This is a genomic window from Nocardioides sp. NPDC127514, assembly GCF_040302125.1.
In the GTDB taxonomy this organism is placed as follows: domain Bacteria; phylum Actinomycetota; class Actinomycetes; order Propionibacteriales; family Nocardioidaceae; genus Nocardioides.
This window is the reverse complement of the sequence record NZ_JBEORF010000018.1, coordinates 1-53136: the sequence shown is the minus strand read 5'-3', so window position 1 is coordinate 53136 and position 53136 is coordinate 1. Positions and strand designations below refer to the sequence as shown.

Genomic DNA, 53136 nt, shown 5'->3' with positions numbered 1-53136 from the left:
CTCGTCGTCAGTCCCGGTCAAGCTCGCTCGCCTCTCTGCGGTTCATCGTGCGCTCGTGCTGGGCCGCCAGCAGCTCGTCGGGCGGGTAGGCGACCTCTTCGAGGGTCAGGCCGTTGGCCGGCGCGATCGGGATCGACGAGGACCGCGAACGCGAGGCCAGCGACTCCTTGGCCCAGCTGACGTCCTTGCGCCCCTCCCCGATCACCATCAGGCACCCAACCAGCGAGCGCACCATGGAGTGACAGAAGGCATCGGCGAGCACCGTCGCCTCGATGATCCCGTCGGGGCGCCGCTCCCAGCTGAGCTGGCGCAGATCGCGGATCGTGGTCGCGCCCTCGCGCGGCTTGCAGAAGCTGGCGAAGTCGTTGAGCCCGATGAGGTCGGCGGAGGCGACGTTCATCAGCGACAGGTCGAGCGGCCGGGTCCGGTAGAGCACGTGCCCGCGCAGCAGCGGGTCGACATACGCCGGGTCGTCCACGATCCGGTAGACGTAGCGTCGCCACAGCGCCGAGAACCGGGCGTTGAAGCCCACCGGCGCCTCGACCGCGGCACGTACGCGCAGGTCGGCCGGGAGGATCCCGTTCAGCCGGCGCACCAGCGAGTCCAGCGGCGACTGCTCCGACCGTCCCCGCGAGGACTCGAGCACGTCGGCGTCGATGTCGAAGTGGGCGACCTGTCCGCGGGCGTGCACACCCGAGTCCGTACGCCCGGCGACCGTCACCCACACCTGGGACCGCTCCCCCGTCGCCGGCACCCGCAGCGCGGTCGCCAGCGCGTTCTGGAGCTCTCCCTGGACCGTACGCAGCCCCGGCTGGGTCGCCCAGCCGTGGAACATGGTGCCGTCGTAGGCGAGGTCGATCCTGATGCGCACGGGCCCATTCTCGCAGCGACCACGTCGTTTGCCAGACTCGGCGCATGCGCTATGTGATCTTCGGTGCCGGGGCTGTCGGTGGGGTGACCGGAGGGCTGCTGCACCGGGCAGGTGTCGACGTCACTCTCGTGGCCCGCGGCGAGCACCTCCGGGTGATCCGCGAGCAGGGTCTCACGCTCGACACTCCCGACGGCGTGCTCACCCTCGACGTACCCGCCGTCGAGGACGCGAGCCAGGTCGCCTGGACCGAGGACACCGTCGTCCTCCTCAGCGTCAAGGGCCAGCAGACCGAGGCCGCGCTCGAGGACCTGGCGGCGTACGCGCCGCCCGGCACGCCGGTCGTAGCGATGCAGAACGGCGTCGCGAACGAGCCGCGGATCCTGCGCCGCTTCGCCCGGACGTACGCCATCCATGTCATCCTCCCCGCCACCTTCCTGACCCCCGGCGCGGTCGTTCAGGACTCCGGCAACAAGCCCGGCATCCTCGACATCGGCCGCTATCCCACCGGCATCGACGAGACCGCCACCGAGATCGCGAACGACCTGGTCAAGGCTGGGTTCCTGAGCGAGCCGCGCGCCGACATCATGGCCTGGAAGAACCGCAAGCTCCTCAACAACCTCGGCAACGGCATCAACGCCGCGATCGCCCCCGGCCCCAGCGACGAGGAGATCTACGCCCGCTGCCTGGCCGAGGCGGAAGCCGCACTCGCTGCCGCCGGCATCGACGTCGTGACCGCCGACCAGGACCGTACGCGGCGAGCCGACCACATCACCGGCCGCGGCCGTGCCAACAACAGCTCGACCTGGCAGAGCCTCACCCGCGGGACCGGCGTCGAGATCGACTACCTCTCCGGCGAGATCGTGCTGCTCGGTCGCCTCCACGGCGTCCCGACCCCGGTCAACGAGGCCATCCAGCGCGCGGTCCACGACATCGCCCGCACCGGCGCCGAGCCCGGCAGCCTCGACGGCGCCACCTTCCTCGCCGGCCTCTGACAGCCGACCGCTGAAACCCGTCTCCGAAAGGGGTGGCAGGCACACAGCGGGTCCGGCAGGCTGCCTGCCATGAGCCACGCCGCGCCGCCTCCCCCGCCGCCCCCGACGCCGCTGCCCCCGACCCACGTCTCGGGCTCCGTTCCCCGTTCGATCATGGGCACCACCATCGTCGTCATCGTGGCGGTGCTGATCCTGCAGGTCACGATCGCGATGGTCGGGTTCGTCCTGACGTACCTGCTCGGCGGCACGGCGGCCAGTATGGGCATCGTCAACATCGTGACCATCGTGCTCAACGCGCTGTTGTACGCCGTGGTGGCGGGCGGCGCGGCGTACATCGCTCGCACCCCGACTGCCCGGCTCCTCGGCATCGTGCTGCCGATGCTGTCCTGGCTGCTGAGCACCCTGCTCTGGTACGGCCTCGTCCAGCTGTTCCAGTTCTACAACCCGGTCGTCGCCGGCATCCTCGGACCGCTGATTCTGTTGCTGGTCCTGGCCGGCTGGGGATGCGCCGCCTGGACCGGCCGACGCTGGCTGATCGGACTGCCGATCACCTATCTCCTGCTCATCGTCGTGCAGGTGCCGATATCTCTCGTGCTGACGTCGGCGATGTCCTTCGACAACTTCGCCACGGTGCAGCTGTACTCCGCGCTCTCCACCGTCGCGACGACGGTGGCCATCGTGGGCGGCGGGGTCGTCTGCTGGCTGCTGGCCCGCTCCGAACAGAGCTCGGGGAAATGACAGTGGCCCGTCACCCTCGCGGGTGACGGGCCACAGTTCAGAACCAGATCAGGCCTTGGCCTCGTCCTCGTTGGTCTCCGCAGCGGGAGCCTCCTCGGCGGCGGCCTCGGTGGTCTCGTCGGCAGCGGTCTCCTCGACCGGCGCCTCCTCGACCTTCTCCTCGACGGGAGCCGCAACCGGAGCCGCGGCAGCCGGAGCAGCCTTGGTCTTCGGCTCGTAGGCCTCGTTGACGAGCTCGATCACAGCCATCGGAGCGTTGTCGCCCTTGCGGGGACCGATCTTGGTGATCCGGGTGTAGCCACCCGGACGCTCGGCGAACTGCTCGGCGATCTCGGTGAAGAGGGTGTGCACGACGGACTTGTCGCGGATGGTCTTGAGGACCTCGCGACGGTTGTGCAGGTCACCCTTCTTGGCCTTGGTGATCAGCTTCTCCGCGACGGGGCGGAGGTGCCGAGCCTTGGCCTCGGTGGTGGTGATGCGGCCGTTCTCGAACAGCGCGGTGGCGAGGTTCGAGAGGATCAGCTTCTGGTGCGCGGGCGAACCGCCGAAACGGGCACCCTTCTTCGGGGTAGGCATCGTGCCTGCTCCTTCTCTCCGGCCGTATCAGGTACCGGGGTAGACGCCCCTCACGGGGCGGTTTTGGTGGAAACTCAGTACTGCTCGTCCTCGACGAACGCGTCGTCGTCATCGTCGCCGTAGGCGGCGAGGGCGGCGGACGGGTCGAAGCCCGGAGCGCTGTCCTTGAGGGACAGGCCCATCTCGTGCAGCTTCAGCTTGACCTCGTCGATCGACTTGGCGCCGAAGTTGCGGATGTCGAGCAGGTCCTGCTCCGAGCGCGAGATGAGCTCACCCACGGTGTGGATGCCCTCACGCTTGAGGCAGTTGTAGGAACGAACGGTCAGCTGCAGGTCCTCGACCGGGAGGGCGAGGTCGGCGGCGAGCTGCTCGTCGACCGGCGACGGGCCGATGTCGATGCCCTCGGCGTCGACGTTCAGCTCGCGGGCCAGACCGAAGAGCTCGACCAAGGTCTTACCGGCCGAGGCGATCGCGTCGCGGGGAGCGATGGACGGCTTGGTCTCGACGTCGATGACGAGCTTGTCGAAGTCCGTGCGCTGCTCGACACGGGTGGCCTCGACCTTGTAGCTGACCTTGAGGACCGGCGAGTAGATCGAGTCGACCGGGATGCGGCCGATCTCGTTCTCGGCGCCCTTGTTCTGGACGGCGGAGACGTAGCCACGGCCACGCTCGACGACGAGCTCGAGCTCGATCTTGCCCTTGTCGGACAGCGTCGCGATCTTCAGGTCGGGGTTGTGCACCTCGACACCGGCCGGCGGCGCGATGTCGGCGGCGGTGACGTCACCGGCACCGGACTTGCGCAGGTACATGGTGACGGGCTCGTCGTGCTCCGAGGAGACGACCAGACCCTTGAGGTTGAGGATGATCTCGGTGACATCTTCCTTGACGCCCTCGATGGTCGAGAACTCGTGGAGGACGCCGTCGATCTTGATCGAGGTGACCGAAGCACCGGGGATCGAGGAGAGCAGGGTGCGGCGAAGAGAGTTGCCCAGCGTGTAACCGAAGCCCGGCTCGAGGGGCTCGATCACGAAGCGGGAGCGGAACTCCTCGACGGACTCTTCCGACAGGGTGGGGCGCTGTGCGATAAGCACTGATTTGTCCTTTCCGGGCCGACCGCTATTTGACGGACCCGAACTTCAAGGGGTGATGACGGAAGGCTGTGGGGGCGGCAAGGCCCCGGCGTACGTCTTCTGTGAAGTTTGAACGCCGGGGACTCACCGTGGTTACTGCGTGGGGCTGATCAGAGCTTCGAGTAGTACTCGACGATCAGCTGCTCCTGGACCGGGACGTCGATCTGAGCCCGGACGGGGAGCTGGTGAACCAGGATGCGCATCCGGCTCGGGACAGCCTCGAGCCAGGCCGGGACGACGCGCTCGCCGTGGGTCTCGCGAGCCACGATGAACGGGGTCATCTCCAGCGACTTCTCGCGAACGTCGATGACGTCGTGAGCCGAGACCTGGAACGAAGGCACGTTGACCTTCTTGCCGTTGACCAGGAAGTGGCCGTGAACGACCAGCTGGCGGGCCTGGCGGCGGGTGCGGGCGAAGCCGGCACGGTAGACGACGTTGTCCAGGCGGCCCTCGAGCAGCTGGAGCAGGTTGTCACCGGTCTTGCCACCGCGACGGTGGGCCTCGGCGTAGTAGGAAGCGAACTGCTTCTCCATCACGCCGTAGGTGAAGCGAGCCTTCTGCTTCTCACGAAGCTGGAGGAGGTACTCGCTCTCCTTGATGCGGCCGCGGCCGTGCTGGCCGGGAGGGTAGGGGCGCTTCTCGAACGCCGCGTCGTTGCCGACAAGGTCGACACCGAGACGGCGCGACTTGCGGGTCATGGGTCCGGTGTAACGGGCCATTACTCTTCAGTCTCCTTCTATGTCTCGGTGGGGATCAAACGCGGCGGCGCTTGGGCGGACGGCAACCGTTGTGCGGGGCCGGCGTGACATCCTGGATGGTGCCGACCTCGAGGCCGATCGCACCCAGGGAACGGATCGCGGTCTCGCGGCCCGAGCCCGGGCCCTTCACGAAGACGTCGATCTTCTTCATGCCGTGGTCCATCGCACGGCGACCAGCGGCCTCGGCGGCCATCTGAGCGGCGAACGGGGTGGACTTACGCGAGCCCTTGAAACCGACGGTGCCGGCCGAGGCCCACGAGATCACCGCACCGGTCGGGTCGGTGATCGTGACGATCGTGTTGTTGAACGTGCTCTTGATGTGGGCCTCGCCCTGAGCGACGTTCTTCTTCTCCTTGCGACGAACCTTCGTCGCACCCTGTCGGGTCTTCGGAGGCATGCATTAACTCCTGTGTTGGCTGGTCTGTGAGATCGAGGCGAAAGCCGGATCAACGCGCAGGGCGCGTCGGATCACTTGGCCTTCTTCTTGCCGGCGACGGTGCGCTTCGGGCCCTTGCGGGTGCGCGCGTTGGTCTTGGTGCGCTGACCGCGGACCGGAAGGCCCTGACGGTGGCGGCGACCCTGGTAGCTGCCGATCTCGATCTTGCGGCGGATGTCAGCCTGGACCTCACGACGGAGGTCACCCTCGGTCTGGATGCCCTGGGCTTCGATCTCGTCACGGAGCTTGACCAGCTCGTCCTCAGCCAGAGCGTGCACCCGGGTGTTCGGGTTGACGCCGGTGGCCTCGAGGAGCTTCTGCGAGGTGGTACGGCCGATGCCGTAGATGTAGGTGAGAGCGATCTCCACGCGCTTGTCGCGCGGAAGGTCAACACCTTGGAGGCGTGCCATTGTGTTCCTTACGTTTCGACAGAGGTGTCGGTCGGGTCGCGCCCCGGGGTGGCACCCTCGGGCTCCGGCCTCTGCTCCGGAGGTGACTTCGGACTCCAGAAATCTGGATCAGCGTCCTAGCGACTCGATGCGAATATTCAGTTGTTGCTGCGAGCTGGGCTCAGCCCGGCCGCCTTCGGCGGCACGACTTCGTCGCTCGGCGCAAACAGACGAGCAAGCTCGCTGTTTGACCTCGCTCCTCAGCCTTGGCGCTGCTTGTGGCGCGGGTTCTCGCAGATCACCATGACGCGGCCGTGGCGACGGATCACCTTGCACTTGTCACAGATCTTCTTCACGCTCGGGTTGACCTTCATGTCAGCCCTTTCTTGATCGTCGGCTGGTTACTTGTACCGGTAGACGATCCGACCGCGCGTCAGGTCGTAGGGAGACAGCTCCACCACCACGCGGTCCTCAGGAAGGATCCGGATGTAGTGCTGTCGCATCTTGCCGCTGATGTGGGCGAGAACCTTGTGTCCGTTGCTCAGCTCCACACGGAACATGGCGTTGGGGAGGGCCTCCACTACGGTACCCTCGATCTCGATCACGCCTTCTTTCTTCGGCATGCCCTCTGCAATCTGTTGGTCGGTCATCTACCGTTCAAACCACGGATCGGATGACCCGCGGGCGGTCCGGGAACCTCTCCGAAAACTCGGAGTGGACCTCGTGAAGCCATCTGCATGTCTCACCCGCGAGCGCACAGAAGCGCGCTGACCGGGCAGCCGCGAGGCACGACGAGACAGACCCACGTTGGACCGACTACCAAGCCTAGACCCCTAGAACAGCAATGCCCTAATCGTCAAGCCCGGGTGGCCGCGTCCGCCTGAGCGACCTCCGCGACGTACGCGAGCGCCGCTTCCGGGTCGCCGAGGAACGGTCCGAGGTCCTCGGGGTGCGGGAAGAGCCGGGTGAACCGGTCCGCCACCGCCTGGTGCTGCGTGGCCGCGCCGAGCACCTGCTGCACGTGGTCGGGAAGCGGGTTGAGCAGCGCGTCGGTCAGACCGGTCGAGTGCTGGGCACGGGTCTCCCAGAAGGTCTCGAAGGTCGCCTGCATCCACTCGGGGTCGAACGGCCGGTCGCCGCGTTCCAGGATCGCCTGGGTGTAGATCCCGGCGCAGTGGGCGGCGTTGTTGGAGCCCTGCCCCGCGATCGGGTCGTTGACCACGACGACGTCACCCATGCCGAAGACGAAGGTGCCGTCCGCGACCTCGGCGTACGGCTTGCGGATCGTGCCGGTGAAGGCGCCCGAGAGCGAGGCGCGGGCGTCGGTGGGCTCGCAGTCGCGCATCAGCTCGCCCTCCCACGGCATGTGCTCGAGCATCACGTGCTGCAGCCGGCGCAGGTGCTCGTCCGGGCGGGGGCGGTCCCAGAAGCAGTCGAAGGGACCGTCGGGGATCGCCTCGACGAACGCGACCCGGCTCGGCCCGAACTGGGTCAGGGCGCTGATCACGAACAGCTCCCCCACCCCGGGCGCGACGTTGATCCGCATGCTCCCGGCCGGGAAGTCGTCGGGCTCGACCATGCCGTGGAGGTAGATCGCCGAGAGCGCGCGGCCGGGGGTGTCGTACTTGGACCGGACCGGGTCGCGGTCGAAGAGCTCGACGATCTCGCCCTTGCCGGCCGCGATCAGGGTCAGCTCGTACATCGAGGCGAGGCCGGCCAGGTCGGAGGTCATCACCGGGTGGTAGATGATCCGGCCGCCCCGGTCCTCGAACAGCTCCAGCCACGAGGACATCTTCAGGCGCTGGTCGACGGACATGGCGTACGGCTCCCAGGGCCCGTCGAACTTGAGCGCGCGGACCCCGGGCTCCGGGCTGACCGAGATGCCGACCGCGGGGATGCGGGGCGCCTCGTCCTCCCACAGGTTGAGGTCGTAGACGCGCTCGTACTGCAGCGCAGGGTCGAACATGACCTGCGTCGACATCGGCCAGCCGTCGCGCAGCTCATCGGGCGTACGCGCGGACATGACCGTCACCTCGTAGCCCTCGGCCTGGAGGCTGAGAGCGAGCTGCATGCCCGCCTGTCCGGCGCCGACGATCAGGATCTTGCGCAATGAAACTCCTTCGGAGTGGGTACGCCTCCGGGCTCAGGCGCGTGTGGGGGTGGTTTTCATCGTGTGTGACAGGCAGGCGACCAACGTCTTGGCCGTCGACCTGCGGTCGCGGGCGTCCACGGTCACCAGTGGCGTCCGCTCGTCGAGGCAGAGCGCGTCGCGCACCTTCTCCAGAGAGTGGGTCAGCTTCCCGTCGAACAGGTTGACCGCCACGATGAACGGGACGTCGCTGTCGTTCTCGAAGTAGTTGACCGCGGGGAAGGACGCGTCGAGCTGGCGGGTGTCGACGAGTACGACGGCACCGCTGGCGCCGCGGCACAGGTCGTCCCACATCGGCCAGAACCGGGGCTGACCCGGGGTGCCGAACAGGTAGAGCAGCAGGTCAGGGGCAAGGGTGACCCGGCCGAAGTCCATCGCGACCGTGGTGGTCGTCTTGGCGCTCGCGTCCGAGAGCGGGTCCACCGACTCGCCGGCCTGCGTCATCCACGCCTCGGTGTTGACCGGCGGGATCTCCGAGACCGAGGCGACCAGGGTCGACTTCCCGACGCCGAACCCTCCCGCGATCACGAGCTTTGCAGAGGTGACGGTCAGTGCCGGGCGGTCAGCCGAGCTCGGAAAGGCCATCGATAACTCTCTTCAACAGACGGTGGTCGAACGGGGAGTCGTACGCCCCCTCATTGATCTGCAGGTGCTCGGTCGAGGCAAGATCCTCGAGCAGCACGCGCGTCACCCCGAGCGAGATCCCGCAGTGTGCGGACAGCTCCGCGACCGACTGTGGCCCGAGGCGTACGCGGTCGTAGAGCCGGCGCGACTCGGGCGTCAGCTTGGCGGCCGCGCGCGCGTCGAAGTGCGCCGCCGAGACCAGCGTGTGCACGTACAGCTGGTGGTTGGTCTTGGTGCGGCCTCCCGTCAGTACGTAAGGACGCACCCACGGGTTGGAGCTCACGCGCGCTCTCCCGCCATCGAGCTGACCGTCATCTGGCGCAGCTCGTCGCGCATCTGGGGAGTGAGTACGTGGCCGACGGCGTCGACCATCTGGGCCATCTTGTGGGCGACGACGCCCAGGTTCGCACCGGCGCCGACGAGGACGGCGAAGCCCGCGAGGTCACCGATGCCCATGAAGAGGAAGTGACCGGTGTGGAACTTCAGCATCACCTGGTCACAGCCGGGTTCGCCCACCTCGCGCGCGATGTTGTTGCCGAGGCTGATCACTCCGGCCGTCATCGCGGCGAGCGGGTCGGCGACGTTGGCGGACATGCCACCGGCACCGATCAGCGGGAGTCCGTCGGAGGAGACGATGAGCGCATGGGTCACACCGGGGGTGGAGCTGGCGAAGTTGTCGATCAGCCAGCTGAATTCCTTGGGGTCGCGGGGGACGACCGGGCTTTCCATTACGAAAGGGTTCCTTTCACTGCTGGGTCTTAGCTACCAAGGGAGAACGCGTCGAGATCGTCGGCGAAGGAGTGCCGGGCCGCCGACTGGTCCTCGGGCGAGGACTCATCCGTCTGCGGTCCAACGGCTGCTTCGGGCACGGCCGGCTTGCTGCGCAGGCTGACCGGCTCCCGGCGCGGGAGCGCACCTGACTCTACTGGGCTGCTCTGCTCAGCGGGCACGGAGGCCTCATTCGTCTCATCCGTCCCATCCGTCTCGCCGGGGACCGGGATCGACGTCTTCATCGTGTCGGTGGCGAGATCCGGCGACCGCTGCTCGCTGGGCGCTGGTGCGAACTGCGCCGCCGGCGGCTGCACAGGCTGGTGCACCACGGGCTGTTGCCCGGTCTGCGGCGCAACCTGTTCGGCCGGCGGCGTCGGCCGTCGCAACGGCTGGAGCGAGGACGGTCGCATCTCGCGCCGCACGGGCTGGGCGGCCGGCTGCGTCGCGGACTGGGGTCCGCGCCGCCGCGGGGCGGGCGGCAGGACCGCGACGCTGCTCGCGCTCGAGGCCCTCGGCAGCTCGGCCGGCTCGAGCGGGGTGACCGGAACCTCGCACAGGAGCTGGGCCGGCACCGTCACCATCGCGATCATCCCGTTGCCGGGCGCGGGGCGGGTGGCGAGGCGTACGTCGATGTCGTACTTGCGGGCGATCCGGTGCACCACCGGGAAGCCGGTGTGGCTCCCGGACTTGCTGACCAGCTCCACGATCGGGCCCGCCAGCAGCGCGTTGAGGCGGCCCACCGATCGCTCCGGGATACCGATGCCGGTGTCCTCGATGCGGAACAGCACGTCGCCGGCGTCGGCGAGGTGGACGTTGACCGTCACCGCGCCCGGGGAGTACTTGGTCGCGTTGTCCAGCAGCGCGGCGATCAGGCAGGAGACGTCGTCGGCGGCGTAGCCGATGACGGCGAGATCGCTCACCCGGCCGATCGTGACCTGGTTGTAGCGCTCGATGCCCGACAGCGCCATCCGGATGATGTCCAGCAGCGAGGTGTCGATGCCGCCCATCTCGTCCTCGGCGCGGCCGGCGAGCGTACGCAGGTCGCGGCTCGCGCGCCGCATGCGGGTGACGGCGTGGTCGACCTCATAGAGCTTCTTCAGCCGATCAGGGTCGTCCTCGTCGGCCTCGAGGCCGTCGAGCGAGATCCGCATCTGCTCGGCCAGGCTGATCAGGTGGAGCCCGAACTGCTCCATGATCTCGGGCCAGGCCTCGTCCTCTTCCTCCTGGCGGGGAGGTGGCGTGGAGGAGATCGGTGGCATGGCGGGGTTCGATGGCACCGGCGGAAAAGGCACGGCCTGACCCCCGGTCGGAGGGAATGAGCGAGCAAGACCCGGATCTGACTGCTCAGCGAGCGTCGCAGTCTGGGGCCCCCGGCGCTTCAACCAGCGCAGGCTCCAGCGTGTCATGAGGCGGCACTTTCAAATGTGGAGAAGGAAACAGAGCGTTGATCAGACTGGCACAACCGGTGCGCGAGTGCAGAGTTACGCACCCAGAAGCAGACAGTGTCCTAGGTCCCTCGTCCCAAGTGGCTCAGGCGCGCCGTCACCTCGCGACGAGGTGGCCCCGATCCTACGCGGCCGCCCAACTCAGCCGGCCAGCAGGCGCAGCGTCTCCTCACGCGCCGGCGCGGTGCGCGGGTCCGTGCCCTCGTACGCCGATCCGACCGGGTTCACCATGACCTCGTCCACGCCGTACTCCTCGGCCATCCCGGCCAGGCGAGCCTTCGCGTACGCGGCGGAGCCGATGATCCATCGGCCACGCATCGTGTCGACCAGCCCCTGGTGGGCTTCGGGGATCTCCGTCTTCTCGGCCTCGTCGATGCTGGGCTGCGCGGTCAGCGGCTGGCCGGTGCGCAGCTTCAGCATGGTCAGCAGCTGGGGCAGCGCCCGGCGGTCGGCCTCCTCGGCGGTCTCGGCCACGCTGGCGTTGACGGTCAGGAACGTCTTCGGCTCGCTGAGGAGCTCGGAGGGCTGGAAGGTCGAGCGGTAGAGCTCGATCATCGCCTTGGTGTCGGTGCCGTTGCCCGCGAAGTGGTGGGCGAAGACGTACGGCAGGCCCTTCTCGGCAGCCAGGCGCGCGGAGTAGTCCGAGGAGCCGAGCAGCCAGAGCTCGGCGACCGACGCGGCCGACGGGGTCGCGTGCAGGACGTGCTGGCGGCCACCGGCCATCAGCCCGACGCCCTCCGGCGCCATCATCGCGACGATGTTGTCGAGGTACTCCGGGAAGCGGTTGACCGCGTCGTCGCTCACCCCGCCGGCGCCGTGACGCAGCGCCCAGGAGGTCACCGGGTCGGTCCCCGGCGCGCGGCCGATGCCGAGGTCGATGCGCCCCGGGAACGCCGCCTCGAGCAGCGAGAACTGCTCGGCCACCACCAGAGGTGCGTGGTTGGGCAGCATCACTCCCCCGGACCCGACCCGGATCCGCTCGGTCGCGCCGGCCACCAGTGAGATCAGCACCGGCGGGTTGGTCGACCCGACCGCCGGCATGTTGTGGTGCTCGGCGAGCCAGTAGCGCTCGAACCCGAGCTCGTCGGCCACCTTCGCCAACGACAGCGTCGCGGCCAGGGCATCTGCGGAGGACTGGTCCTTGCGGACCGGGACGAGGTCGAGAACGCTCAGCTTCACGTGAAGTCTCAACCCGCCCCGGGGCGTCCGTTATTCCGGCGGCAGCAGCGCGCGCAGTCCGTCAGCGACGGCCGAGCGCCACCAGGCGTAGTCGTGGCCACCGTTGTGCTCGGCGGACGTGACGTCGATCCCAGCCGCACGGAGACGGTCGACGAGGTCGTGGTGGAGCTCGTCGAGGACCCACTCCTGAGTGCCGTGCGCCAGGTGCACACGCGTCTTCGCCTCCGCCGTGACAGCGTCGGCGAGGTCGTCGAGCCACAGCGAGGCCGACTGGCTCGCGACCCCGTGGATGTGCTCGGGATAGGTCAGGCCGGCACGTAGCGCGGTGACGCCGCCGAGGCTCTGACCCACGACGTACGTCTCCTCGGAGACCGCGCGGCGCTCGCGCACCCACGGCAGCAGCTGGTTGACGATGTAGTCGGCACCCTCGCCGCCGGCGAGCTCCTCCCACCGCTTGTCGCGGCCGCCGGAGGCGGGCAGGACGCAGCGTACGTGGCGGAGGTGGCCGTCGGCGATCAGGTTGTCGAGCGTGGTCGGCAGCGAGTGGTGGTCGGTCCAGATCTCACCGTCGAGGGCGACCACGAGCGGCAGGTCGACGTTGAGACCGGCGCCGGCGGGGTCGTAGAGCCAGACGTCACGGCCGTCGGGGCCCACTTCCAGCGTCACCGTGCCGGGGACGACGTCGTCGCGGCGGAACAGCCACGGCTGCAGCGGGGCATCGGGCAGGGAGACGACCGACTGCTTGACGCCCTGCCGGTTGTGGCACCAGTCGGGGTTGAGCGGGTCGAGGTAGCCACGGTGCAGCACGGCACGCAGCTCGACCTGACCCTCGCTCTCCCACGGGGCCGGTTCGCCGGGGTGCTTGCACAGGAAGGAGTACGAGGCCCGCCAGTCGCCCTTCATCAGGAACGAGGCGTGCCACAGGTCGGTGCCTTCCTTCCGCTCGAGCATCGTCTCGGCGAGATGACGCTCGTCGGTCAGCCTGTTGGCGAAGAGGAGCACCTCCTCGGCCTCGTCATCGCGCCAGCAGAAGGTGACGATCACCTCATGGTCCGCGGCGCCGGCGCCCGTCTCCTCGACGAGCGGGAGCGAGGTGGCGATCTGGTCCCAGAACATGTCGATGTCCTCAGGACTGAGGCGGTCGATGATCGCGCTCCGCGTCCGTGCTGATGGATTGGGTCGCGCCGCCGTTGGTGGTCGCAACTGCGTACTCATCCGGTTCTTCCTCCCGAGTACGGGGCTCTCTCTGTCCCCGCGGGCTGACCAAGTTACTCACAGTCGGGGGCCCTACGCGAGATGCCGAGGTCCCTTTCTCTGTCAACTGATAGGTGATGTCGCATATCCGCTAGTCAAACGCGTTGGTAAGCGGGAATCGTTCAGTTTCCTATCAGTTTTCGGTCCACATGTCGGCACAGATCGCGACCGCGCCGAGGAATCCGGAGCCCTCCCACTGGGTGAGCCGGACCTCCCCGACCTGCTCCGCCGGGACGTCGCCGGCGAGGACGTCGAGGCGCTGCGCCGCCGCCATGCTGCCGTGACCGGCCTTGACCAACGCCTCCTTGCGCACCCACAACCGGGTGAACGCGTACGCAGCGTCCTCCTGTCCCGCCACCCAGGCGACCTCGCGCGGCGAGAGCGCCCTGTCGGGCCCGCGCGAGACCTTCTCCACGTCGATGCCGCAGCGTCGGGCGGCAGCAACCGCGGCGACCTGGCCGCGGGTGTGGCTGAGGCTCACCCGGACCCCTGCGGCGCCGGCCACCGACGGGGCTCCGTGCTCGGTGCTGTCGCAACGTGCACAGCGCTGCTCGATCACGATCTCCTCGCGCACGGTGCCCAGCAGCTCCGCGGCGCACTCGCGGACGAGGACGTGCGCGGCGGCGTACGCCTGCTTGTCCGCATCGGCGACCAGCCGCTCATGACGCGCCCGCTCCGCGGTCGAGAGCACCCCCAGATCGGCGTCGACCTCGGCCACTGCCGCGAAGCGCACGATCTCGGTCATACGCGGCTCAGTGACCGCCCCAGGGCACCCCGAGCTTGCCGAGCATCTCCTCGCCGCCGTCGAGCGCGGTGAGCACCCAGGCGCCGTCGGAGGTGAGCGCGAAGGTGTGCTCGAAGTGGGCCGCCCAGGAGCCGTCGTCGGTCACGACGGTCCAGTCGTCCTCCAGGGTGGTGACCTCGGGGCCGCCGAGGGTGAGCATCGGCTCGACGGCGAGCGCGATGCCGCGCTGCAGCTTCGGCCCCTTGCCGGGCTTGCCGTAGTTGAACACCGACGGCTCCATGTGCATCTCGGTGCCGATGCCGTGGCCGCTGAAGTCCTCGAGGATGCCGTAGTCGCCCTGGGAGTCGACGTAGGTCTCGATGGCGTGCGAGATGTCGGTGACCCGTCCGCCGAGGCGAGCAGCGGCGATGCCGTGCCACATGGACTCCTCGGTGACGCGCATCAGCTCGGAGACCTCCTCGGGCACCGAGCCCATGGGCACCGTGATCGCGGCGTCGCCGTGCCAGCCATCGACGATGGCGCCGCAGTCGATCGAGATGATGTCGCCGTCCTGGAGCACCCGGGAACCGGGGATGCCGTGGACCACGACCTCGTCGACCGAGGCACAGATCGAGCCCGGGAAGCCGTGGTAGCCCTTGAACGACGGGACGCCACCCCGGGACCGGATCGAGTCCTCGGCGATGGCGTCGAGCTCGAGAAGGGTGACTCCGGGCCGCGCGGCGGCCCGGAGCACCTCGAGCGTCTCGCCGACCACGAGGCCGGCCCGACGCATCTTCTCGATCTGCTCAGGGGTCTTGATCTGGACCTTGTTCAAGAAGCCCACTGCTCCCCCGTTGCGTACAAGATGTCTGTCTCAGGACTCAGGGACGATGTCGAGCTCGTCGAAGATCCGCTTGGTGACGTCGTCGACGTCACCCATGCCGTCGATCTCGTGGACCAGGCCGCGACCCTTGTAGACCTCGATCAGCGGCGCGGTCTCCTCGAGGTAGACCTCCTGGCGGCGGCGGATGACGTCCTCGGTGTCGTCGGCGCGACCCTCGAGCTCGGCACGCTGCAGCAGCCGCTGCACGATCTCGTCCTTGTCGACCGTCAGCACGACCACTGCGTCCAGCGCGTGGCCGGTGTACTTGATCATCCCGTCGAGCTCTTCGACCTGCGCGAGCGTGCGCGGGTAGCCGTCGAGCAGGAATCCCTGGGCCGCGTCGGGCTCGTCGATCCGGTTGCGGACCATCAGGTTCGTGATCGTGTCCGGGACGTACTCTCCCTTGTCCATGTAGGACGCGGCCTCGACACCGAGGGGCGTGCCCTGGGAGACGTTGGCGCGGAAGATGTCGCCGGTCGAGATCGCCGGGATCTCGAAGTGCTCGGCGATGAACTTCGCCTGGGTGCCCTTACCGGCTCCCGGCGGGCCCATGATGATCAGTCTCATCGGAGGAACCCTTCATAGTTGCGCTGCTGGAGCTGGCTCTCGATCTGCTTCACCGTGTCGAGGGCGACGCCGACCATGATGAGGATCGAGGTGCCGCCGAACGGGAAGTTCTGGTTCGCATTGATGAGCGCCAGCGCGATCAGCGGGATGAGCGCAACCAGACCGAGGTAGAGCGAGCCCGGCAGTGTGATACGGGACAGAACGTAGGACAGGTAGTCCTCGGTCGGCTTCCCGGCCCGAATTCCAGGAATGAAGCCGCCGTACTTCTTCATGTTGTCGGCGACCTCCGGCGGGTTGAAGGTGATCGACACGTAGAAGTAGGTGAAGAAGATGATCAGCGCGAAGTACGTCGCCATGTAGACCGGGTGGTCGCCCTGGACGAAGTAGTTGTTGATCCAGTCGACCCACGCCGGCGGGTTCTGCGCGTTCTGGTTGAACTGCGCCGCCATCGCCGGCAGGTAGAGCAGCGACGAGGCGAAGATGACCGGGATGACACCGGCCTGGTTCACCTTGAGCGGGATGTACGTCGACGAGCCGCCGAACATCTTGCGACCGACCATGCGGCGCGCGTACTGGACCGGGATCCGGCGCTGGGCCTGCTCGATGAAGATGACCGCCGCCATGATCGCCAGACCGATGACGATCACGATCGCGAAGGTCCACCAGCCCTTGTCGTTCTTGACCGCCCACATGGTGGCCGGGAAGGTGGCGACGACCTGGGTGAAGATGAGGATCGACATACCGTTGCCGATGCCGCGCTCGGTGATGAGCTCACCGAGCCACATGATGACCGCGGTGCCGGCGGTCATGGTGATGACCATGACCAGGAAGGTGGCGGTGCCGTCGTCGTGCAGCAGCGGCTGGGTGCAGCCCTGGAGCAGGTCACCGGAACGGGCCAGGGCGACGATGCCGGTGGCCTGCAGGACCGCGAGACCGAGGGTCAGGTAGCGGGTGTACTGCGTGATCTTCGTCTGTCCCGCCTGGCCCTCCTTCTTGAGGCGCTCGAGGCGAGGGATCACCACGACGAGAAGCTGCAGGATGATGCTCGCGGTGATGTACGGCATGATGCCGAGCGCGAAGATCGTCAACTGCAGCAGTGCGCCACCGGAGAAGAGATTGACCAGGTTGTAGAGGCCGGCGCTGTCACCGGTCTGAGCCGCGTCAAGACACTGCTGGACGTTCGCGACGTGAACGCCAGGAGCCGGGATCTGGGACCCAGCCCTGAAGATCACGACGATGAAGAGAACGAAGAGCAGCTTCTTGCGCAGGTCCGGAGTACGGAACGCTGATGCGAACGCGCCAAGCACGAATGGTTCCTCTTTCGACAATCAGGGGTCGCAGGGCCTGCGCCGATGCGAAAACCCGTGGCAGCCTAACAGCCCCCACGGCAGTTCTTGCACGTAGGGCTGAAACAGCGGGAGCGCGGTCGGGACCCCGAAGGGGCGACCCGGCCGCGCTCCCACGTGACAGGCTCTACGTTAGTAGAACTGTCAGAGAACCGTGACAGTTCCGCCAGCGGCCTCGATCTTCTCCTTGGCAGTGCCGGAGAAGGCGTTGGCGCTGATCTCGACCTTGACGGTCAGGTCACCCTGGCCCAGGACCTTGACCGGGTGGCCCTTGCGGACGGCACCCTTCTCGATCAGGGTCTCGGGGGTGACGACGCCACCCTCGGGGAAAAGCTCGTTGAGCTTGTCGAGGTTGACGACCTGGAACTCCACCTTGAAGGGGTTCTTGAAACCCTTCAGCTTGGGGAGTCGCATGTGCATCGGGGTCTGGCCACCCTCGAAGTAAGCGGGGACCTGGTAACGGGCCTTCGTGCCCTTGGTACCACGGCCGGCCGTCTTACCCTTGGACGCCTCACCACGACCCACACGGGTCTTGGCCTTCTTGGCACCGGGAGCCGGCGCCAGGTTGTGCACCTTGAGTGCCATATCAGTCGACCTCCTCGACCGTCACCAGGTGACGGACGGTCTGGACCATGCCGCGGATCTCCGGGCGGTCCTCCTTGACGACCACGTCGCCGATCCGCTTGAGACCGAGCGTACGCAGGGTGTCTCGCTGGTTCTGCTTGAGACCAACGAGGCCCTTCTTCTGCTGGACCTTCAGCTGCGCCATCAGGCCGACACCTCCACAGCGGGAACCGTAGCCTCGGCCTGCGCCTTGAGCAGCGCGTCCGGGGCGACGTCCTCAACGGGGAGACCACGGCGGGCGGCGACAGCCTCAGGCGTCTCGAGCATCCTGAGGGCCTCCACCGTCGCGTGGACGATGTTGATCTGGTTGGACGAACCGAGCGACTTGCTCAGCACGTCGTGGATGCCGGCGCACTCCAGGACGGCGCGCACCGGACCACCGGCGATGACACCGGTACCAGGGGCGGCCGGACGAAGAAGGACCACGCCAGCGGCCTTCTCACCCTGCACCGGGTGCGGGATCGTGCCCTGGATGCGGGGAACGCGGAAGAAGTGCTTCTTCGCTTCCTCGACACCCTTGGCGATCGCCGCGGGAACTTCCTTCGCCTTACCGTAGCCGACGCCGACCAGACCTTCACCGTCACCGACGATCACAAGGGCGGTGAAGCTGAAGCGACGACCACCCTTCACGACCTTGGCAACTCGGTTGATCGCGACGACCTTCTCGATGTAGGCGGTCTTGTCGGCGCTCTGGTTGCGACGGTCGTCGCGACCTCGGCGCTCGCCACCACGCTGTCCGCGCTGGGCTCCGCTCATCAGACTTTCCTCTTCTCTCGTTCGATCGTTGCGATCAGAAGGTCAGACCGGCCTCGCGCGCGCCATCGGCGAGCGCGGCGACACGGCCGTGGTACTTGTTGCCGGCACGGTCGAAGACGACGGTCTCCACCCCAGCGGCCTTGGCACGCGACGCAACCAGCTCGCCGACCTGCTTGGCCTTGGCGGTCTTGTCACCGGAGGCCGACCGCAGGTCGCCCTCGATGGTCGAAGCCGAGGCAAGCGTCTTGCCGGCCAGGTCGTCGACGACCTGGGCGGTGATGTGCTTGGCCGACCGGGTCACGACGAGGCGCGGGCGCTCCGGCGTACCCTCGATCTTCTTGCGACCGCGGGCCTGGCGACGCAGGCGCGAGCGGACACGGGAAGCGGTGTGCTTGTTGTTCGACAGCGAGATGGCCATCACTTACCAGCCTTTCCGACCTTGCGGCGGATGTTCTCGCCGGCGTAACGAACGCCCTTGCCCTTGTAGGGCTCCGGCTTGCGCAGCTTGCGAATGTTGGCCGCGACCTCACCGACGAGCTGCTTGTCGATGCCGACGACACCGAGCTTGGTCGGACCGTCGGTGGTGAAGGTGATGCCCTCGGGCGCGTCGAAGACGATCGAGTGGGAGTAACCCAGCTGGAACTCCAGCTTGGTCGGGCCCTTCGACAGCACGCGGTAACCCACGCCGACGATCTCGAGCTTCTTCTCGTAGCCCTCGGTGACACCCAGGACCATGTTGTTGATCAGCGTGCGGGACAGGCCGTGGAGGGCCTTGTTGTCCCGGCTGTCGTCGGGGCGCTTGACGTCGAGGACGCCACGGCCCTCGTCGTCCTGGCCCTTCTCGACGGTGATCGGCTCGGCCACGGTGTGCGACAGGAAGCCCTTGGGGCCCTTGACGCTCACGACCTGGCCGTCGATGGTGACGTCCACGCCGGCCGGAACCGGGACGGGGAGCTTGCCAATACGCGACATGTCTTCTCTCTCCCTTCCCTGATTACCAGACGTAGGCGAGGACTTCCCCACCTACGCCCTTCTTGTTCGCCTGGCGGTCGGTCAGCAGACCCTGGCTCGTCGAGATGATCGCGACGCCGAGGCCGCCGAGCACCTTCGGGAGACCGGTGTGCTTCGCGTAGACACGCAGACCGGGCTTGCTGATGCGGCGTACGCCGGCAATCGAGCGCTCACGGTTGCGGCCGTACTTGAGGGTGATCGACAGGGTCTTGCCGACCTGGCCCTCGGTGGGCTCCAGCACCTCGTACTTGGTGATGTAGCCCTCCTGCTGGAGGATCTCAGCGACGCCCTGCTTCAGCTTGCTGTACGGCATCGAAACCGCATCGTGGTACGCCTGGTTGGCGTTACGCAGACGAGTGAGCATGTCTGCGATCGGGTCAGTCATCGTCATTGGCCGAACGGCCCTTTCTCGTAGTGGTTTCCTCACGACACACAGTCATGAGGACCTTCAACGTCAGTGGTTGGAACGGTGATCGCTCACCAGGAGGACTTGGTGACGCCGGGCAGCTCGCCCCGGTGGGCCATCTCGCGCAGGCAGATACGGCACAGGCCGAACTTGCGGAACACAGCCTTCGGGCGGCCGCAGCGCTGGCAGCGGGTGTAACCGCGAACCGCAAACTTCGGCTTGCGGGCGGCCTTCACCTTGAGAGCGGTCTTCGCCATCTCAGTTCTCCTTGAACGGGAAGCCGAGCGCCTTGAGCAGCGCGCGACCCTGGTCGTCGTTGGTGGCAGTCGTCACGAGGGTGATGTCCATGCCCCGCGAGCGGTCGATCTTGTCCTGGTTGATCTCGTGGAACATGACCTGCTCGGTGAGACCGAAGGTGTAGTTGCCGTTGCCGTCGAACTGCTTGCCGTTGAGACCGCGGAAGTCCCTGATGCGGGGCAGCGCGAGCGAGAGCAGGCGGTCGAGGAACTCCCACATGCGGTCGCCGCGCAGCGTGACGTGCGCACCGATCGGCATGCCCTCACGCAGCTTGAACTGCGCGATGGACTTCTTCGCCTTGTTGATCAGCGGCTTCTGGCCGGTGATCGCGGTCAGGTCGTTGACAGCGCCCTCGATCAGCTTGGAGTCGCGAGCAGCCTCGCCCACACCCATGTTGACGACGATCTTGGTCAGACCGGGGATCTGCATGACATTCGGGATCTCGAACTCGGCCTGCAGGGCCGGGGCGATCTCCTCGCGGTACTTCGTCTTGAGGCGCGGGGCCACAGCGGTGTCGGTCATGATCAGATGTCCTTACCGGTCTTGCGCGAGATGCGAACGCTGCGCTCGGCGGCGTACGTCGACCCGTCGGGACGACGCTTCTGGACCGTCTCACGGCGGAAGCCGACGCGAACCGGCTCGCCACCCTCGAGCAGCTGGACGTTGGAAACGTGGATCGGGGCCTCGGTGTTCACGATGCCGCCGGTGGTGCCGGCGCGGCCGCCCTGGTCCTGGACCTTGGTGTGCTTCTTGACGAGGTTGATGCCCTCGACGATGACACGGTCCTCCTGGGTGAGGACAGCGATCACCTTGCCGGAGCCGCCCTTGTCCTTACCAGCGATCACCTTGACGGTGTCGCCCTTCTTGATGTGCGAGCGACCCATCACAGCACCTCCGGCGCGAGCGAGATGATCTTCATGAACTTCTTGTCGCGCAGCTCACGGCCGACAGGGCCGAAGATGCGGGTGCCTCGCGGCTCGCCGTCGTTCTTGAGAATGACGGCGGCGTTCTCGTCGAAGCGGATGTACGAGCCGTCAGCGCGGCGGCGCTCCTTGACGGTGCGCACGATGACGGCCTTGACGACGTCACCCTTCTTCACGTTGCCACCGGGGATAGCGTCCTTGACGGTGGCGACGATGGTGTCGCCGATGCCGGCGTAGCGACGACCGGAACCACCGAGCACACGAATGCAAAGGATCTCCTTCGCACCAGTGTTGTCGGCGACCTTGAGTCGCGACTCCTGCTGGATCATTACTTCTCCTTGTCGAGCTGGTTCTCAACCGCATCCAGGGCGGTCGAGCCTTGCCGAACGTAATGGGATTTGATGGGCACAGGCCCAGCGAACAATGGTCGCTGGACCTGCGCCCTTTGGTCAATTTGGCGACGTTTGTCGCCAGCCGGATCCGTCTCTTACGAGACGAGGATCACTTGGCGCGCTCGACGACCTCGACGAGGCGCCACCGCTTGGTGGCGGACAGCGGCCGGGTCTCCATGACCAGGACGCGGTCGCCGATGCCGGCGGTGTTCTGCTCGTCGTGAGCCTTGAGCTTGCTGCTACGGCGCATGACCTTGCCGTAGAGCGGGTGCTTCACGCGGTCCTCGACCTCGACGACGATGGTCTTGTCCATCTTGTCGCTGACGACGAGGCCCTCGCGCACCTTGCGCGTGTTGCGCTCGGTGGTGTCCGTGGTGGACTCAGCCATGATCAGGCCTCCTCGGTGGTCTCGGTGCCCGGGGCCACGCGGATGCCGAGCTCGCGCTCACGCACCACGGTGTAGATCCGGGCGATGTCCTTCTTGACGGTGCGGAGCCGACCGTGGCTCTCCAGCTGGCCGGTGGCCGCCTGGAACCGGAGGTTGAACAGCTCCTCCTTCGCCTCGCGCAGCTTCGCCTCGAGGTCGACGTCGGTGAGCTCGTCCAGCTCGAACGCCTGCAGGGAGTTAGCCATCAGAACTCACCAGCCTCTCGCGTGATGAAACGGCACTTCATGGGCAGCTTGTGGATCGCGCGGCGCATCGCCTCGCGGGCCGTGTTCTCGTCGACACCGGAGAGCTCGAACATGACGCGGCCCGGCTTGACGTTGGCGACCCACCACTCGGGCGAGCCCTTACCGGAACCCATGCGGGTCTCAGCAGGCTTCTTGGTCAGCGGGACGTCGGGGTAGATGTTGATCCACACCTTGCCGCCTCGCTTGATGTGACGAGTCATCGCGATACGCGCTGCCTCGATCTGGCGGTTGGTCACGTAGTGACCCTCGATCGCCTGGATGCCGTAGTCACCGAAGGCCAGCTTGGTGCCACCCTTGGCCACGCCAGTGCGCTTCGGGTGGTGCTGCTTGCGGTGCTTGACGCGACGGGGCATCAGCATGGGTCAGCCCTCCTGGGACGTGGTCTCGGCGGCGGGAGCCTCAGCGGCAGCCGGCGCCTCAGTCTTCGCCGCGCGGTCAGCGCGGTTCGGGCGGTCACCACGGGAGCCACGCGACGGACGGTCGCCGCGGCCACCGCGACGGTCGTTGCCACCGCGACCCGGGACGCCCGCACGGGCGGCCTGGGCGGCCTGACGCTCGGCGCGCGATCCGGAGACCTCGCCCTTGTAGATCCAGACCTTCACGCCGATGCGGCCGAAGGTCGTGCGGGCCTCGTAGAAGCCGTAGTCGATGTCCGCGCGAAGGGTGTGCAGCGGCACGCGACCCTCGCGGTAGAACTCGGTACGCGACATCTCCGCGCCGTTCAGACGACCCGAGCACTGGATCCGGATGCCCTTGGCACCGGAGCGCATGGTGGTCTGCATGGCCTTACGCATCGCGCGACGGAACTGCACACGACCGCTGAGCTGCTCGGCGACACCCTGGGCGACCAGCTGAGCGTCGACCTCGGGGTTCTTGACCTCGAGGATGTTCAGCTGAACCTGCTTGCCGGTGAGCTTCTCCAGCTCGGTGCGGAGGCGGTCGGCCTCGGCGCCGCGGCGACCGATGACGATGCCGGGACGCGCGGTGTGGATGTCCACACGGACGCGGTCACGGGTGCGCTCGATCTCGACCTTGGCGATGCCGGCCCGCTCCATGCCCTTGCTGAGCAGCTTGCGGATCTTGACGTCCTCGCCGACGTACTCCTTGTACTGCTTGTCGGCGTACCAACGCGACTTGTGGTCGGTCGAGATGCCCAGGCGGAAGCCGTTCGGGTTGATCTTCTGACCCATTACTTCTTACCGCCCTTCTCGACGACGTCGGCCGGCTGCACGACCAGGGTGATGTGCGAGGTCCGCTTGTTGATGCGGGTCGCACGGCCCTGGGCGCGGGGACGCCAGCGCTTCATGGTCGGACCTTCGTCGACCATGGCGACCGAGACGACGAGGTCGTCACGGTCCAGACCCTCGGTCGTCACCGCGTTGGCGATGGCGCTCTCGAGAACCTTGTAAACAGTCTCGGAGGCTGCCTGCGGCGCGAACTGCAGCAGGGACAGAGCCTCGTCGACGGGCAGGCCGCGGACCAGGTCGACGACGCGGCGTGCCTTCAGCGGGGTGATCCGCACGAAGCGGGCACTCGCGAAGGCACCCGGCTGGTCGCCGAGCAGGGAGTCGCGGCGGGCGCTGATGCGCTGCCGTTCGGTGGTGGTCATCGACGGCGTCCCTTCCGGTCGTCCTTGATGTGACCCTTGAACGTGCGGGTCGGGGCGAACTCGCCCAGCTTGTGACCGACCATCGAGTCGGACACGAAGACCGGGACGTGCTTGCGACCGTCGTGCACCGCGATGGTGTGACCGATCATCTCGGGCACGATCATCGAGCGGCGCGACCAGGTCTTGATCACGTTGTGGGTGCCCTTCTCGTTCTCGGCGTCCACCTTCTTCTGAAGGTGGTCGTCGATGAAGGGGCCCTTCTTCAGGCTGCGAGGCATTGCTTACTTCCTACCCTTCCCGCTCTTACGGCGGCGGATGATCTGCGAGTCAGAGGCCTTGCGCTTACGCGTACGGCCCTCGGGCTTACCCCAGGGGCTGACCGGGTGACGGCCACCAGAGGTCTTACCCTCACCACCACCGTGCGGGTGGTCGACCGGGTTCATGACGACACCGCGGACGGTCGGGCGAACGCCCTTCCACCGCATACGGCCGGCCTTACCCCAGTTGATGTTGGACTGCTCGGCGTTGCCGACCTCACCGACGGTGGCGCGGCAGCGCACGTCGACGAAACGCATCTCACCCGAAGGCATACGCAGCGTGGCCTTGGAGCCCTCACGAGCGACCAGCTGGGCACTCATGCCGGCGGAGCGGGCGATCTTCGCGCCGCCACCCGGACGCAGCTCAACAGCGTGGATGGTGGTACCAACCGGGATGTTGCGCAGCGGGAGGTTGTTGCCGGGCTTGATGTCGGCGGTGGGACCGGACTCCACGACGGTGCCCTGGCTCACGCCGACGGGCGCGAGGATGTAGCGCTTCTCGCCGTCGAAGTAGTGCAGCAGGGCGATACGGGCGGTGCGGTTCGGGTCGTACTCGATGTGAGCGACCTTGGCCGGCACGCCGTCCTTGTCGTAGCGACGGAAGTCGATGATCCGGTAGGCCCGCTTGTGGCCACCACCCTTGTGGCGGGTGGTGATACGGCCCTGGTTGTTGCGGCCGCCCTTCTTGGGAAGGGGCACCGTCAGCGACTTCTCCGGCGTGGTCCGAGTGATCTCGGCGAAGTCGGCCACCGACGAGCCACGACGGCCCGGGGTGGTCGGCTTGTACTTACGAATAGCCATGTTCAGTCAGTCCTTCTCACGCGCCGAAGATGTCGATGCGGTCGCCCTCAGCCAGGGAGACGATCGCGCGCTTGGTGTCGGGGCGCTTGCCCAGGCCGTAACGCGTACGACGGGCCTTGCCCTTGCGGTTGATCGTGTTGACCGAGGTCACCTTGACGTCGAACACCTTCTCGACCGCGATCTTGATCTCGGTCTTGTTCGCGTCGGGGCGAACGATGAAGGTGTACTTGTTCTGGTCGAGGAGGCCGTAGCTCTTCTCGGAGACCACCGGCGCGATCAGGATGTCGCGGGGGTCGTAGTGCAGCGTGCTCACTTGTCGGCCTCCTTCTTCTTGCCGGCCTCAACGAAACCAGCCGCGATGGCGTCCTCGGCGGACTTGAAGTAGAACTCCGCCTTGGTGGACTCGTACCAACGGCCGCCCGGGGCGTGGAACTTCTTGTCCTTGCCCTTGACGTTGCCCTTGATGTCGAAGCCCTCGGGAGCCGAGCCGTCCTCGAGCGGCGCGACAGCGCCCTCGGGGAGGTCGATCTCCTTGGCGGGCTCGACGGCAGCCTCCTTGATCGCGTCCTTCTCGACCTCACCGATGGTGACGGTCTCCTTGGCGGCGACGACCGGCTTGCCCGAGATGAAGACCTCGAAGGCCGGCTTGGAGAAGACAACGTCGTCGGAGACGAGGACGTCGTAGGTGTTGAGCTGGTCGGCCCAGAGCAGGTGCACCTCAGGGGCGTTGCGCAGGCTCAGCGCGGCGACGGACTCGGAGCGGTCCAGGACGACGAGGTAACGCTTGACGTCCGAGATCGCCTTGAGGGCGGTCAGCGCGGTCTTGGTCGAGGGCGCCTCGAGGGTGAACTCGGCCACGTGGATCTGGCCGGCACGAGCCCGGTCGGAGAGGGCACCGCGGAGGGCGGCAGCCTTCATCTTCTTGGGGGTGCGCTGGCTGTAGTCACGCGGCTGCGGGCCGTGGACGGTGCCACCACCGGCGAACTGCGGCGCGCGGGTCGAACCCTGACGGGCGCGACCGGTGCCCTTCTGCTTGTAGGGCTTGCGTCCACCGCCGCGGACCTCGCCGCGGGTCTTGGTGGAGTGCGTGCCCTGGCGCGCAGCGGCCTGCTGCGCGACGACGACCTGGTGGATCAGCGGGATGTTGACCTCAACATCGAAGATCTCAGCCGGGAAGTCGACCTTGACAGTCTTGATAGCCATGATCAGGCCTCCAGCTTCTTAGCAGCCGAGCGGAGGACCACGAGGCCACCCTTGGGGCCAGGAATGGCGCCCTTGACCAGGATGAGGCCCTTCTCGGTGTCGACGGCGTGCACGGTCAGGTTCTGGGTGGTGACGGTGTCAGTACCCATGTGACCGGCCATGCGGACGCCCTTGAACACGCGACCCGGGGTGGCGCAAGCGCCGATCGATCCCGGCTTGCGGTGGTTGCGGTGGGCACCGTGGGAGGCACCGACACCGGAGAAGCCGTGACGCTTCATGGTGCCCGCGAAACCCTTGCCCTTCGAGGTGCCCGTCACGTCGATCTCCTCGCCGATGGCGAAGGTGTCGACGGGGAGCTCCTGGCCGGCGGAGTACGACGCGGCGTCGGCGGTGCGGATCTCGGCCAGGTGGCGGCGCGGCGTGGTGCCGGCCTTCTCGAACTGGCCGGCGCCCGGCTTGTTCACCTTGCGGCCGTCGATCTCGCCGTAGCCGATCTGCACGGCGTTGTAGCCGTCAGCCTCGGGGGTGCGGACCTGGGTCACGACGTTGGTGTTCGCCGCGATGACGGTCACGGGGACGACGACGTTGTTCTCGTCCCACAGCTGGGTCATGCCGAGCTTGGTGCCCAGGAGACCCTTCACGTTGCGTTCGATCGTCATGTCGTCAACCTCAGAGCTTGATCTCGATGTCGACACCAGCAGGCAGGTCGAGCCGCATGAGGGAGTCAACAGTCTTCGGGGTCGGGTCGATGATGTCGATGAGGCGCTTGTGGGTGCGCATCTCGAAGTGCTCGCGCGAGTCCTTGTACTTGTGGGGCGAGCGGATGACGCAGTACACGTTCTTCTCGGTCGGCAGCGGCACCGGGCCGGCGACCTTGGCACCCGTACGGGTGACCGTGTCCACGATCTTTCGCGCCGAGGTGTCGATCACCTCGTGGTCATAGGCCTTGAGCCTGATGCGGATCTTCTGTCCCGCCATCTGTCTCTCTCGTCCTTCTTGGTCAGCGTGCCGCGTGCTACAGGCTTCCTCCGGCTGAGTCGGCCCGGTTGCTCACCTCTGGCTCCGACCCCCGCGGTCGGGCGTGTCGCTTATTTTCCACAAGCGAACGCCGAGTTCTCGACGGGACTTTCACCATCAGCTTCACTGGAACCACGCCTTCGGGATGGGCACACGGCGACCACAGACCACATCCGGACAGGCTGATCAGCCTGCTCAGGTGACGCGATTCAGTAGTCAAGGTGTGCGCACCCCAGCGAACAGTTCACCGGAGCAACCAGAGAATCTTGTCACGCGTACGCAGGTGGCTCCAAATCAACGATGTCGTCTGGGTCGCTCTGAGAGGATGCCCCCAACCGAGCGAGTTCGCCGGTCGTCGCGACGAGGAGCATCAGGATGTCAGGAGTGTGGCCACCCCCACCGGGTGAGCAACCTCACCAGGGCGCGGCGAACCCGTCGACCCCACCCCCGCCGGGCCAGCCGGTGCAGTCCCAGCCGGTGCAGTCCCAGCCGGTGCAGTCCCCACCGGTGCATCCGGCGTGGGCCCAGCCGCTGCCGCCGGCCCACAAGCCGGGAGCGATCCCGCTGCGTCCGTTGGGCCTCGGCGACATGCTCGACGGCGCCTTCCGGCTCGTACGCTTCAACCCCGGCGCCACGGTCGGTGCCTCGGTCCTCGTGGCGGCGGTCGCGATGGCCATCCCGCTGGGCGTGACCGCGGCGATGACCATCACCGGCGACAGCCTGGAGGGGTTGGGGACCGGCCTCGAGGACCCCGACTACTCGCCCGGCGGCGCAGAGATCATCGGCATGCTGGTGGCCTTCGGCTCCTTCTTCCTCGGCTCGGTCCTGCAGGCGATCGGCGCGATCCTGGTGGCCGGGATGATCTCCCACGTCGCCCATGCCGCCGCGATCGGCCGCAAGCTCACCCTCGCGCAGGCGTGGGCGGCGACCCACGGCAACCGCTGGCGGCTGATCGGGCTGGCGCTGCTGAGCGCGGTGACCTTCACCCTGGTCCTGGCGATCGCGGCGACTCCCGTGGTGGTGCTCGCGCTCGTCGTCGACAGTCCCGTCCCGGCGATCCTGGTCGGCATCCTGATGTTCCTGCTGCTGATCGTGGCCGTCCTCTTCCTGACGGTGCGGCTCTACCTGCTCGCGGTGCCGGCGCTGATGCTGGAGAGCACCGGTGTCTTCGGCGCCATCGGACGGGCCTGGAACCTGTCGGCCAGGCAGTTCTGGCGGCTCTTCGGGATCTGGCTGCTTGCCGCCATCATCGTCGGCTTCGCCTCCCAGATCGTCGCCTTCCCGATCAGCCTGGTCGCCAGCGTCGTGGGCATCGTCCAGCCGGACCTCTACTTCCTGGCGACCATCGCCGGCAGCGCCGTCTCAACCGTGATCTCCGCTGCGATCGTGACCCCGTTCAGCGGCGCGGTGACCAACCTGCAGTATCTCGACCAGCGCATCCGCAAGGAGTCCTACGAGGTCGAGCTGATGGAGCAGGCCGGGCTGCTGAGCAGATGATCCTCCTCCAACAGACTCCTCCTCTGACGCCGACGCCCGAGGAGGGTCGCTCCTGGCTTCGGCGCGAGCTGGCCGACCCGGAGTACCACGACCTCGACCTCATCGAGCGGATCCTGCGCTGGATCGAGCGCACCCTGTCCGACGGCCTGCCGTCGGTCGGCGACGTGCCCTGGGCTCAGACCGTCGCCGCGATGGTCGTCTTCGCGGCGCTCCTGGTCGGGATCGGCCTGCTGGTCTCGCGGGCCCGGCGCAGTCCTCGGGTCGCCCGCGACCGCAACGGCGACGTCCTCACCGACGAGTCGCTCTCCGCGGCCGCGCTCCGGGCGCGGGCCGAGGCTGCGTACGCCTCAGGGGATCACGGCGCCGCGGTCATCGACGGGTTCCGGGCCCTGGCCCGGCGACAGGTCGAGCGCGGCCGGCTCGCGGAGGATCCCGGGCTGACCGCCGCCGAGGTCGCCGCGAGCCTGGAGCGGGAGATGTCGCTCGAGGGCCGCGCCGGGCAGGCCGCGGAGCTGTTCAACGAGGTGCTCTACGGCCACCACCCCGCCACGCGTGAGCAGGCCGAGGGCGTCCTCGCTCTCGAGCAGGAGCTGGCGGTGGCGCGATGAGCACGCAGGCGCCGGCGAGCCCGGCGGACGCGACCGCCGGACGCTTGGGCTGGTTCCGACGGAACCGGCCGCTTCTGATCGTCGCGCTGGCCTTCGTGATCGCGGTCGTGCTGGCGTACATCGCGACGCCGAAGGGCGGAGAGTCCTTTGCGGCGTACGACCCCGAGAGCCCCGACCCCGACGGCACCCGGGCGCTGGTCGAGGTGCTCGAGGACCACGGTGTGGAGGTCGAGATCGTCCGCTCGTCGAAGCGCCTGGAGAGCACCGAGATCGGGCGGAACACCACGGTCTTCGTGACGGGCACCGACGCGCTCGGCGAGGACACCGCCTCCCGGCTGCGCGAGCGCACCGACGATGCCGCCGGGCTGATCCTGGCCGAGCCCGCTCCCTACGTGTCGGCGATGCTCGGCATCCCCTATGCGGTCGCCCAGACGCCCGAGAAGGTCGAGGCCGGTTGCGACGACCCGCGCTGGGAAGGGCTCAGCATCCAGGCCGATGCGGTCACCGCGTACGACACCGGCTCCTGCTTCACGCACGAGGGCGGCGCGGTGCTCGCGCCCGCCGAGGGGCTCACCGTCTGGGGCGCGCCGCAGGTGCTGACCAACGACCAGATCCTGCGGGCGGACAACGCGGCGGTGGCGCTGCGGCTGCTGGGCGAGAACGACCACCTGGTCTGGTACGTCCCCTCCTTCGAGGACCTCGCGCCCGACGAGGCCCACTCCCCCAGCTCGCTGCTGCCGCGCTGGATCAAGCCGGCCCTGTGGCTCCTGCTGCTCGCCGTCGTCGCCTTCGCCATCGCCCGCGGGCGGAGGCTGGGTCCACTGGCGGTCGAGCCGTTGCCGGTTCACGTCCGGGCCGGGGAGACGACGCGCAGCCTGGGTCGGCTCTACCGCCGTTCCGGCGACCGCACGCACGCCGCGACGACGCTGCGGCACGCCGCTCGCACCCGCCTCGCCCGGCGGCTGCGGCTGGGGCGCGACGTCACCCCGGAGGCCGTCGTACGCGCCGTCGTCCAGCACACCGGACGACCCGATCTCGAGGTCTCCTCGCTGCTCACCGACGCCCCGATCGAGAACGACCAAGACCTGATCACGCTGGCCAACGCGCTGGCTGCCCTTGAGGAAGAGGTACGACACCCATGACCCAATCCGAGACCATCGCCAACGTGTCGCCCGACGGCGCACGGGAGCGGCTCACCGCGGTCCGGGCCGAGGTCGCCAAGGCGGTCGTCGGGCAGGACGCCGCGGTCTCCGGGCTACTGGTCGCGCTGGTGTGCGGCGGCCACGTGCTCATGGAGGGCGTACCCGGCACCGCCAAGACCCTGCTGGTGCGGTCGCTGTCGGCGGCGCTCTCGGTCGAGACCCGCCGGGTGCAGTTCACCCCCGACCTGATGCCCGGCGACATCACCGGGTCGATGGTGGTCGAGTCCTCCCACGGCGAGCTCACCTTCCGGGAGGGGCCGGTCTTCACCAACCTGCTCCTGGCCGACGAGATCAACCGCACCCCGCCGAAGACCCAGTCGGCGCTGCTCGAGGCGATGGAGGAGGGCCAGGTCTCGGTCGACGGGGTCACCCGCGCGCTGCCGCGCCCGTTCCTGGTGGCCGCGACCCAGAACCCGATCGAGTACGAAGGCGTCTACCCGCTCCCGGAGGCCCAGCTGGACCGGTTCCTGCTGAAGGTCGTCCTCCCGGTGCCCTCGCGCTCCGACGAGGTCCAGATCCTCAACCGCCACGCCTCCGGCTTCGACCCGCGCGACGTCGCCGGCGCCGGGGTCACGGCCGTGGCGTCCGGCGCCGACATCGAGGCCGCGCGCCAGCACGTCGGCTCCGTCCAGGTCTCCCCCGAGGTCACCGGCTACATCGTCGACATCGCCCGGGCGACCCGCGAGTCCCCGTCGCTGTCGGCGGGGGTCTCCCCGCGAGGCGCCACCGCGCTGCTCCGGTCCGCGCGCGCCTGGGCCTGGCTCGCGGGCCGCGACTTCGTGACTCCCGACGACGTGAAGTCGCTCGCCCACGCCACTCTCGCCCACCGCCTGGCCCTGCGCCCCGAGGCCGAGCTCGAGGGCGTCCAGGTCTCCCAGGTCCTCTCCTCCGCCATCGGCGCCGTCCCCGTTCCGCGATGACCATCACCTGGCGGGTCACGCTGCTGATGCTCGCCGGCATCGTCCCGGTCGTGCTGAGGCCGACTGCCGGGACGGCGGCGATGTGGATCCTGCTCGTGGTGGTGCTGGCACTGCTCGACGTACTCCTGGCACCGAAACCCGCGACCCTGGAGATCAGCCGGGCTTCGCTCGGCGGGATCAGGCTGGGCGAGTCGACGACGTCGGAGCTGGTGGTCCGCTCCCCCGCCCGCGGCTTCCGGGCCCTGGTGCGCGATGCCTGGCAGCCCACCGCAGGCGCCCATCACAACCGGCATCGGATCCGGCTCGGTCGCGGCGACAGCACCAGGCTGCGTACGCCGCTGCAGCCGCGGCGCCGCGGGGATCTGCGGGCGTTGGGCGTGACGGTGAGGGCGTACGGGCCCTTGGGTCTGGGCGCCCGGCAGCGCACGATCCCGGTGGAGGGCTCGGTGCGGGTGCTTCCCGCCTTCGAGTCGCGCAAGCACCTGCCCTCGCGGCTTCAGCGTCTGCGCGAGCTCGACGGCCGGGCGGCGGTCCGGGTGCGCGGGCAGGGGACGGAGTTCGACTCGCTGCGGGAGTACGTGCGCGGTGACGACGTACGCTCCATCGACTGGCGCACCACCGCCCGCTCCCGCACGGTCGTGGTCCGCACCTGGCAGCCGGAGCGGGACCGACGCGTGGTGCTCGTGCTCGACACCTCGCGCACCTCGGCCGGCCGGATCGAGGGCGCCGGCGGCGGCGTGCCACGCCTCGACTCCGCGATGGATGCCGGGCTCCTGCTCGCCGCCATCGCGTCTCGGGCAGGCGACCGGATCGACTTCATCGCCGGCGACCTGCGCGTACGCTCCCGGGTCCGGCTCGCCGGCCAGCGCGACGTCACCCAGCGGCTGCAGGAGACGATGGCCGACTTCGAGCCGGTCATCGCCGAGGCCGACTGGTCCAACCTCGCCGGCGCGGTCGCGGGCCTCGGCCGCCACCGCGCGCTCGTCGTCCTGCTGACTCCCCTCGACCCGCACGCGATCGAGGAGTCGCTCCTCCCCGTCCTCCCGGTCCTGACCCAGCACCACCGCGTCGTCATCGCCTCCGTCCGCGACCCCGAGCTCGAGGCCACCGCCGCCTCCCGCGACACCCTCGAGGACGTGTACGCCGCGGCCGCCGCCGAGCAGACCCTCCGCCGCCGCGACCACACCGCCGCCATGCTCCGCACCCTCGGCGTCGACATCGTCGACGCCGACGCCGAGTCCCTCCCGCCCGCTCTCGCCGACCACTACCTGCAGCTCAAGGCCACCGGTCAGCTCTAGGACTGGGTGGCGACCCTGTCCTCGAGCAGGCGGTCGTCGATGTCGCCGGTCTCGCCGTGGGACGCGGCGGCGCGGCCGACGATGAAGACGTACGCGAAGAAGGCGAGCTCGGCGAGGATGCCGATGCCGACGCGGGCCCAGGTGGGGAGGGGTGAGGGGGTGACGAAGGCCTCGATGATGCCGGAGATCAGGAGCACGACGATGAGGCCGAGGGCGATGCCGGCGGCGGTGCGGCCCTCGCGGGCCATCGACTGCCCGCGGGTCAGCGAGCCGGGGTCGATCCAGGACCAGAAGATACGCAGCCCGACGGCGCCGGCGACGAAGACGGCGGTCAGCTCCAGCAGCCCGTGAGGAAGGATCAGGCCCCAGAAGAGGCCGCCGCGGTCGTGGCGGTGCATCAGGGTGCCGAGGATCGCCAGGTTGGAGATGTTCTGGAGCATGGAGTAGATCACCGGCAGCCCGAGCACACCCAGGGCGATGCAGATGAACGAGACCCAGACGTTGTTGACCCAGACCTGGGTGGCGAACGACGAGGCAGCGTGCTCGCTGTAGTAACCCTCGATGTCGTGCTCGACCAGCTGCTTGACCTGCTCCGGTCCGAGCAACGACTGCTCGACCTCCGGGTGGCGCAGCAGCCACCAGATCATGACCGCGGTGACCACGATGTTGGCCACCATCATCCCCAGCCACCACCAGCGCAGGCGGTAGAGCGCGGCCGGGAACCGATGCGTGAAGAACCGCAGGAACCCCGACCAGGTGCTCGTCCGGGTGCCGGTGGTGCGGTTGCGGGCAGCGGCCAGCAGCACCGAGAGATGCTGGACGGCCGTCGGGTCGGGGGCGTTGCTGCGTACGACCGAGAGCTGGGTGCTCACCCGCTGATAGAGCTCGACCAGCTCGTCTGCCTGGGCACCGCTCAGCCGGCGCTCGGCCAGCAGCTGCTCGAGCCTCGTCCGGTCGGCGGCGGTAGCGGCCAGATACGCGTCGAGATCCACGCCCGCAGCGTACGCTGACCGCCATGACCTCCGCGCCGCAATCGCCCGAGCGACGCCCCCAGGAGCAGCGCCCCCAAGAACGGGAACTGCTCACCGACGACGACCTGATCACCGGAGACGCGGTCGCCCTCGACCTTCCGGCCGCCGGGCTGGGGATGCGGCTGCTGTCGGGCCTCATCGACGTGATCGTGGTGATGGCGCTGCTGATCGTGACGCTGTTCGTCTTCATGACCGCCGCGCCCACGACCGACGAGGCCCTGGCCTGGGCTGCCTACATCGCGGCCACAGCCTCGGTCCTCGTGGTCTTCCCGACGGCCATCGAGACGCTCACCCGTGGGCGCTCGCTCGGCAAGCTCGCGCTCGGTCTCAGGACGGTGCGCGACGACGGCGGGGCGATCAGCTTCCACCATGCGTTCGTACGTGCCCTGATCGGCGTCGTCGAGATCTACGCCACCAGCGGCGCCGCCGCCTTCCTCACCGCGATGATCCACCCGCGAGGCAAGCGGCTGGGCGACATCGCGGCCGGGACGTACGTCATCCGCGTGCGGGTGCCACTGCGTCCCCCGGCACCGATCCAGATGCCCCCGGGGCTCGCTGCCTGGGCCTCTCGCGCGGACGTCGCCACGATCCCGGTCGGACTGTCCTTGGCGGTGCGACGGTTCCTCTCCGGCGAGGTCGGCACCTACACCGACCCGGTCCGCCGACACGCTCTCGCCGAGCGCCTGGCGACCCACATGCAGACGTACGTCGCCCCTGGCCCACCCCCGGGCACCCCACCGGAGGCCTACCTGGCCGCAGTGCTCGCCACCCGGAGGGATCGTGATGCAGCGAGGCTGGCTCGCGACGAGGAACTACGGGCGCGGCTGACGGCTCGCGGCTAGCGCCCGGTCGGGGTAGTCCGGGATCCAACTGCCCATTACTCGCGGGTATATGGGCAGTTCGCTCCCGGACTACCCCTTCAACCCGACCGACCGCAGCTCCAACGCAGCAAGCTTCCTCACCACCTCCGCATCACCGTCGCGCCAGGCCTGCGCGGGGTTGTCGCTGATCTTGGTCAGCTTGTGCAGCGGCTGGGTGGAGATCGCCCTGAGGGCCAGCAGATCGGTGCCGCTGCCAGCCTCCAGGAACCGCTGGGTCGAGGTCGCGTTGCGGATGAACCGCCATCGCAGCGGTACGTAGATCATCAGCCACATCAGCACCGGGACGACAACGACCCCGACGGCGAGCCAGATCGCGAGGGTGGACACGGCGTCGACTTGGGCCTCCCCCGCCGCACGGAGCTGGTCGGCGGCCTTCGCGGCGCCCTCGAACGGGACCGCGATGCCGTCCTTGACCAGCGGCAGGTCATCGACCTTCCCGGCCGCCTCGAGCATCTTCGCGGAGAGCGAGGTGCCGGCGTCGTCCATCTTCTCGCCGGGTACGGCGAGCGCCGAGACCATCTCGTGGACGAATCTGCCGATAAGGACCCACCCGGCGATCCACGCCACCGTCAGCAGGTCGGCGAGCAGCTGGGCGGCGAGGCGTGGGGGCCTGTCGGCGTACAACTTCATGCCGCTGATCTTCGCGGTTCCGCGTCTACAGATCAGTCACGACACGGGCAGTTCGGGTCAACGCCGGTAGAGCAGGTCGGTGATGACCCGGTCCTTGGCCAGTCCCTTGCGCTCGAACTTGGTCACCGGGCGCTCGTCCCAACGCTCGACGACGCCACCGCTCAGCAGCTGCTCGGCGTCGAGGACCTCGACCATCTGCTCGGCATACTCGACCCAGTCGGTCGCCAGCCGCCAGATGCCGCCGGGAGTCAACCGCTCCGCGATCATCCGCGCGTTGGCGGGCGTCACCAGTCGCCGCTTGTGGTGGCGGGTCTTGTGCCACGGGTCGGGGAAGAACGTCCAGATCTCGCTGACCGAGCCCGGCTCGACCAGATTCTCGAGTGTCCAGAGCGCATCGACGCTGCAGAACCGAACGTTCGTCGCGCCTGCGGCGCCCACCCGGGCGAGGCTCTCCGCGACACCGGGGCGCCATACCTCCAGTGCCAGGATGTTGGCCTCGGGACGGTTGGCCGCCAGCACCGCGGTCGCCTCCCCCACGCCGCCGCCGATGTCCACGATCAGCGGGGCCTTGCGACCGAACCAGCTCTCCAGGGAGAAACCGGGCTCGTCGACCGCCTCGTCGGGGATCACCCACTCGGCTGCGTACGCGTCCCACGCCTTCTGCTGCTTGGCGTCCAGGCGGCTGCCGCGGCGGGTGTAGGTGAGGACCTCGCGGACGGTGCGGCCGTCGTCGAGGAGCTTCTGGTGGGGCCGCGGAGTGCGTACTGGGTGGTTTGGGTCTGTCATTTCTTCTTGCCTTGGTCTCGTGGCGCGCCGACGCGGCGCAATCCGGTCCTCGCTTCGCTCCGGTCCGTTTGCGCCGAGTCAGCGCTTTCCTAAGCATCAAGGAGCATCTGTCTAACGCGAAGGACCCCCTTCGCCTTTCGGCTCCGGGGGCCCTTCACGTTAGTCAGACGATCACTTGATGATCTTCGTAACCCGACCCGCGCCGACGGTGCGACCGCCCTCACGGATAGCGAACTTCAGACCCTCGTCCATCGCGATGGGCTGGATGAGCTCGACCGACATCTCGGTGTTGTCACCCGGCATGACCATCTCGGTGCCCTCGGGGAGGGTCACAACGCCGGTCACGTCCGTGGTCCGGAAGTAGAACTGCGGACGGTAGTTGTTGAAGAACGGGGTGTGACGGCCACCCTCCTCCTTCGAGAGGATGTAGACAGAGCCCTCGAAGTTGGTGTGGGGGGTCGTGGTGCCCGGCTTGATGACAACCATGCCGCGCTCGACGTCCTCGCGCTTGGTGCCGCGGAGCAGCAGCCCGACGTTCTCGCCGGCCTGACCCTCGTCGAGCAGCTTGCGGAACATCTCGACGCCGGTGACGGTCGACTTCTGCGAGGTCTCGCGGATGCCGACGATCTCGACCTCCTCGCCGACCTTGACGATGCCGCGCTCGATACGACCGGTGATGACGGTGCCACGACCGGTGATCGTGAAGACGTCCTCAACGGGCATCAGGAACGGCTTGTCGGTCTCACGAGCCGGGGTCGGGATGTAGTCGTCGACGGCCTGCATGAGCTCGGCGACCGAGTCCATCCACTTCTGCTCGCCCTGCAGGGCGGGGTAAGCGGCAACGCGCACGACCGGGAGGTCGTCACCCGGGAACTCGTACTCGCTGAGGAGCTCGCGCACCTCCATCTCGACGAGCTCGATGAGCTCCTCGTCGTCGACCATGTCGCACTTGTTGAGCGCGACGACGATCGACGGCACGCCGACCTGGCGGGCCAGGAGCACGTGCTCCTTGGTCTGCGGCATCGGGCCGTCGGTGGCGGCGACCACGAGGATCGCGCCGTCCATCTGCGCGGCACCGGTGATCATGTTCTTGATGTAGTCCGCGTGACCCGGGCAGTCGACGTGAGCGTAGTGACGCGACTCGGTCTGGTACTCGATGTGCGCGATCGAGATCGTGATCCCGCGCTGGCGCTCCTCGGGGGCCTTGTCGATGTCCTCGAACGCGAACTCCGGGTTCAGGTCCGGGTACTTCGCGTGCAGCACCTTCGAGATCGCCGCGGTAAGGGTCGTCTTACCGTGGTCGATGTGACCGATGGTGCCGATGTTGACGTGCGGCTTGTTCCGCTCGAACTTCGCCTTAGCCACTGTGGGCTCCTCCTGGTGTGATTTTCTTACTGACTCGTACTGAGTGGTGTTGCTGCCGAAGTCCCTGGACGGGCGACCCGAAGGTCACTCGCCACGGGCCTTCTTGATGATCTCGTCGGCGACGTTCGTGGGAACCTCGGCGTACGAGTCGAACTCCATCGAGTACGACGCCTGACCGCTGGTCTTGGACCGGAGGTCACCGACGTACCCGAACATCTCGGACAGCGGGACGAGAGCCTGGACGACCATGTCGCCGTGGCGCTCCTCCTGCGAAGACACCTGGCCGCGACGGGAGTTGATGTCACCGATAACGGTGCCGAGGAACGCCTCAGGGGTCGTCACCTCGACGGCGAACATCGGCTCCAGCAGGACGGCCTTCGCCATGCGCGCGGCCTCCTTGAAGGCCTGGTTGCCGGCGATCTTGAAGGCGAGCTCGGAGGAGTCGACGTCGTGGTAGGCGCCGTCCTCGAGCGAGACCTTCACATCGACCATGGGGAAGCCGGCGAGAATACCGAACTCCATGGCGTCCTGAGCACCCTGGTCGACCGAAGGGATGTACTCCTTCGGCACGCGACCACCGGTGACGTTGTTGACGAACTCGTAGCCCGCACCCTGGCCGGTCTCCTCGTCGATGTTGGGCTCGACGGAGATGACGACCTTCGCGAACTGACCCGAACCACCGGTCTGCTTCTTGTGGGTGTAGCTGTGGTTCTCGACCTTCTTGCGAAGCGTCTCGCGGTAGGCGACCTGCGGCTTGCCGACGGTGGCCTCGACCTTGAACTCGCGCTTCATCCGGTCGACGAAGACCTCGAGGTGGAGCTCGCCCATACCAGCGATGATGGTCTGGCCGGTCTGCTCGTCGGTCTTGACCGTGAAGGTCGGGTCCTCTTCGGTGAGGCGCTGAATCGCCGTGCCCAGCTTCTGCTGGTCACCCTTGGTCTTCGGCTCGATGGCGACCTCGATCACGGGGGCCGGGAAGCTCATCGACTCGAGGACGACCGGGTTGGACGGGTCGCACAGGGTGTGACCGGTCTTGGTGTCCTTCAGACCCATGACGGCCACGATCTGGCCGGCGCCCACCGAGTTGATCTCCTCACGCTTGTTCGCGTGCATCTGGTAGATCTTGCCGATGCGCTCCTTGCGGCCGTTGATCGGGTTGACCACGGTCGCACCCGCCTCGACCTTGCCGGAGTAGACGCGCAGGTAGAACAGCTTGCCCAGGTGCGGGTCGGAAGCGATCTTGAAGACCAGGCCGGAGAACGGCTCGTCCTCGGAAGGCTTGCGAGAAACCTCGAGCTCCTCGTCCTTGACGTCGTGGCCGATGATCGACTCGACATCGATGGGCGAGGGCAGGTAGTCGACGATCGCGTCGAGCAGGGGCTGGACGCCCTTGTTCTTGAACGCGGTGCCGGTGAGGATCGGGTTGAGCTTGTCGGCGAGGGTCGCACGACGGATGGCGGCCTTCAGGGTGGGAACGTCGAAGACGTCGCCCTCCTCGAGGTAGACCTCCATGATGTCGTCGTCGGCCTCGGCGAGGGTCTCGACGAGCTTCTCGCGCCACTCGGCGGCCTTGTCGGCCATGTCGGCGGGGATGCCCTCGACGACGTAGTCCTCACCCTGCTGGGTCTCGCCGCGCCAGACCTTGGCGTTCATCTCGATCAGGTCGACGACGCCGATGAAGTCGGACTCGGCACCGATCGGCAGCTGCAGCACCAGCGGGGTGGCGTGCAGCTTGTCGACGATGGAGTCGACGACCATGTAGAAGTCGGCACCGGTGCGGTCGAGCTTGTTGACGAAGCACATCCGCGGGACGGCGTACTTGTTCGCCTGACGCCACACGGTCTGCGACTGCGGCTCGACACCGGCGACACCGTCGAAGACGGCGACAGCACCGTCCAGGACGCGCAGCGAGCGCTCCACCTCGACGGTGAAGTCGACGTGCCCCGGGGTGTCGATGATGTTGATCTGGTGGTCCTTCCACCAGCAGGTGGTCGCGGCGGACGTGATCGTGATGCCGCGCTCCTGCTCCTGCTCCATCCAGTCCATCGTGGCTGCGCCTTCGTGGACCTCACCGATCTTGTACGAGATACCGGTGTAGAACAGGATGCGCTCGGTGGTGGTGGTCTTACCGGCATCGATGTGCGCCATGATGCCGATGTTGCGGACCACATTGAGGTCCGTGGTGATGTCGACGGCCACTGTCTTCAGCGTTCCTTAAAGAGATTGTCTTCGGTCTGGATGGGCGGGGTGCCCACATTGTGCGGCAGGCACCCCGCCGTACGTCACCAGCGGTAGTGCGCGAAGGCCTTGTTGGACTCGGCCATCTTGTGGGTGTCCTCGCGCTTCTTCACAGCGGCGCCGAGGCCGTTGCTCGCGTCGAGGATCTCGTTCATCAGGCGCTCGGCCATCGTCTTCTCACGACGGTCCTGGGCGTAGCCGACGAGCCAGCGCAGCGCGAGCGTGGTGCCACGCGTGCCCTTGACCTCGACCGGAACCTGGTAGGTCGCGCCACCGACACGGCGGGACTTGACCTCGATGGCCGGCTTCACGTTGTCCATGGCGCGCTTGAGCGTGACCACGGGGTCGGTGCCGGTCTTCTCACGGCAGCCCTCGAGCGCGGTGTAGACGATGCGCTGCGCGACCTGCTTCTTGCCGTCCTGCAGGACCTTGCTGACGAGCTGGGTTACGAGCTGCGAGCCGTAGACGGGGTCGACGACGAGCGGACGCTTGGGAGCGGGACCCTTACGAGGCATCTCACTTCTCCTTCTTGGCGCCGTAGCGGCTCCGGGCCTGCTTGCGGTTCTTCACGCCCTGGGTGTCGAGCGAGCCGCGAATGATCTTGTAACGAACACCGGGGAGGTCCTTCACACGACCGCCGCGGACGAGCACGATGGAGTGCTCCTGAAGATTGTGACCCACACCCGGGATGTAAGCGGTGACCTCGACGCCGGAGGAGAGACGCACACGGGCGACCTTCCGGAGGGCGGAGTTCGGCTTCTTCGGGGTGGTGGTGTAGACGCGCGTGCAGACGCCACGGCGCTGCGGCGATCCCTTGAGGGCAGGCGTCTTCGACTTCGTCGCCTTGTCCTCGCGGCCCTTGCGGACCAGCTGGTTGATTGTGGGCACCTCGGTGGTTCCCCTTCTTTTCTGCTCTCACTACGCGGCGCTCTGCCGCGAAGGATCCAATGTTGTGCGTCCAGGTGGTGCGATACCAACTGGTCCCGCCTCGCCCCCGAGGTCGGGCGTGTCGCCCTGACCTCAACGCACAAGTGGGCGGATCTTTCGAACCGAACCCCGTACTGAGGGCGCCGAACCCGGGTCCGAGACCTATCTCTCGAGCTTGTTCCGGGCACGCGCGACGGCCTGGTTGTCCCAGACACGCTTCAGAGGCTACCCGGCGGCTTGAGAGGGGGTCAAAACGGCCCGGATACCACCTCTGAGTGCGGCAAGGAGCAGCACCCCCGCAAGCGTACCCAACAGCACCAGAGCGCCACTCGCGTACAGGGTCGTGCGGGCGCCGAAGTGCTCGCCGACGAAGCCGATGAGCGGGGCGCCCAGCGGGGTGCCGCCCATCAGGACGGTCATGTAGATCGCCATCACCCGGCCGCGGAACTCCGGGGCCGCCTCGGTCTGCATCGTGGCGTTGCAGGCGTTGAGGGTCGTGATCGTGAAGAAGCCGAGCACGGGCGAGATCAGGGCGAAGAGGGCGTACGTCGGCATCAGCCCGGACACGATGACGGTGAGGCCGAACCCGGTCGCCGCCAGCACGATCAGCCTGAGGGGGATCCGGGTGCGGCGGGCGCCGAGCAGGGCACCGGAGAGCGAGCCGATGGCCAGGACGGTGCCGAGCAGGCCGTACTCGCTGGCGCCCTTGCCGAACTCCTCGGTCGCCATCAGCGCCGAGGTGATCGGGAAGTTCGCCCCGAAGGTGCCGACGAAGAAGATGATCACCAGGACCATCAGCATCTTGGGCTGCGTACGGATGTAGCCGATGCCCTCGCGCAGCATCCCGCTCCGCCGGGCGACGGGGTCGGGCGAGTGCAGCTCGGCGGTGTTCATCCGCTGCAGCTGGCCGATCACGGCGAGGTAGGAGACGGCGTTGATGAGGATCACCCAGCCGGTCGCCTCGGGGCCGCTACCCAGCGAGCCGATGAGGAGCCCGGCCAGCGCCGGCCCGATCAGGCGGGCGAGGTTGAACGAGGCCGAGTTGAGGCCGACGGCGTTGGTGAGGTCGTCGGGGTGGACCATCTCCGAGACGAACGACTGCCGGCCCGGGCCGTCGAAGGCGGCACCGGTGCCGAAGAGGAACGCGATCACATAGACCATCCACACCTCGGCGTGGCCGCTCACCGCCAGCACACCGAGGAGCAGCGACATCAGGGCCATCCACCCCTGGGCGGCCTGCAGCAGGCGGCGCTTCGGGAAGCGGTCTGCGATGACCCCGGCGTAGGGGCTGAGCAGGAGGATGGGCAGGAACTGCAGACCGGTGGTGATACCGAGTGCCGCTCCCCCGCCGCCAAGACTCAGGACCAACCAGTCCTGAGCGATGCGTTGCATCCAGGTGCCGACGTTGGAGACGACACTGCCGGCTAGGTAGAGGCGGTAGTTGTGGCTGCGCAGGGAACGGAACGTGGGACTCAACTGGTGGCTATTCTCTCCATGATCGAAGCGGCTGTGCGGAGGGCGGCGAGCTCTTCCGCATCGAGGTCGACGAGCTGCTGGGCGAGCCAGGCGTCCCGGCTGAGCCGGTCCTTGCGTACGGTCCGGCGGCCCTTGTCGGTGATCGAGACCAGCACCTGGCGGCGGTCGGTCTCGCCCTGGCGGCGTACGACGTAGCCGCCCTCCTCGAGGAAGTTGACCATCCTGGTCATGCTCGGCGGCTGGACGCGCTCGCGGCCGGCGAGGGCGCCGAGAGTCATCTCGTCGTTGGCGTACAACGCCCCGAGTACCGCCATCGACCCCAGGGAGAGGTCGTTGTCAGGGTGGCGCTCGTTGGCCAGGCGGCGGCGCATCCGCATGACGGAGGTGCGCAGCACCGAGGCGACCTCGGGGATGTCAGAGGCCGCGTCGGGCGCGGAGGCTGGCTGTGCGGTAGGCATGTCGGTAAGCATAACTGCTTACCGGCGCTAACTATTCCGGGAAGAGACGGCGCCCGGGTGAGGGCGCCGTCACAGCGTCAGGACATTGCGGCGAGCATCAGGATGTCGTCGCGGCTGTACGTGCGGCCGGGGTGAGCCTCGGCGAGGTGCTCCTGCACCTTCTCGACCAGCTCGTCGTCGGTCTCCGTGCGGAAGTTGGTGCCACAGGGGCAGCGGAGCGAAGCCATCAGGGACCTCCCAGGTCGTCAGCGTTTCCACCCAACCCTACCGGCTCGTGGTGACCTACTAGATTGGATGCCATGAGCGACCAGTACCGCGACGACGACTATTCCGGCACCTACCCGGAGCAGCAGTACGACGGGTACGACGGCGACTACTACGCCGAGGCTCAGTCCGACGATGGGCATGGCTACCCCCAGGACTACGGCTACGACGAGCCGCCTGTCGAGGAGCCGGCCCAGGCCGTCCCCGAGCCGAAGATCGAGCTCGTCGACCAGGACGGCATCCGTGCCTTCGAGCTCGCCACCCTCGGCTGGCTGGTCGGGTTCGTGGCCCTGCTCCCCTTCTGGGGTCTGCTCAACGACCGCGGCTGGACCTGGTGGATCTGGACCTGCCTGGCCGCCTTCGGCATCGGCGCGATCGGCATCGAGCTGACCCGGCGCCGCAAGACCCGCCGGCTGCGCGCCGAGGGCCTCGCCTAGAACCGCTCGGCTAGAAGGGCTCGGCGTCGTCGCTGATCGTGTCGAAGACCGGGTCCGGCAGCGGCTGCGGCTCGTGCTTCTTCGCCAGCCGCACCTCCGAGTGCGCACCGCACCCGTGGTTGAGGCTGACCACCTTGCCGTCGTCGTTGGCGTCGCCGTTGGCGCAGACACCGAAGCTCGTGGCCAGGTGGCCGGTCAGCCGGACCAGGAAGCCACAGCTGTGGCACTGGTCGGGAGCGGCCTGCGCGAGCGGCGCCTCGGGACCGCCGTCACCGGCGTACCACCGCTCGGCGGCGGCGTCGAAGCCGGAGATGGACAGGGTCCGGACACGGCCGAGGCCGAGATCCTTGGCGACCTCGCGCACCTGAGCCTTCTCGTCGGCGTCGAGCGGGTCGTCACCGAAGGCGTACGTCGGGACCAGCCGCGCGTCGTCGTCCTCGACCGGGAGCAGATCGCCGGGTGAGAGGTCGCCCGGCTTGATCCGTTCGCGGTAGGGCACCCAGGCCGGCGCGACGATCGCGGCGTCACCGGGGACGAGGACGACCTCGTTGATGGTCACCGGAGCATCGACGCCGAATCCCGGGCCGTCGAGCGAGGGCACGGTGACGAGCGTGACCGACCAGTGCCACCCGACGTAGCCCTTGCGGGTGCAGGCGAACAGGTGGGTCACGACGCCCGGGCCAGCACCCTTCTCGACCACATGGCCGAGATGTTCTCCGACGTCACCGGCTGGCACGTCGGACAGGAGCGCGGCGCGGGCCTCGTCGACGGCAGCGACGGCCGTCGCATCGGCGTACGGGGTCGTGATCACGGACCACATCTTCACCCACATGCGCCTCAGGTGCCACTTCGGGGTCACCTTGCGCCACCACAACCTGAACTTCAGCACAACGCGTGATCCTCCCAGACGTACGCCTCTACTGCACAGTCACGACAGTCCTCGAAATAGCCGACACCCGCCGGAGCGTGGCTACGGCGGGTGTCGGTGACGCTTGGCTACTGAAGAGCGCGCGTGGAGACCATGGAGAGGACGTACTCGACGAGCGAGATCAGCGTCGCCTTGGTCGACTGACGGTCGCGAGCGTCACAGGTGACGATCGGGATGTCCGGGCGCAGAGCCAGGGCCTCGCGGATCTGCTCCGGCTTGTAGGCCTGGTTGGCGCCGAAGACGTTGTGGGCCACGACGAACGGCACGTTGCGGGACTCGAAGTAGTCGATCGCGCCGAAGGAGTCGGCGAGGCGACGGGTGTCGATGAGCACCACGGCGCCGATGGCGCCCTGGGTCAGGTCGTCCCACATGAACCAGAAGCGGTTCTGACCGGGGGTGCCGAACAGGTAGAGGATCAGGTCGGAGTCGAGGGAGACTCGGCCGAAGTCCATCGCGACCGTGGTCGTCTTCTTGTTGGGCACTGCGGAGAGGTCGTCGACGCCGGCGGTCGCCTGCGTCATCACGGCCTCGGTCGTCAGGGGGACGATCTCCGAGACGGAGCCCACGAAGGTCGTCTTACCAACGCCGAACCCGCCGACGATGACGATCTTCGCAGACATCGTCGCCTGCTTGGAGTCGGTGGTCACTGCATTACTCCTGTCAAAGCTTCCTCAGGCCGGACAGCACGCGCTCGAGGAGAGCGGTGTCCGGGGCGTCCGGGACCTTGCTGGCGTGCACCTGCACCACGCCGCGCTCCGCAAGGTCACCGATCAGGACTCGGGCGACACCCAGGGGCACCCGGATGAGCGCCGCGACCTCAGCGACGGAACGGCTCTCGCGGCAGAGCTCTGCGATCGTCCGCTCCTCGGGCGACCGGACGTAGCCGTCGATCACGTAGCGGTCGGTGATCACCAGTGCTTCCATCGGGAAGACGCGCTTGGGTTGCGTGCGGCCACGAGTCAGGGCATAAGGCCTGACCAGCGGCGGCGGTTCGGATGCGTGGTTGCTCACGATCTCGGTCCTAGGGTCGGGGCACTGATCAGGCGCCGGTTCTGGTATCGGGGGTGAGGGCGGTGGCAACACGCGAGATCAACAGCTGCATCTGGTAGCCAACCTGTCCCAGATCGCAGTCGGGGGCGGCGAGGGCAGCAAGGCTGGAGCCCTCACCAACCGCCATGAGGACCAGATAGCCACCGTCCATCTCGATGACCATCTGCTGGACATTACCCGCCGCGAAGCACCGAGCTGCTCCTTGGGTAAGACTGGTGAGACCGGAGGCGATCGCCGAGAGCTGGTCGGCCCGGTCCGGGGGGAAGTCGACGGAGCTGGCCATCGGCATACCATCAGCCGACACCAAGATCGCGTGAGCGATGTCAGGGGTGCGCTGGGTCAGGCTGTCGACAAGCCAGTCCAGTCCTGCGGGGGCCGTTGTCACTGCTGCTCCTCACCTTCGGGGTTGCTTTCCGCATCAGCGGGGTTGTTGCGGGCGCGGCTGACGCCCTTCTGGAAGCTGGACATGCCACGGGTGCGGCGCGCGTCCATGTTACGCGGACCTGATGACGGTGGTGTGACCGAAGGCGCCGCACCTGGGATCAGGTTCTGACCCGGGACACGAACGGGGAGGCCACCCTGGGTGACCGTCGCCGGCTCCTGCTCCTGCAGCTGCTCCAGCTCCTGCGCCCGGCGCCAGCCCTCGTCGCCCGGCGAGGACCAGCTCATCGGCGTGGTCGGCTCGTCGTCCTGCGCGACCGGCTCGTCGGCCGGCTCACCCGCGGGGGCGGCCGCGGGACGGGCCGCGTCGGGCTTGGGTCCCGGACCGGCCTTGGCGGCCGGGGCGATCGGGTCGCTGAGCGGGTCGCCCTTGGACTCCATCGCCCGGCGCGCGCCGAGCGGGCGACGACGGGTGAACCACTCGGACTGCAGGTCGTCGAAGATCGAGCTGCCCTCGTCATCGAGGATCGGAACCTCGGTGGTCGAGTCGAGCGGGTTCGGCGAGTTGGTCGGCTCCGGAGCCATCGGACCCATCGGGCCCGGGGCGATCGCGTCACCGGCCGGACCGAACGGGTCGTCGTCGGGACCGAAGCCCGGCGGCGGCGTACGCGGCGTGGTGCGCTCGTTGGGGCGCTCGAAGGTGCGGAACGCGCCGGTGTCGGTGCCGAACGGGCTGCCGCCCTGCGCGCCCGGGTCGCGACGCGGCAGCTCGCCGGTCTCGGTGCTCGGGTCGAAACGACCGTCGGGGAAGCGCGCGGCCAGGTCCTCGGCCTTGCGGACCGGCAGCATGTTGGAGAGGAAGTTCTGCTGCTGGCCGCTGGGGTTCTGCTGCGGGGCCGGCGGCTGGTTGGCGCCGAACGGGTCGCCGCCGAACGGGTCTCCCCCGTACTGCGGCTGGCCACCGCTGAACTGCTGCGGCTGCGCCGGGAAGCTGCCCGTACGCGCGCCCGGACCCTCGAAGCCCGGGTCGCCCGGCATCGGCGGGACACCGCCGAAAGCGGGCTGCTGACCCGTCTGCGGTCCGCTCTGGCCGAAGCCGTTGTGCTGGCCCGAGTGGCCGTTGGCACCCTGCTGGAAGGCCGACGCACCGCCGTTGGAGAGGTTGGGGTGGTTGGACGCACCAGGCGTACGGCTCGGCAGGGCCGGGGGCGCCGCGGCGGAGGCGGCGGGCGCCTCGGGCGCCGGAAGAGCACCGACCGGCACGTCGTAGGGGTTGCCACCTGCGTACGGCTGGGCGTCGTAGGCGGGCATCCCGTACTGCATCTCGTAGGGAAGCTCGCCGGTGCCCGGGTAGGCGCCGGTCTGCTGGCCGTAGCCGCCCTGCTGGAAGGCGTAGGCGTCGAAGCCCTGCTGCTGGCCCGACGGGGCCTCAGCGTGAGCGCCGACGATCGTGGTGACCGGCATCTCGACGCGCGCGACCACACCGCGGGGGCGGTTCGGAACGAGCTCGATGTAGAGGCCATGACGCGCCGCCAGGCGCGCGACCACGACCAGACCCATCATCCGGGCGACGTCGGCGTCGAGGCCGGTCGCACGGCGCAGCTTCATGTTGGCCGCGTCGAGCTCCTCCGGCGTCATGCCGATACCGAGGTCCTCGATCTCGACCAGCAGCGGCGCGGCGGGGCCGGCGCGGAAGGTGCGGATCGTGACCGCGGTGTCGGGCGGGGAGAAGTTGGTGGCGTTCTCGATCAGCTCCGCGAGCAGGTGCACGAGGTCACCCGCGATCGCGCCCTCGAACTCGGCGTTCTCGTCGGAGTCGATGTCGACCCGGGCGAACTGCTCGATCTCGGAGGCCGCGGCACGGAGGACGTCGAGGACCGGCACCGGGCCACGAGCCGCGTGGCCGATCTCGCCACCGGCGAGGACCAGGAGGGACTCGTCGTTGCGGCGCATTCGGGTGGCGAGGTGGTCCAGGCGGAACAGGTTCGCGAGGTCGTCGGGGTCCTGCTCGTTGGCCTCGAGCTGGTCGATGAGCTGGAGCTGACGCTCGACGAGGCTCTGCGAACGACGAGAGAGGTTCATGAACATCTTGTCGACGTTCGTACGCAGCTCGGCCTGCTCGCCCGCCAGCCGGATCGCCTCGACGTGGACCGCGTCGAACGCGTCCGCGACGTCACCGATCTCGTCTCGACGCGCGATGTCCAGCGGCTCCACATGCGTATCCACCGGGCCGTCGGCCTGGTTCATGTAGGCGACTCGCTCGGGCAGGTCGTGGTTGGCCAGGTTGTAGGCCAGGCGACGCAGCTGGCTCAGCGGCGACAGGATGGAGCGGGCCGCGACCAGACCGACAGCGAGGGCGAAGATCAGAACACCGAGAACGAGGAGCCCGATGACGATGGCGTCGCGGGTCGCGTCGCTCTTGATCTGCTCGACGTCGTCGCTGATCTCCTGCGCGGTCTGGACGATCATCTTCTGCAGACCACGGATGAACTCCGTGCTGGCCTCGGTGTACTGGTCCGGGGTCATCTTGACCCGGTCCATGCTGCCGCTGGAGATCACCTGGTTGACGACCCGGTGAGCGGGCGCGCCGACCGAACCCTCGTCGGTGGTGTCGTTGGTCAGCTCGTCGAGCTGCTGGCGGATGTCGTCGGACGTCTTGGCGTAGTAGTCCGCCGTCGACAGGCGCCACTTGGCCTCGGCACGGGCGAGCTCGGCGAACTCTTCGTCGGTGAGGACGTCGGGGTTGACCGCACCGTTGCTCTCCGCGGCCGCCTTCTTGCTCAGCGCCTTCATCATGATCACGCGCTCGCTGCCCATGGCCTCCGAGGCGGGACGCACGTTGCTGATCGCGGCGATCTTGGAGAAGACCTCGTCGTTCTCCAGGGTCGGCATCTGCGCCGAGATCCCGAAGAGGTTGTTCATCACGGTCGTGTAGGCCAGCTGGGCCTCGACCGCGGTGTCCTTCTCCTGGATCTGGGCACGCAGGTCGTCGATGCCGTTGAGGGCCTGCTGGATCTCGACGATGCTGTTCTCGAGGTCCTTGTCGTCGCCGGCGTCGATCTCCTTCGCCTTGGCACTCCAGGCCTCGATCGACTCGTCGGTCTTCTGCTGCAGCGGCCGCATGACGACCTCGGGTACGCCTGCGAGCGCACCGTCACGCTCGAACAGGATGTTGATCGCGAGTTCGTAGGTGTCAGGCAGTGCCTGGGCGACAGTCTCGGCCTGGCGTGCTTCCGCCTGGGCTGAGAGGGCGCGCGAAATGCTCAACCCGCCGAACACCATCGCCGCGATGGTCGGGATGAGCAGCACGAAGATGAGGCGCGCTCGAATTCCCTGCCAGGGCTTACGTTCCGGACGGTGGGTTGTGCTTGCGTATGGCTCGGCCATTACTCCCTCTCGTGGCCATGTCACATCATTCCCGAGAGGCATGCACCGTCTGTGGTGCATACCCCAGTCCCCCGCCGCGAAGTCTGCTGGCACCCGGGCGTACCTGTCTGCAGTCTTTGGCGACGCAAACTTACGTCATAAGTGGTCTCGATTACCAATGGTGTACGAAATCATTTGCAAATCTATGGAGGGGTAGGCGGAGTATAGGCCCCACCCGCACGAGGGACGACATGGCGAGCCATCCGTGGATGCCGTCGACGCCGGAGAGGGGAATACCTCACGCGTCCCTGGGCGCTGAGGACTAGGCTCTCCCGCGTCGGCCGTCACAGTCGCCGGGCGACGTACGTTTGAAGCGCTGATGCGCGAGGAAGGGGCAAGCTGCCGTGCCTACTGGCAAGGTCAAGTGGTTCGACGCCACCAAGGGCTTCGGGTTTCTGTCGCAGGACGACGGTCCGGACGTGTACGTCCACGCCGACGCGCTCCCCGAGGGCGCTGCCAAGACCTTGAAGGCCGGCACCCGGGTGGAGTTCGGCATCGCCCAGGGGCGCCGCGGTGAGCAGGCGCTCTCGGTGACCATTCTGGAGCGCTCCCCGTCCGTCGCCGGGCGCCAGCGTGCCGCCAAGCGCCGCAAGCCCGAGGAGATGGAGCTGATCGTCGAGAACGTGATCAAGCTCCTCGACGACATCCGCGACGGCTACGCCCAGGGCCGCCCGCCCACGCGCGAGCTGGCCAAGAAGGTCTCCCCCGCGCTGCGCCAGATCGCCGACGAGTTCGAGCTCTAGATCCAGCTCAGGTCGGGGATCAGGGTCTGCACGCCGACCACCAGGCCGGCGAGGTTCACCGCCAGCAGGACCAGGATCCAGAGCACCGACGGGATGCCGGTCAGGCCGGCGAGCTGGTCGGGGTCGGAGCCGCGGCGGCCTCGCTCGCCGCGGCCGAGGAGCTCCAAGAGCGGCCTCGGTGAGGCGAGCAGGAGCAGCCAGGTGACCAGCGTGGCGACGATGGTCTGGAGGCGGCCGTCGGCGTACCAGCTGATCGCGCCCAGGGCTGCGCCGAGCACCAGCAGGACGACGAGGCCGTAGCCGTTGCGCACCCACAGCAGCAGCACGAGCATCGCGGCCACCAGGAGCCACAGCAGTCCCAGGGCATGACCCGCGGCGAGCATGGTCGCGCTGAGCAGGCCGAGGAGCGCCGGGGCGAGATAGCCGGCCGCGAGCATCGCCACCATGCCCGGACCGGACGGCTTGCCGCGTGAGAGGGTCACGCCCGAGGTGTCGGAGTGGAGCTTGATCCCGGCCAGGCGCCTGCCCACCAGGACCGCGACCACAGCGTGCCCGGCCTCGTGGACGACGGTGACGCCGAGGCGGACGGTGCGCCAGGTTCCCCGCCACACGACCAGCACCAGGGCGACGACGCCGGCGCCAATCAGCCAGGGCGCTTCGGGGACGGTCTGGGTCGCGGTGATCGTGTCCCAGAACTCCCTCACGCCGCCACCTCCGTAGCGCAGGCGCCAGAATACGGAGGCAACGGCGTGTTGTGCTCGTGGTTCACTCGCCGACGCTCGCTCACTTGACTGCCTTCTGGTTCATCGATCCGGAGCGGAAGCCCCGTGGGTCGATCTCCGCGGCGGGGAATCCTGCGTCGGTCACTGTCTTGAGCACCTCGTCGGCATGGTGGGGGTCGAGAGGCAGGAGGGTAGCGGACAGCTCCACGGTGGCCTTCTCCCCGTGGTCACGCACGCGCAGGTCCACCCTGGCGGCGTCGTGGCCGCGCGCGGCCAGGACGCTGCGTACGCCCTGCTCTGCTCTCTCCACGCGCGCGAGGCGCCTCGGGGTGACCTCGAGGCCATAGGCGATCCGGCTGGAGAGGCAGGCCGCGGCCGGCTTGTCCCAGGTCGGCAGCTCCCAGCGGCGCGAGGCCTCGCGGATCTGCGCCTTGGTCAGCCCGGCGTCCTTGAGCGGCGTGATCGCACCACGCTCGGCGGCCGCGCGGATGCCGGGGCGGAGGCCGTTGAGCCCCTCGATCGCGTCGTCGGCGTTGGTGCCGGTGGCCACGTGGGCCAGGCCCAGCTCGCGCGCCAGCGGCACGAGGGTGTCGAGCAGCTCCGCCTTGCAGAAGAAGCATCGGTCGGTGCCGTTGGCCCGGTAGCCCTCCCGCTCCATCTCGTGGGTCTGCGGGGTGATGAGGCGTACGCCGAGACTCTTCGCGAACTCGGCGGCCGGGTCCCTCTCCGCGATCGGAAGACTGTGCGAATAGCCGGTCGCGGCGGCGACGTTGTCGCTGCCCAGAGCCCTGGCTGCGGCCGCCAGGAGGAAGGCACTGTCGGCGCCGCCGGAGAAGGCGACCAGCACGCTTCCCCGAGTCTTGAGATCCGCTTCGAGAGCGTTGAGCCGTGGGTCGAGGTCGGACACGCTCCGACCCTATCGGCGGGCTCCACGCGTGTTCGCGGATCGGCGCCGGGAGACCAGGACCACCAGCACGACCACGAGCACGATCACGATGACGGCGAGGACGCTCACGACCGCGAACGTGAGGACGAGCGCGACGAGCGCGGTGCGGGTCGCGTCGTCGCGGTCGGCCCGCGCCTCCTCGGCGATCTCCTCGGCGGAGACGATGAGCACCTCCCGCAGGCCGCGCATGAAGTCGTTGCTGGACGTGACGTACGAATCCAGGGTCAGTGCCGTGCCGCCACCGGCGATGACCTCGTTGACGGCCTGGTGGGCCGGCACGCCGGTGGCACCCTCCGTGGCCGTTCCGTTCGTCAGCTCGTCTAGACGTCGACGCTGGTCCGCCGACGACCCCTCGTAGAGGGCGGCGAGCGAGCGCCGCAGCTCCGCCTCCGCCTCGGTGAGCGCCGCGATCTCGTTGTCGCTCATCTGCTTCGCGACGGTCGGCGGTGAGCTGGAGAGCACAGCCATCATGATCGCGCGCTCCTGGCCCAGTGCCTCCCATGCCTCGGGCATGTGGCCGATCGCCTCGATCGACGAGGCGGCCTGGCCATCGCCCGGGTTCGGCAGCTCGTCGGCGATGCTGAACAAGTCGTTGCTCAGGGCGGTGTATCCCTCTGTTCCCTTGGCGCGATCGTCCAGCATCTGCGTACGCAGCCCATCGATGCCATCGACACCTTCGGCGACCCGGGCGAGCGTCGCGTCGAGCTCCTTGTCGCCGCCGTCGATCTCCTGCACCCGAGCGCGCCACCCCTGCGCCGACTCGTCGGTGGACTGCTGGATCGGCCGGAGCACGACGGGAGGTACGCCGGCCGTCATCGCATCGCGTTCGAAGGACAGGTTGGCCGCGAGGTCGAACGTCTCCGGGAGAGCCTCGGCGAGCGTCACGGTCCGCGCGCTGGGTCCCGCCTGAGTGGTCGCCCGCGAGACGCCCAGATAGCCGAGGACTCCTGCCACGACGGCGACGATCACAGCCAGGGCCAGGACGGTCCAGATCGCCCACGGGCCCTTCTCGGCACGCTCATGGGTCGGGGATTCCAGTGTGTTGGTCATGACGCCCCTCGGGTCCGGATGAGTGAGGAACCCTAGGGCAGGAGCGGCGCCGCGCGCCCGTGAATTCTGGATAGCGCCCGGGCCGGACCCGTCGTCTGGATAGGGTCTCAGCATGGGGGCAGAGCGGGAGGCGTCGGTGGGGTCAGGCCGACGGCAGCGGGGAGTTCTGGGGTCGCTCGTCGAGATCCTGATCATCGCAGTGACGGCGATCCTGCTCGCCGTCGTCATCAAGACGTTCCTCGCCCAGGCGTTCTACATCCCCTCCGAGTCGATGCAGCCCGGGCTGGAGGTCAACGACCGCGTACTGGTGGAGAAGCCGTCCTACTGGATGGGCGGCACGCCCGAACGCGGCGACGTCGTCGTCTTCACCGATCCCGGCGGCTGGCTCTCCGCCAACCAGATCGCACCTGCCCCGACCGGCTTCAGGGCCGTGCTCGCCAAGATCGGGCTCTACCCGACCGGTGACCACCTGGTGAAGCGGGTCATCGGAGTCGCGGGCGACACCGTGGAGTGCTGCGAGTCGGGTCGGATCGTCGTCAACGGCACGCCCGTGGACGCGTCGTCCTTCATCGCCCCCGCCGACACCTGCGACGGCCCGATGGCGCAGGACAACGGGTCGTACGTCACGGGCGGCTGCCGGGGGTGGAAGGCCGTCGTCCCCGAGGGCCGGATCTTCGTGATGGGCGACAACCGTGCCAACTCCGCCGACTCGTCCTTCCATCTGTGCAGCCCCGAACGCCAGGAGTCGGGCGACGAGGCCTGCTCGAACGCGTTCGTACCCGTCTCGGACGTCGTCGGCCGCGTCGCCGTCGTCTTCTGGCCCACCGACCGCTTCGGCGTCGAGCATCGCCCGGAGACCTTCGACTCCGTCGACTGAGAACGTCCGGCCGAGTCGGTCGTTGTGGCGGCCGAGAATGTAGTTGTGGGCGACGAAACCAGACGCCAAGGCGCTCATCACGAAGGCCGCTGAGTCGACCTCGGCGGGTGCGCC

The 53136-nt window shown here is 68.0% G+C and carries 70 protein-coding genes (1 of these 70 only partly in view); 11 read left to right on the top strand and 59 right to left on the bottom strand.

Annotated features, from left to right (window positions below):
- Both ABTX24_RS15690 and truA read right to left on the bottom strand, forming a co-directional pair.
- Window positions 1-21, bottom strand: partial view of a class I SAM-dependent methyltransferase gene (locus ABTX24_RS15690; RefSeq protein ID WP_350840774.1) — the 5' portion only. Its footprint begins 597 nt before the window's first position; only the first 21 of its 618 coding nucleotides appear in the window; its start codon is at window positions 19-21; its stop codon lies beyond the left edge, outside the window.
- Window positions 8-871, bottom strand: a complete 864-nt coding sequence (gene truA / locus ABTX24_RS15685) for a tRNA pseudouridine(38-40) synthase TruA (RefSeq protein WP_160027052.1) — start codon at window positions 869-871, stop codon at window positions 8-10. The genes ABTX24_RS15690 and truA overlap by 14 nt, the downstream gene beginning before the upstream one ends.
- A gap of 44 nt (window positions 872-915) precedes the next feature.
- Between truA and ABTX24_RS15680 the strand changes: the two genes are divergently transcribed.
- Both ABTX24_RS15680 and ABTX24_RS15675 read left to right on the top strand, forming a co-directional pair.
- Window positions 916-1863, top strand: coding sequence for a ketopantoate reductase family protein (locus tag ABTX24_RS15680; RefSeq protein ID WP_350840772.1), 948 nt, complete (start codon window positions 916-918; stop codon window positions 1861-1863).
- Between the two features lie 69 nt (window positions 1864-1932).
- Window positions 1933-2601 (top strand): hypothetical protein, encoded by a 669-nt coding sequence (locus ABTX24_RS15675; protein WP_350840770.1) that lies wholly within the window; start codon window positions 1933-1935, stop codon window positions 2599-2601.
- 48 nt (window positions 2602-2649) lie between these two features.
- Here ABTX24_RS15675 and rplQ read toward each other — a convergent pair whose 3' ends face one another.
- The 39 genes from rplQ to rpsJ form a co-directional block, all read right to left on the bottom strand.
- A complete protein-coding gene (gene rplQ, locus ABTX24_RS15670; RefSeq protein WP_350840768.1) occupies window positions 2650-3177 on the bottom strand; it encodes a 50S ribosomal protein L17 in 528 nt (175 codons plus the stop codon).
- A gap of 74 nt (window positions 3178-3251) precedes the next feature.
- A complete protein-coding gene (locus ABTX24_RS15665) occupies window positions 3252-4268 on the bottom strand; it encodes a DNA-directed RNA polymerase subunit alpha (RefSeq protein ID WP_008361061.1) in 1017 nt (338 codons plus the stop codon).
- Between the two features lie 149 nt (window positions 4269-4417).
- A complete protein-coding gene (rpsD, locus tag ABTX24_RS15660; RefSeq protein WP_160027044.1) occupies window positions 4418-5026 on the bottom strand; it encodes a 30S ribosomal protein S4 in 609 nt (202 codons plus the stop codon).
- 34 nt (window positions 5027-5060) lie between these two features.
- Window positions 5061-5462 (bottom strand): 30S ribosomal protein S11, encoded by a 402-nt coding sequence (gene rpsK / locus ABTX24_RS15655; protein ID WP_091052417.1) that lies wholly within the window; start codon window positions 5460-5462, stop codon window positions 5061-5063.
- Between the two features lie 71 nt (window positions 5463-5533).
- The gene (rpsM, locus tag ABTX24_RS15650; RefSeq protein ID WP_008361056.1) at window positions 5534-5911 is read right to left on the bottom strand and encodes a 30S ribosomal protein S13; all 378 of its coding nucleotides are present in this window, start codon (window positions 5909-5911) and stop codon (window positions 5534-5536) included.
- Window positions 5912-6150: 239 nt separating this feature from the next.
- On the bottom strand, window positions 6151-6264 hold the full coding sequence (gene rpmJ / locus ABTX24_RS15645; protein WP_008361054.1) for a 50S ribosomal protein L36: 114 nt from the start codon (window positions 6262-6264) through the stop codon (window positions 6151-6153).
- Between the two features lie 27 nt (window positions 6265-6291).
- Window positions 6292-6513, bottom strand: a complete 222-nt coding sequence (gene infA / locus ABTX24_RS15640) for a translation initiation factor IF-1 (RefSeq protein ID WP_011757309.1) — start codon at window positions 6511-6513, stop codon at window positions 6292-6294.
- 233 nt (window positions 6514-6746) lie between these two features.
- Window positions 6747-8000 (bottom strand): styrene monooxygenase/indole monooxygenase family protein, encoded by a 1254-nt coding sequence (locus ABTX24_RS15635; RefSeq protein ID WP_160027035.1) that lies wholly within the window; start codon window positions 7998-8000, stop codon window positions 6747-6749.
- Window positions 8001-8033: 33 nt separating this feature from the next.
- The gene (locus tag ABTX24_RS15630; protein ID WP_160027033.1) at window positions 8034-8624 is read right to left on the bottom strand and encodes a GTP-binding protein; all 591 of its coding nucleotides are present in this window, start codon (window positions 8622-8624) and stop codon (window positions 8034-8036) included.
- Window positions 8602-8946: a DUF742 domain-containing protein gene (locus ABTX24_RS15625; protein ID WP_160027031.1), complete on the bottom strand. Its 345-nt coding sequence runs from the start codon at window positions 8944-8946 to the stop codon at window positions 8602-8604. The genes ABTX24_RS15630 and ABTX24_RS15625 overlap by 23 nt, the downstream gene beginning before the upstream one ends.
- Window positions 8943-9392 (bottom strand): roadblock/LC7 domain-containing protein, encoded by a 450-nt coding sequence (locus ABTX24_RS15620; protein ID WP_091052410.1) that lies wholly within the window; start codon window positions 9390-9392, stop codon window positions 8943-8945. Before ABTX24_RS15620 ends, ABTX24_RS15625 begins: the two co-directional genes overlap by 4 nt.
- A 29-nt stretch (window positions 9393-9421) precedes the next feature.
- Window positions 9422-10693, bottom strand: a complete 1272-nt coding sequence (locus ABTX24_RS15615) for a sensor histidine kinase (RefSeq protein WP_350840766.1) — start codon at window positions 10691-10693, stop codon at window positions 9422-9424.
- 327 nt (window positions 10694-11020) lie between these two features.
- Window positions 11021-12058, bottom strand: coding sequence for an LLM class flavin-dependent oxidoreductase (locus tag ABTX24_RS15610; RefSeq protein WP_350840764.1), 1038 nt, complete (start codon window positions 12056-12058; stop codon window positions 11021-11023).
- A 30-nt stretch (window positions 12059-12088) separates the two neighbouring features.
- Window positions 12089-13174, bottom strand: coding sequence for an enterochelin esterase domain-containing protein (locus tag ABTX24_RS15605; protein ID WP_350840762.1), 1086 nt, complete (start codon window positions 13172-13174; stop codon window positions 12089-12091).
- A gap of 271 nt (window positions 13175-13445) precedes the next feature.
- On the bottom strand, window positions 13446-14057 hold the full coding sequence (locus tag ABTX24_RS15600) for a 4'-phosphopantetheinyl transferase family protein (protein WP_350840760.1): 612 nt from the start codon (window positions 14055-14057) through the stop codon (window positions 13446-13448).
- Window positions 14058-14064: 7 nt separating this feature from the next.
- Window positions 14065-14880 carry a type I methionyl aminopeptidase gene (map, locus tag ABTX24_RS15595; RefSeq protein ID WP_350840758.1) on the bottom strand — a complete coding sequence of 272 codons (816 nt, stop codon included), beginning with the start codon at window positions 14878-14880 and terminating at the stop codon, window positions 14065-14067.
- 30 nt (window positions 14881-14910) lie between these two features.
- A complete protein-coding gene (locus tag ABTX24_RS15590) occupies window positions 14911-15486 on the bottom strand; it encodes an adenylate kinase (RefSeq protein WP_160027018.1) in 576 nt (191 codons plus the stop codon).
- Entirely contained in the window at window positions 15483-16793 is a 1311-nt protein-coding gene (gene secY, locus ABTX24_RS15585) for a preprotein translocase subunit SecY (RefSeq protein WP_160027016.1), read from the bottom strand. The genes ABTX24_RS15590 and secY overlap by 4 nt, the downstream gene beginning before the upstream one ends.
- Before the next feature lie 183 nt (window positions 16794-16976).
- Complete coding sequence (gene rplO, locus ABTX24_RS15580; protein WP_091052397.1) at window positions 16977-17417, bottom strand: 50S ribosomal protein L15; 441 nt, start codon at window positions 17415-17417, stop codon at window positions 16977-16979.
- Window position 17418: 1 nt separating this feature from the next.
- Window positions 17419-17601 (bottom strand): 50S ribosomal protein L30, encoded by a 183-nt coding sequence (gene rpmD / locus ABTX24_RS15575; RefSeq protein WP_008361029.1) that lies wholly within the window; start codon window positions 17599-17601, stop codon window positions 17419-17421.
- Window positions 17601-18212: a 30S ribosomal protein S5 gene (rpsE, locus tag ABTX24_RS15570; RefSeq protein WP_350840756.1), complete on the bottom strand. Its 612-nt coding sequence runs from the start codon at window positions 18210-18212 to the stop codon at window positions 17601-17603. Before rpsE ends, rpmD begins: the two co-directional genes overlap by 1 nt.
- Window positions 18213-18246: 34 nt before the next feature.
- Window positions 18247-18630 (bottom strand): 50S ribosomal protein L18, encoded by a 384-nt coding sequence (rplR, locus tag ABTX24_RS15565; protein ID WP_008361025.1) that lies wholly within the window; start codon window positions 18628-18630, stop codon window positions 18247-18249.
- Window positions 18630-19184 (bottom strand): 50S ribosomal protein L6, encoded by a 555-nt coding sequence (gene rplF / locus ABTX24_RS15560; RefSeq protein WP_160027012.1) that lies wholly within the window; start codon window positions 19182-19184, stop codon window positions 18630-18632. Before rplF ends, rplR begins: the two co-directional genes overlap by 1 nt.
- Window positions 19185-19206: 22 nt before the next feature.
- A complete protein-coding gene (gene rpsH, locus ABTX24_RS15555; RefSeq protein WP_040755997.1) occupies window positions 19207-19614 on the bottom strand; it encodes a 30S ribosomal protein S8 in 408 nt (135 codons plus the stop codon).
- Window positions 19615-19700: 86 nt separating this feature from the next.
- Window positions 19701-19886, bottom strand: coding sequence for a type Z 30S ribosomal protein S14 (locus ABTX24_RS15550; protein WP_017932844.1), 186 nt, complete (start codon window positions 19884-19886; stop codon window positions 19701-19703).
- A 1-nt stretch (window position 19887) separates the two neighbouring features.
- Window positions 19888-20448 (bottom strand): 50S ribosomal protein L5, encoded by a 561-nt coding sequence (rplE, locus tag ABTX24_RS15545; RefSeq protein WP_091052391.1) that lies wholly within the window; start codon window positions 20446-20448, stop codon window positions 19888-19890.
- 2 nt (window positions 20449-20450) lie between these two features.
- Window positions 20451-20810 carry a 50S ribosomal protein L24 gene (gene rplX / locus ABTX24_RS15540; protein ID WP_141806214.1) on the bottom strand — a complete coding sequence of 120 codons (360 nt, stop codon included), beginning with the start codon at window positions 20808-20810 and terminating at the stop codon, window positions 20451-20453.
- On the bottom strand, window positions 20810-21178 hold the full coding sequence (rplN, locus tag ABTX24_RS15535; protein ID WP_008361015.1) for a 50S ribosomal protein L14: 369 nt from the start codon (window positions 21176-21178) through the stop codon (window positions 20810-20812). Before rplN ends, rplX begins: the two co-directional genes overlap by 1 nt.
- A 172-nt stretch (window positions 21179-21350) precedes the next feature.
- Window positions 21351-21629 carry a 30S ribosomal protein S17 gene (gene rpsQ / locus ABTX24_RS15530; RefSeq protein ID WP_091052388.1) on the bottom strand — a complete coding sequence of 93 codons (279 nt, stop codon included), beginning with the start codon at window positions 21627-21629 and terminating at the stop codon, window positions 21351-21353.
- A 2-nt stretch (window positions 21630-21631) separates the two neighbouring features.
- The gene (rpmC, locus tag ABTX24_RS15525; protein ID WP_008361011.1) at window positions 21632-21874 is read right to left on the bottom strand and encodes a 50S ribosomal protein L29; all 243 of its coding nucleotides are present in this window, start codon (window positions 21872-21874) and stop codon (window positions 21632-21634) included.
- Window positions 21874-22293: a 50S ribosomal protein L16 gene (gene rplP, locus ABTX24_RS15520; RefSeq protein WP_008361009.1), complete on the bottom strand. Its 420-nt coding sequence runs from the start codon at window positions 22291-22293 to the stop codon at window positions 21874-21876. Before rplP ends, rpmC begins: the two co-directional genes overlap by 1 nt.
- A 3-nt stretch (window positions 22294-22296) precedes the next feature.
- Window positions 22297-23124: a 30S ribosomal protein S3 gene (rpsC, locus tag ABTX24_RS15515; protein WP_008361007.1), complete on the bottom strand. Its 828-nt coding sequence runs from the start codon at window positions 23122-23124 to the stop codon at window positions 22297-22299.
- Entirely contained in the window at window positions 23124-23543 is a 420-nt protein-coding gene (rplV, locus tag ABTX24_RS15510) for a 50S ribosomal protein L22 (RefSeq protein ID WP_160027010.1), read from the bottom strand. The genes rpsC and rplV overlap by 1 nt, the downstream gene beginning before the upstream one ends.
- Window positions 23540-23821 carry a 30S ribosomal protein S19 gene (gene rpsS, locus ABTX24_RS15505; protein ID WP_008361004.1) on the bottom strand — a complete coding sequence of 94 codons (282 nt, stop codon included), beginning with the start codon at window positions 23819-23821 and terminating at the stop codon, window positions 23540-23542. The genes rplV and rpsS overlap by 4 nt, the downstream gene beginning before the upstream one ends.
- Before the next feature lie 3 nt (window positions 23822-23824).
- Window positions 23825-24661, bottom strand: a complete 837-nt coding sequence (gene rplB / locus ABTX24_RS15500) for a 50S ribosomal protein L2 (RefSeq protein WP_160027008.1) — start codon at window positions 24659-24661, stop codon at window positions 23825-23827.
- Between the two features lie 16 nt (window positions 24662-24677).
- Window positions 24678-24974, bottom strand: a complete 297-nt coding sequence (rplW, locus tag ABTX24_RS15495) for a 50S ribosomal protein L23 (RefSeq protein ID WP_008360999.1) — start codon at window positions 24972-24974, stop codon at window positions 24678-24680.
- A complete protein-coding gene (rplD, locus tag ABTX24_RS15490; RefSeq protein ID WP_160027006.1) occupies window positions 24971-25864 on the bottom strand; it encodes a 50S ribosomal protein L4, sunset domain variant in 894 nt (297 codons plus the stop codon). Before rplD ends, rplW begins: the two co-directional genes overlap by 4 nt.
- 2 nt (window positions 25865-25866) lie before the next feature.
- Window positions 25867-26523, bottom strand: a complete 657-nt coding sequence (gene rplC, locus ABTX24_RS15485; RefSeq protein WP_091052379.1) for a 50S ribosomal protein L3 — start codon at window positions 26521-26523, stop codon at window positions 25867-25869.
- A 10-nt stretch (window positions 26524-26533) separates the two neighbouring features.
- On the bottom strand, window positions 26534-26842 hold the full coding sequence (gene rpsJ / locus ABTX24_RS15480; protein WP_008360994.1) for a 30S ribosomal protein S10: 309 nt from the start codon (window positions 26840-26842) through the stop codon (window positions 26534-26536).
- Window positions 26843-27256: 414 nt separating this feature from the next.
- Here rpsJ and ABTX24_RS15475 point away from each other — a divergent pair, with 414 nt between their 5' ends.
- Genes ABTX24_RS15475 through ABTX24_RS15455 form a run of 5 tightly spaced genes read left to right on the top strand, consistent with a single transcriptional unit; the run spans window position 27257 to window position 32406 of the window.
- A complete protein-coding gene (locus tag ABTX24_RS15475; protein ID WP_350840754.1) occupies window positions 27257-28378 on the top strand; it encodes a hypothetical protein in 1122 nt (373 codons plus the stop codon).
- The gene (locus tag ABTX24_RS15470; protein ID WP_350840753.1) at window positions 28375-28986 is read left to right on the top strand and encodes a DUF4129 domain-containing protein; all 612 of its coding nucleotides are present in this window, start codon (window positions 28375-28377) and stop codon (window positions 28984-28986) included. The genes ABTX24_RS15475 and ABTX24_RS15470 overlap by 4 nt, the downstream gene beginning before the upstream one ends.
- On the top strand, window positions 28983-30128 hold the full coding sequence (locus ABTX24_RS15465) for a DUF4350 domain-containing protein (RefSeq protein ID WP_350840751.1): 1146 nt from the start codon (window positions 28983-28985) through the stop codon (window positions 30126-30128). The genes ABTX24_RS15470 and ABTX24_RS15465 overlap by 4 nt, the downstream gene beginning before the upstream one ends.
- The gene (locus tag ABTX24_RS15460; RefSeq protein ID WP_160026998.1) at window positions 30125-31108 is read left to right on the top strand and encodes an AAA family ATPase; all 984 of its coding nucleotides are present in this window, start codon (window positions 30125-30127) and stop codon (window positions 31106-31108) included. The genes ABTX24_RS15465 and ABTX24_RS15460 overlap by 4 nt, the downstream gene beginning before the upstream one ends.
- Window positions 31105-32406, top strand: a complete 1302-nt coding sequence (locus tag ABTX24_RS15455; RefSeq protein WP_350840749.1) for a DUF58 domain-containing protein — start codon at window positions 31105-31107, stop codon at window positions 32404-32406. Before ABTX24_RS15460 ends, ABTX24_RS15455 begins: the two co-directional genes overlap by 4 nt.
- On the opposite strand, the gene ABTX24_RS15450 is transcribed toward ABTX24_RS15455, so the two are convergent.
- Window positions 32403-33398, bottom strand: a complete 996-nt coding sequence (locus tag ABTX24_RS15450; RefSeq protein ID WP_350840747.1) for a stage II sporulation protein M — start codon at window positions 33396-33398, stop codon at window positions 32403-32405. The two genes, ABTX24_RS15455 and ABTX24_RS15450, sit on opposite strands and share 4 nt — an antisense overlap.
- A gap of 23 nt (window positions 33399-33421) precedes the next feature.
- Between ABTX24_RS15450 and ABTX24_RS15445 the strand changes: the two genes are divergently transcribed.
- Window positions 33422-34279, top strand: a complete 858-nt coding sequence (locus tag ABTX24_RS15445) for an RDD family protein (RefSeq protein ID WP_350840745.1) — start codon at window positions 33422-33424, stop codon at window positions 34277-34279.
- Between the two features lie 69 nt (window positions 34280-34348).
- Here the strand turns inward: ABTX24_RS15445 and ABTX24_RS15440 are convergent, their stop codons facing one another.
- The 9 genes from ABTX24_RS15440 to ABTX24_RS15400 form a co-directional block, all read right to left on the bottom strand.
- Window positions 34349-34948: a hypothetical protein gene (locus ABTX24_RS15440; RefSeq protein WP_350840743.1), complete on the bottom strand. Its 600-nt coding sequence runs from the start codon at window positions 34946-34948 to the stop codon at window positions 34349-34351.
- Window positions 34949-35005: 57 nt separating this feature from the next.
- Window positions 35006-35734: a tRNA (guanosine(46)-N7)-methyltransferase TrmB gene (gene trmB / locus ABTX24_RS15435; RefSeq protein WP_350840741.1), complete on the bottom strand. Its 729-nt coding sequence runs from the start codon at window positions 35732-35734 to the stop codon at window positions 35006-35008.
- A 171-nt stretch (window positions 35735-35905) separates the two neighbouring features.
- A complete protein-coding gene (gene tuf, locus ABTX24_RS15430) occupies window positions 35906-37099 on the bottom strand; it encodes an elongation factor Tu (RefSeq protein WP_141806232.1) in 1194 nt (397 codons plus the stop codon).
- Window positions 37100-37183: 84 nt separating this feature from the next.
- Window positions 37184-39298, bottom strand: coding sequence for an elongation factor G (fusA, locus tag ABTX24_RS15425; protein WP_160026984.1), 2115 nt, complete (start codon window positions 39296-39298; stop codon window positions 37184-37186).
- 83 nt (window positions 39299-39381) lie between these two features.
- On the bottom strand, window positions 39382-39852 hold the full coding sequence (gene rpsG / locus ABTX24_RS15420) for a 30S ribosomal protein S7 (RefSeq protein WP_008360967.1): 471 nt from the start codon (window positions 39850-39852) through the stop codon (window positions 39382-39384).
- A 1-nt stretch (window position 39853) separates the two neighbouring features.
- Window positions 39854-40225, bottom strand: a complete 372-nt coding sequence (gene rpsL / locus ABTX24_RS15415) for a 30S ribosomal protein S12 (protein WP_008360965.1) — start codon at window positions 40223-40225, stop codon at window positions 39854-39856.
- A 264-nt stretch (window positions 40226-40489) separates the two neighbouring features.
- On the bottom strand, window positions 40490-41740 hold the full coding sequence (locus ABTX24_RS15410) for an MFS transporter (protein WP_160026982.1): 1251 nt from the start codon (window positions 41738-41740) through the stop codon (window positions 40490-40492).
- On the bottom strand, window positions 41737-42198 hold the full coding sequence (locus ABTX24_RS15405; RefSeq protein WP_350840739.1) for a MarR family winged helix-turn-helix transcriptional regulator: 462 nt from the start codon (window positions 42196-42198) through the stop codon (window positions 41737-41739). Before ABTX24_RS15405 ends, ABTX24_RS15410 begins: the two co-directional genes overlap by 4 nt.
- 77 nt (window positions 42199-42275) lie before the next feature.
- Window positions 42276-42425 carry a DUF1059 domain-containing protein gene (locus tag ABTX24_RS15400; RefSeq protein ID WP_091052351.1) on the bottom strand — a complete coding sequence of 50 codons (150 nt, stop codon included), beginning with the start codon at window positions 42423-42425 and terminating at the stop codon, window positions 42276-42278.
- A 72-nt stretch (window positions 42426-42497) separates the two neighbouring features.
- Between ABTX24_RS15400 and ABTX24_RS15395 the strand changes: the two genes are divergently transcribed.
- A complete protein-coding gene (locus ABTX24_RS15395) occupies window positions 42498-42899 on the top strand; it encodes a DUF2530 domain-containing protein (protein ID WP_350840737.1) in 402 nt (133 codons plus the stop codon).
- A 10-nt stretch (window positions 42900-42909) separates the two neighbouring features.
- On the opposite strand, the gene ABTX24_RS15390 is transcribed toward ABTX24_RS15395, so the two are convergent.
- The 5 genes from ABTX24_RS15390 to ABTX24_RS15370 form a co-directional block, all read right to left on the bottom strand.
- Window positions 42910-43731 carry a DUF3027 domain-containing protein gene (locus ABTX24_RS15390; protein WP_350715450.1) on the bottom strand — a complete coding sequence of 274 codons (822 nt, stop codon included), beginning with the start codon at window positions 43729-43731 and terminating at the stop codon, window positions 42910-42912.
- Between the two features lie 164 nt (window positions 43732-43895).
- Window positions 43896-44474, bottom strand: coding sequence for a GTP-binding protein (locus ABTX24_RS15385; protein WP_502890791.1), 579 nt, complete (start codon window positions 44472-44474; stop codon window positions 43896-43898).
- A gap of 13 nt (window positions 44475-44487) precedes the next feature.
- On the bottom strand, window positions 44488-44838 hold the full coding sequence (locus ABTX24_RS15380; protein WP_008360948.1) for a DUF742 domain-containing protein: 351 nt from the start codon (window positions 44836-44838) through the stop codon (window positions 44488-44490).
- A gap of 28 nt (window positions 44839-44866) precedes the next feature.
- Window positions 44867-45262, bottom strand: a complete 396-nt coding sequence (locus tag ABTX24_RS15375) for a roadblock/LC7 domain-containing protein (protein WP_008360946.1) — start codon at window positions 45260-45262, stop codon at window positions 44867-44869.
- The gene (locus ABTX24_RS15370) at window positions 45259-48567 is read right to left on the bottom strand and encodes a sensor histidine kinase (protein WP_350840735.1); all 3309 of its coding nucleotides are present in this window, start codon (window positions 48565-48567) and stop codon (window positions 45259-45261) included. The genes ABTX24_RS15375 and ABTX24_RS15370 overlap by 4 nt, the downstream gene beginning before the upstream one ends.
- Window positions 48568-49028: 461 nt before the next feature.
- Here ABTX24_RS15370 and ABTX24_RS15365 point away from each other — a divergent pair, with 461 nt between their 5' ends.
- Complete coding sequence (locus tag ABTX24_RS15365; RefSeq protein WP_160026974.1) at window positions 49029-49427, top strand: cold shock domain-containing protein; 399 nt, start codon at window positions 49029-49031, stop codon at window positions 49425-49427.
- Here the strand turns inward: ABTX24_RS15365 and ABTX24_RS15360 are convergent.
- The 3 genes from ABTX24_RS15360 to ABTX24_RS15350 form a co-directional block, all read right to left on the bottom strand.
- The gene (locus ABTX24_RS15360) at window positions 49424-50131 is read right to left on the bottom strand and encodes a M50 family metallopeptidase (RefSeq protein ID WP_350715130.1); all 708 of its coding nucleotides are present in this window, start codon (window positions 50129-50131) and stop codon (window positions 49424-49426) included. The genes ABTX24_RS15365 and ABTX24_RS15360 overlap by 4 nt on opposite strands.
- Window positions 50132-50210: 79 nt before the next feature.
- Window positions 50211-51056 (bottom strand): ATP-dependent sacrificial sulfur transferase LarE, encoded by an 846-nt coding sequence (gene larE, locus ABTX24_RS15355; RefSeq protein WP_350840733.1) that lies wholly within the window; start codon window positions 51054-51056, stop codon window positions 50211-50213.
- Between the two features lie 9 nt (window positions 51057-51065).
- Window positions 51066-52145 (bottom strand): nitrate- and nitrite sensing domain-containing protein, encoded by a 1080-nt coding sequence (locus tag ABTX24_RS15350; protein WP_350840731.1) that lies wholly within the window; start codon window positions 52143-52145, stop codon window positions 51066-51068.
- A 112-nt stretch (window positions 52146-52257) separates the two neighbouring features.
- Here ABTX24_RS15350 and lepB point away from each other — a divergent pair, with 112 nt between their 5' ends.
- Entirely contained in the window at window positions 52258-53022 is a 765-nt protein-coding gene (lepB, locus tag ABTX24_RS15345; protein WP_350840729.1) for a signal peptidase I, read from the top strand.
- Window positions 53023-53136 lie beyond the last annotated feature (114 nt).

Bases quoted from the DNA above. Each gene is read 5' to 3' on its own strand.
- ABTX24_RS15680 (WP_350840772.1), top strand. From the start codon at position 916: ATGCGCTATGTGATCTTCGGTGCCGGGGCTGTCGGTGGGGTGACCGGA.
- ABTX24_RS15675 (WP_350840770.1), top strand. From the start codon at position 1,933: ATGAGCCACGCCGCGCCGCCTCCCCCGCCGCCCCCGACGCCGCTGCCC.
- rplQ (WP_350840768.1), bottom strand. From the start codon at position 3,177: ATGCCTACCCCGAAGAAGGGTGCCCGTTTCGGCGGTTCGCCCGCGCAC.
- rpsD (WP_160027044.1), bottom strand. From the start codon at position 5,026: ATGGCCCGTTACACCGGACCCATGACCCGCAAGTCGCGCCGTCTCGGT.
- rpsK (WP_091052417.1), bottom strand. From the start codon at position 5,462: ATGCCTCCGAAGACCCGACAGGGTGCGACGAAGGTTCGTCGCAAGGAG.
- rpsM (WP_008361056.1), bottom strand. From the start codon at position 5,911: ATGGCACGCCTCCAAGGTGTTGACCTTCCGCGCGACAAGCGCGTGGAG.
- rpmJ (WP_008361054.1), bottom strand. From the start codon at position 6,264: ATGAAGGTCAACCCGAGCGTGAAGAAGATCTGTGACAAGTGCAAGGTG.
- infA (WP_011757309.1), bottom strand. From the start codon at position 6,513: ATGCCGAAGAAAGAAGGCGTGATCGAGATCGAGGGTACCGTAGTGGAG.
- ABTX24_RS15630 (WP_160027033.1), bottom strand. From the start codon at position 8,624: ATGGCCTTTCCGAGCTCGGCTGACCGCCCGGCACTGACCGTCACCTCT.
- ABTX24_RS15620 (WP_091052410.1), bottom strand. From the start codon at position 9,392: ATGGAAAGCCCGGTCGTCCCCCGCGACCCCAAGGAATTCAGCTGGCTG.
- ABTX24_RS15615 (WP_350840766.1), bottom strand. From the start codon at position 10,693: ATGCCACCGATCTCCTCCACGCCACCTCCCCGCCAGGAGGAAGAGGAC.
- ABTX24_RS15605 (WP_350840762.1), bottom strand. From the start codon at position 13,174: ATGTTCTGGGACCAGATCGCCACCTCGCTCCCGCTCGTCGAGGAGACG.
- ABTX24_RS15600 (WP_350840760.1), bottom strand. From the start codon at position 14,057: ATGACCGAGATCGTGCGCTTCGCGGCAGTGGCCGAGGTCGACGCCGAT.
- ABTX24_RS15590 (WP_160027018.1), bottom strand. From the start codon at position 15,486: ATGAGACTGATCATCATGGGCCCGCCGGGAGCCGGTAAGGGCACCCAG.
- rplO (WP_091052397.1), bottom strand. From the start codon at position 17,417: ATGGCACTCAAGGTGCACAACCTGGCGCCGGCTCCCGGTGCCAAGAAG.
- rpmD (WP_008361029.1), bottom strand. From the start codon at position 17,601: ATGGCGCAGCTGAAGGTCCAGCAGAAGAAGGGCCTCGTTGGTCTCAAG.
- rpsE (WP_350840756.1), bottom strand. From the start codon at position 18,212: ATGAGCGGAGCCCAGCGCGGACAGCGTGGTGGCGAGCGCCGAGGTCGC.
- rplR (WP_008361025.1), bottom strand. From the start codon at position 18,630: ATGGCCATCTCGCTGTCGAACAACAAGCACACCGCTTCCCGTGTCCGC.
- rplF (WP_160027012.1), bottom strand. From the start codon at position 19,184: ATGTCGCGTATTGGCAAGCTCCCCGTCCCGGTTCCGGCCGGCGTGGAC.
- rpsH (WP_040755997.1), bottom strand. From the start codon at position 19,614: ATGACGATGACTGACCCGATCGCAGACATGCTCACTCGTCTGCGTAAC.
- ABTX24_RS15550 (WP_017932844.1), bottom strand. From the start codon at position 19,886: ATGGCGAAGACCGCTCTCAAGGTGAAGGCCGCCCGCAAGCCGAAGTTT.
- rplE (WP_091052391.1), bottom strand. From the start codon at position 20,448: ATGACCGACACCGCTGTGGCCCCGCGCCTCAAGACGAAGTACCGCGAG.
- rplX (WP_141806214.1), bottom strand. From the start codon at position 20,810: ATGGGTCGCTCGCACATCAAGAAGGGCGACACCGTCAAGGTGATCGCT.
- rplN (WP_008361015.1), bottom strand. From the start codon at position 21,178: ATGATCCAGCAGGAGTCGCGACTCAAGGTCGCCGACAACACTGGTGCG.
- rpsQ (WP_091052388.1), bottom strand. From the start codon at position 21,629: ATGGCTGAGTCCACCACGGACACCACCGAGCGCAACACGCGCAAGGTG.
- rpmC (WP_008361011.1), bottom strand. From the start codon at position 21,874: ATGGCTAACTCCCTGCAGGCGTTCGAGCTGGACGAGCTCACCGACGTC.
- rplP (WP_008361009.1), bottom strand. From the start codon at position 22,293: ATGCTGATGCCCCGTCGCGTCAAGCACCGCAAGCAGCACCACCCGAAG.
- rpsC (WP_008361007.1), bottom strand. From the start codon at position 23,124: ATGGGTCAGAAGATCAACCCGAACGGCTTCCGCCTGGGCATCTCGACC.
- rplV (WP_160027010.1), bottom strand. From the start codon at position 23,543: ATGACCACCACCGAACGGCAGCGCATCAGCGCCCGCCGCGACTCCCTG.
- rpsS (WP_008361004.1), bottom strand. From the start codon at position 23,821: ATGCCTCGCAGCCTGAAGAAGGGCCCCTTCATCGACGACCACCTTCAG.
- rplB (WP_160027008.1), bottom strand. From the start codon at position 24,661: ATGGCTATTCGTAAGTACAAGCCGACCACCCCGGGCCGTCGTGGCTCG.
- rplD (WP_160027006.1), bottom strand. From the start codon at position 25,864: ATGGCTATCAAGACTGTCAAGGTCGACTTCCCGGCTGAGATCTTCGAT.
- rplC (WP_091052379.1), bottom strand. From the start codon at position 26,523: ATGACGATCGAACGCAACGTGAAGGGTCTCCTGGGCACCAAGCTCGGC.
- rpsJ (WP_008360994.1), bottom strand. From the start codon at position 26,842: ATGGCGGGACAGAAGATCCGCATCAGGCTCAAGGCCTATGACCACGAG.
- ABTX24_RS15475 (WP_350840754.1), top strand. From the start codon at position 27,257: ATGTCAGGAGTGTGGCCACCCCCACCGGGTGAGCAACCTCACCAGGGC.
- ABTX24_RS15470 (WP_350840753.1), top strand. From the start codon at position 28,375: ATGATCCTCCTCCAACAGACTCCTCCTCTGACGCCGACGCCCGAGGAG.
- ABTX24_RS15465 (WP_350840751.1), top strand. From the start codon at position 28,983: ATGAGCACGCAGGCGCCGGCGAGCCCGGCGGACGCGACCGCCGGACGC.
- ABTX24_RS15460 (WP_160026998.1), top strand. From the start codon at position 30,125: ATGACCCAATCCGAGACCATCGCCAACGTGTCGCCCGACGGCGCACGG.
- ABTX24_RS15455 (WP_350840749.1), top strand. From the start codon at position 31,105: ATGACCATCACCTGGCGGGTCACGCTGCTGATGCTCGCCGGCATCGTC.
- ABTX24_RS15445 (WP_350840745.1), top strand. From the start codon at position 33,422: ATGACCTCCGCGCCGCAATCGCCCGAGCGACGCCCCCAGGAGCAGCGC.
- ABTX24_RS15440 (WP_350840743.1), bottom strand. From the start codon at position 34,948: ATGAAGTTGTACGCCGACAGGCCCCCACGCCTCGCCGCCCAGCTGCTC.
- trmB (WP_350840741.1), bottom strand. From the start codon at position 35,734: ATGACAGACCCAAACCACCCAGTACGCACTCCGCGGCCCCACCAGAAG.
- rpsG (WP_008360967.1), bottom strand. From the start codon at position 39,852: ATGCCTCGTAAGGGTCCCGCTCCCAAGCGTCCGCTCGTCGTCGACCCC.
- ABTX24_RS15405 (WP_350840739.1), bottom strand. From the start codon at position 42,198: ATGCCTACCGCACAGCCAGCCTCCGCGCCCGACGCGGCCTCTGACATC.
- ABTX24_RS15400 (WP_091052351.1), bottom strand. From the start codon at position 42,425: ATGGCTTCGCTCCGCTGCCCCTGTGGCACCAACTTCCGCACGGAGACC.
- ABTX24_RS15395 (WP_350840737.1), top strand. From the start codon at position 42,498: ATGAGCGACCAGTACCGCGACGACGACTATTCCGGCACCTACCCGGAG.
- ABTX24_RS15390 (WP_350715450.1), bottom strand. From the start codon at position 43,731: ATGTGGGTGAAGATGTGGTCCGTGATCACGACCCCGTACGCCGATGCG.
- ABTX24_RS15350 (WP_350840731.1), bottom strand. From the start codon at position 52,145: ATGACCAACACACTGGAATCCCCGACCCATGAGCGTGCCGAGAAGGGC.
- lepB (WP_350840729.1), top strand. From the start codon at position 52,258: ATGGGGGCAGAGCGGGAGGCGTCGGTGGGGTCAGGCCGACGGCAGCGG.